This window comes from Sphingomonas zeae (assembly GCF_014197135.1).
GTDB classification, from domain to species: Bacteria; Pseudomonadota; Alphaproteobacteria; order Sphingomonadales; family Sphingomonadaceae; genus Sphingomonas; species Sphingomonas zeae.
Map to the genome: position 1 here is coordinate 1 of NZ_JACIFA010000008.1, position 56,316 is coordinate 56,316.

General features: G+C 66.3%; 53 protein-coding genes and 1 pseudogene (1 of these 54 only partly in view). 30 read left to right on the plus strand and 24 right to left on the minus strand.

All coding sequences use genetic code 11. The annotated features are described in order from the left end of the window. Positions 1-159 (plus strand): annotated as a pseudogene (locus tag GGR45_RS12495) (electron transfer flavoprotein subunit alpha/FixB family protein); the annotation flags it as partial. Positions 160-338: 179 nt separating this feature from the next. On the opposite strand, the gene GGR45_RS12500 reads toward GGR45_RS12495, so the two are convergent. Continuing rightward, positions 339-1,544, minus strand: a complete 1,206-nt coding sequence (locus GGR45_RS12500; RefSeq protein ID WP_175311105.1) for an MFS transporter — start codon at positions 1,542-1,544, stop codon at positions 339-341. A gap of 198 nt (positions 1,545-1,742) precedes the next feature. Between GGR45_RS12500 and GGR45_RS12505 the strand changes: the two genes are divergently transcribed. The 5 genes from GGR45_RS12505 to GGR45_RS12525 all read left to right on the plus strand — a co-directional run bounded on the left by GGR45_RS12505 (position 1,743) and on the right by GGR45_RS12525 (position 7,509). Then, entirely contained in the window at positions 1,743-3,119 is a 1,377-nt protein-coding gene (locus GGR45_RS12505) for a glycosyl transferase family protein (RefSeq protein ID WP_175311106.1), read from the plus strand. Then, the gene (locus GGR45_RS12510; protein WP_246358206.1) at positions 3,116-4,078 is read left to right on the plus strand and encodes a hypothetical protein; all 963 of its coding nucleotides are present in this window, start codon (positions 3,116-3,118) and stop codon (positions 4,076-4,078) included. The genes GGR45_RS12505 and GGR45_RS12510 overlap by 4 nt, the downstream gene beginning before the upstream one ends. Before the next feature lie 45 nt (positions 4,079-4,123). Further along, positions 4,124-5,038 carry a sulfite exporter TauE/SafE family protein gene (locus GGR45_RS12515; protein ID WP_175311107.1) on the plus strand — a complete coding sequence of 305 codons (915 nt, stop codon included), beginning with the start codon at positions 4,124-4,126 and terminating at the stop codon, positions 5,036-5,038. A gap of 53 nt (positions 5,039-5,091) precedes the next feature. Next, positions 5,092-5,811, plus strand: a complete 720-nt coding sequence (locus GGR45_RS12520; protein WP_217497925.1) for a TIGR02186 family protein — start codon at positions 5,092-5,094, stop codon at positions 5,809-5,811. A 69-nt stretch (positions 5,812-5,880) separates the two neighbouring features. Further along, positions 5,881-7,509 carry an ATP-binding protein gene (locus tag GGR45_RS12525; protein WP_246358207.1) on the plus strand — a complete coding sequence of 543 codons (1,629 nt, stop codon included), beginning with the start codon at positions 5,881-5,883 and terminating at the stop codon, positions 7,507-7,509. Positions 7,510-7,575: 66 nt separating this feature from the next. Here the strand turns inward: GGR45_RS12525 and GGR45_RS12530 are convergent, their stop codons facing one another. Continuing rightward, complete coding sequence (locus tag GGR45_RS12530; RefSeq protein WP_175311110.1) at positions 7,576-9,045, minus strand: M23 family metallopeptidase; 1,470 nt, start codon at positions 9,043-9,045, stop codon at positions 7,576-7,578. A gap of 221 nt (positions 9,046-9,266) precedes the next feature. Between GGR45_RS12530 and GGR45_RS12535 the strand changes: the two genes are divergently transcribed. The 6 genes from GGR45_RS12535 (at position 9,267) to GGR45_RS12560 (ending at position 14,907) form a co-directional block, all read left to right on the plus strand. Continuing rightward, entirely contained in the window at positions 9,267-11,762 is a 2,496-nt protein-coding gene (locus GGR45_RS12535; protein WP_175311111.1) for a helicase-related protein, read from the plus strand. An 84-nt stretch (positions 11,763-11,846) separates the two neighbouring features. Continuing rightward, positions 11,847-12,167, plus strand: a complete 321-nt coding sequence (locus tag GGR45_RS12540) for a S4 domain-containing protein (RefSeq protein ID WP_175311112.1) — start codon at positions 11,847-11,849, stop codon at positions 12,165-12,167. Between the two features lie 29 nt (positions 12,168-12,196). Then, the gene (fdxA, locus tag GGR45_RS12545) at positions 12,197-12,538 is read left to right on the plus strand and encodes a ferredoxin FdxA (protein ID WP_037568754.1); all 342 of its coding nucleotides are present in this window, start codon (positions 12,197-12,199) and stop codon (positions 12,536-12,538) included. Positions 12,539-12,785: 247 nt separating this feature from the next. Next, a complete protein-coding gene (locus tag GGR45_RS12550; protein WP_042486954.1) occupies positions 12,786-13,319 on the plus strand; it encodes a CarD family transcriptional regulator in 534 nt (177 codons plus the stop codon). Positions 13,320-13,436: 117 nt separating this feature from the next. After that, entirely contained in the window at positions 13,437-14,183 is a 747-nt protein-coding gene (locus GGR45_RS12555; RefSeq protein ID WP_246358208.1) for a head GIN domain-containing protein, read from the plus strand. Between the two features lie 46 nt (positions 14,184-14,229). Next, on the plus strand, positions 14,230-14,907 hold the full coding sequence (locus GGR45_RS12560; protein ID WP_175311113.1) for a GIN domain-containing protein: 678 nt from the start codon (positions 14,230-14,232) through the stop codon (positions 14,905-14,907). On the opposite strand, the gene GGR45_RS12565 is transcribed toward GGR45_RS12560, so the two are convergent. Beyond that, the gene (locus GGR45_RS12565) at positions 14,870-15,847 is read right to left on the minus strand and encodes an alpha/beta fold hydrolase (RefSeq protein ID WP_175311114.1); all 978 of its coding nucleotides are present in this window, start codon (positions 15,845-15,847) and stop codon (positions 14,870-14,872) included. The two genes, GGR45_RS12560 and GGR45_RS12565, sit on opposite strands and share 38 nt — an antisense overlap. A 119-nt stretch (positions 15,848-15,966) precedes the next feature. Here GGR45_RS12565 and GGR45_RS12570 point away from each other — a divergent pair, with 119 nt between their 5' ends. After that, on the plus strand, positions 15,967-18,354 hold the full coding sequence (locus tag GGR45_RS12570) for a membrane-bound PQQ-dependent dehydrogenase, glucose/quinate/shikimate family (protein ID WP_175311115.1): 2,388 nt from the start codon (positions 15,967-15,969) through the stop codon (positions 18,352-18,354). Positions 18,355-18,536: 182 nt separating this feature from the next. Here GGR45_RS12570 and GGR45_RS12575 read toward each other — a convergent pair whose 3' ends face one another. The 3 genes from GGR45_RS12575 to GGR45_RS12585 are packed head-to-tail and all read right to left on the minus strand — an operon-like array spanning position 18,537 to position 24,714. Then, entirely contained in the window at positions 18,537-19,901 is a 1,365-nt protein-coding gene (locus tag GGR45_RS12575) for a family 43 glycosylhydrolase (RefSeq protein ID WP_175311116.1), read from the minus strand. Beyond that, positions 19,901-21,463 carry an alpha-N-arabinofuranosidase gene (locus GGR45_RS12580; RefSeq protein WP_175311117.1) on the minus strand — a complete coding sequence of 521 codons (1,563 nt, stop codon included), beginning with the start codon at positions 21,461-21,463 and terminating at the stop codon, positions 19,901-19,903. Before GGR45_RS12580 ends, GGR45_RS12575 begins: the two co-directional genes overlap by 1 nt. A 56-nt stretch (positions 21,464-21,519) precedes the next feature. Next, a complete protein-coding gene (locus GGR45_RS12585) occupies positions 21,520-24,714 on the minus strand; it encodes a glycoside hydrolase family 2 TIM barrel-domain containing protein (RefSeq protein ID WP_175311118.1) in 3,195 nt (1,064 codons plus the stop codon). A gap of 203 nt (positions 24,715-24,917) precedes the next feature. Between GGR45_RS12585 and GGR45_RS12590 the strand changes: the two genes are divergently transcribed. Beyond that, complete coding sequence (locus tag GGR45_RS12590; protein WP_175311119.1) at positions 24,918-26,408, plus strand: glycoside hydrolase; 1,491 nt, start codon at positions 24,918-24,920, stop codon at positions 26,406-26,408. A 28-nt stretch (positions 26,409-26,436) separates the two neighbouring features. On the opposite strand, the gene GGR45_RS12595 is transcribed toward GGR45_RS12590, so the two are convergent. The 11 genes from GGR45_RS12595 to GGR45_RS12645 form a co-directional block, all read right to left on the minus strand. After that, entirely contained in the window at positions 26,437-26,925 is a 489-nt protein-coding gene (locus GGR45_RS12595) for an MmcB family DNA repair protein (protein ID WP_175311120.1), read from the minus strand. A gap of 59 nt (positions 26,926-26,984) precedes the next feature. Next, a complete protein-coding gene (locus tag GGR45_RS12600; RefSeq protein WP_246358209.1) occupies positions 26,985-27,602 on the minus strand; it encodes a cell wall hydrolase in 618 nt (205 codons plus the stop codon). 191 nt (positions 27,603-27,793) lie between these two features. After that, a complete protein-coding gene (locus GGR45_RS12605; protein ID WP_175311122.1) occupies positions 27,794-28,120 on the minus strand; it encodes a DUF1491 family protein in 327 nt (108 codons plus the stop codon). Positions 28,121-28,125: 5 nt separating this feature from the next. After that, positions 28,126-28,584 carry a PaaI family thioesterase gene (locus GGR45_RS12610; RefSeq protein WP_285139183.1) on the minus strand — a complete coding sequence of 153 codons (459 nt, stop codon included), beginning with the start codon at positions 28,582-28,584 and terminating at the stop codon, positions 28,126-28,128. After that, positions 28,568-29,038, minus strand: coding sequence for a PTS IIA-like nitrogen regulatory protein PtsN (ptsN, locus tag GGR45_RS12615; RefSeq protein ID WP_175311124.1), 471 nt, complete (start codon positions 29,036-29,038; stop codon positions 28,568-28,570). The genes GGR45_RS12610 and ptsN overlap by 17 nt, the downstream gene beginning before the upstream one ends. A 67-nt stretch (positions 29,039-29,105) precedes the next feature. Then, positions 29,106-29,696, minus strand: a complete 591-nt coding sequence (gene hpf / locus GGR45_RS12620; protein WP_175311125.1) for a ribosome hibernation-promoting factor, HPF/YfiA family — start codon at positions 29,694-29,696, stop codon at positions 29,106-29,108. Between the two features lie 56 nt (positions 29,697-29,752). Further along, the gene (gene dnaQ, locus GGR45_RS12625) at positions 29,753-30,448 is read right to left on the minus strand and encodes a DNA polymerase III subunit epsilon (RefSeq protein ID WP_175311126.1); all 696 of its coding nucleotides are present in this window, start codon (positions 30,446-30,448) and stop codon (positions 29,753-29,755) included. Positions 30,449-30,455: 7 nt separating this feature from the next. Then, on the minus strand, positions 30,456-31,049 hold the full coding sequence (coaE, locus tag GGR45_RS12630; protein WP_175311127.1) for a dephospho-CoA kinase: 594 nt from the start codon (positions 31,047-31,049) through the stop codon (positions 30,456-30,458). Beyond that, on the minus strand, positions 31,046-31,858 hold the full coding sequence (gene aroE / locus GGR45_RS12635; RefSeq protein ID WP_175311128.1) for a shikimate dehydrogenase: 813 nt from the start codon (positions 31,856-31,858) through the stop codon (positions 31,046-31,048). The genes coaE and aroE overlap by 4 nt, the downstream gene beginning before the upstream one ends. Beyond that, positions 31,858-32,445 (minus strand): Maf family protein, encoded by a 588-nt coding sequence (locus GGR45_RS12640; RefSeq protein ID WP_175311129.1) that lies wholly within the window; start codon positions 32,443-32,445, stop codon positions 31,858-31,860. The genes aroE and GGR45_RS12640 overlap by 1 nt, the downstream gene beginning before the upstream one ends. Then, positions 32,442-33,260, minus strand: a complete 819-nt coding sequence (locus GGR45_RS12645; RefSeq protein WP_175311244.1) for a pyruvate, water dikinase regulatory protein — start codon at positions 33,258-33,260, stop codon at positions 32,442-32,444. The genes GGR45_RS12640 and GGR45_RS12645 overlap by 4 nt, the downstream gene beginning before the upstream one ends. 318 nt (positions 33,261-33,578) lie before the next feature. Here GGR45_RS12645 and hemE point away from each other — a divergent pair, with 318 nt between their 5' ends. The 3 genes from hemE to rho all read left to right on the plus strand — a co-directional run bounded on the left by hemE (position 33,579) and on the right by rho (position 36,626). Continuing rightward, positions 33,579-34,601 (plus strand): uroporphyrinogen decarboxylase, encoded by a 1,023-nt coding sequence (gene hemE / locus GGR45_RS12650; RefSeq protein WP_175311245.1) that lies wholly within the window; start codon positions 33,579-33,581, stop codon positions 34,599-34,601. Further along, the gene (locus GGR45_RS12655) at positions 34,598-35,059 is read left to right on the plus strand and encodes a CopD family protein (RefSeq protein ID WP_175311130.1); all 462 of its coding nucleotides are present in this window, start codon (positions 34,598-34,600) and stop codon (positions 35,057-35,059) included. The genes hemE and GGR45_RS12655 overlap by 4 nt, the downstream gene beginning before the upstream one ends. Before the next feature lie 310 nt (positions 35,060-35,369). Then, positions 35,370-36,626 (plus strand): transcription termination factor Rho, encoded by a 1,257-nt coding sequence (gene rho / locus GGR45_RS12660; protein WP_007405231.1) that lies wholly within the window; start codon positions 35,370-35,372, stop codon positions 36,624-36,626. Positions 36,627-36,958: 332 nt separating this feature from the next. Here rho and GGR45_RS12665 read toward each other — a convergent pair whose 3' ends face one another. Beyond that, entirely contained in the window at positions 36,959-37,447 is a 489-nt protein-coding gene (locus GGR45_RS12665; protein ID WP_246358211.1) for an outer membrane protein assembly factor BamE, read from the minus strand. Between the two features lie 128 nt (positions 37,448-37,575). Here GGR45_RS12665 and GGR45_RS12670 point away from each other — a divergent pair, with 128 nt between their 5' ends. Further along, a complete protein-coding gene (locus tag GGR45_RS12670; RefSeq protein ID WP_246358212.1) occupies positions 37,576-38,142 on the plus strand; it encodes a ubiquinol-cytochrome C chaperone family protein in 567 nt (188 codons plus the stop codon). Beyond that, complete coding sequence (locus tag GGR45_RS12675) at positions 38,139-38,666, plus strand: YceD family protein (RefSeq protein WP_175311131.1); 528 nt, start codon at positions 38,139-38,141, stop codon at positions 38,664-38,666. The genes GGR45_RS12670 and GGR45_RS12675 overlap by 4 nt, the downstream gene beginning before the upstream one ends. Before the next feature lie 59 nt (positions 38,667-38,725). Here GGR45_RS12675 and GGR45_RS12680 read toward each other — a convergent pair whose 3' ends face one another. Beyond that, positions 38,726-39,259, minus strand: coding sequence for a SixA phosphatase family protein (locus GGR45_RS12680; RefSeq protein ID WP_175311132.1), 534 nt, complete (start codon positions 39,257-39,259; stop codon positions 38,726-38,728). Further along, positions 39,256-41,991, minus strand: a complete 2,736-nt coding sequence (locus GGR45_RS12685) for an ATP-dependent DNA helicase (protein ID WP_175311133.1) — start codon at positions 41,989-41,991, stop codon at positions 39,256-39,258. The genes GGR45_RS12680 and GGR45_RS12685 overlap by 4 nt, the downstream gene beginning before the upstream one ends. Positions 41,992-42,310: 319 nt before the next feature. Here GGR45_RS12685 and GGR45_RS12690 point away from each other — a divergent pair, with 319 nt between their 5' ends. Continuing rightward, positions 42,311-43,885, plus strand: a complete 1,575-nt coding sequence (locus GGR45_RS12690; protein WP_175311134.1) for a lysine--tRNA ligase — start codon at positions 42,311-42,313, stop codon at positions 43,883-43,885. A gap of 40 nt (positions 43,886-43,925) precedes the next feature. On the opposite strand, the gene GGR45_RS12695 is transcribed toward GGR45_RS12690, so the two are convergent. Continuing rightward, positions 43,926-44,627, minus strand: coding sequence for a dienelactone hydrolase family protein (locus GGR45_RS12695; RefSeq protein ID WP_175311135.1), 702 nt, complete (start codon positions 44,625-44,627; stop codon positions 43,926-43,928). Positions 44,628-44,696: 69 nt separating this feature from the next. Between GGR45_RS12695 and GGR45_RS12700 the strand changes: the two genes are divergently transcribed. The 6 genes from GGR45_RS12700 to GGR45_RS12725 all read left to right on the plus strand — a co-directional run bounded on the left by GGR45_RS12700 (position 44,697) and on the right by GGR45_RS12725 (position 50,442). Then, positions 44,697-44,921 carry a DUF6489 family protein gene (locus GGR45_RS12700; protein WP_175311136.1) on the plus strand — a complete coding sequence of 75 codons (225 nt, stop codon included), beginning with the start codon at positions 44,697-44,699 and terminating at the stop codon, positions 44,919-44,921. 8 nt (positions 44,922-44,929) lie between these two features. Further along, positions 44,930-46,216 carry a tRNA uridine-5-carboxymethylaminomethyl(34) synthesis GTPase MnmE gene (gene mnmE / locus GGR45_RS12705; RefSeq protein WP_175311137.1) on the plus strand — a complete coding sequence of 429 codons (1,287 nt, stop codon included), beginning with the start codon at positions 44,930-44,932 and terminating at the stop codon, positions 46,214-46,216. Positions 46,217-46,284: 68 nt separating this feature from the next. Then, positions 46,285-48,120, plus strand: coding sequence for a tRNA uridine-5-carboxymethylaminomethyl(34) synthesis enzyme MnmG (gene mnmG, locus GGR45_RS12710; protein ID WP_175311138.1), 1,836 nt, complete (start codon positions 46,285-46,287; stop codon positions 48,118-48,120). Beyond that, positions 48,117-48,731 carry a 16S rRNA (guanine(527)-N(7))-methyltransferase RsmG gene (rsmG, locus tag GGR45_RS12715; RefSeq protein ID WP_175311139.1) on the plus strand — a complete coding sequence of 205 codons (615 nt, stop codon included), beginning with the start codon at positions 48,117-48,119 and terminating at the stop codon, positions 48,729-48,731. Before mnmG ends, rsmG begins: the two co-directional genes overlap by 4 nt. Beyond that, the gene (locus tag GGR45_RS12720) at positions 48,728-49,519 is read left to right on the plus strand and encodes a ParA family protein (protein ID WP_175311140.1); all 792 of its coding nucleotides are present in this window, start codon (positions 48,728-48,730) and stop codon (positions 49,517-49,519) included. Before rsmG ends, GGR45_RS12720 begins: the two co-directional genes overlap by 4 nt. Continuing rightward, entirely contained in the window at positions 49,516-50,442 is a 927-nt protein-coding gene (locus GGR45_RS12725) for a ParB/RepB/Spo0J family partition protein (protein WP_175311141.1), read from the plus strand. Before GGR45_RS12720 ends, GGR45_RS12725 begins: the two co-directional genes overlap by 4 nt. Before the next feature lie 180 nt (positions 50,443-50,622). Here the strand turns inward: GGR45_RS12725 and GGR45_RS12730 are convergent, their stop codons facing one another. Together GGR45_RS12730 and GGR45_RS12735 are read right to left on the minus strand one after the other, a co-directional pair. Next, entirely contained in the window at positions 50,623-51,291 is a 669-nt protein-coding gene (locus tag GGR45_RS12730) for an HAD family hydrolase (RefSeq protein WP_175311142.1), read from the minus strand. Beyond that, complete coding sequence (locus tag GGR45_RS12735; protein ID WP_175311143.1) at positions 51,288-51,947, minus strand: YggS family pyridoxal phosphate-dependent enzyme; 660 nt, start codon at positions 51,945-51,947, stop codon at positions 51,288-51,290. Before GGR45_RS12735 ends, GGR45_RS12730 begins: the two co-directional genes overlap by 4 nt. A gap of 22 nt (positions 51,948-51,969) precedes the next feature. Between GGR45_RS12735 and GGR45_RS12740 the strand changes: the two genes are divergently transcribed. Next, a complete protein-coding gene (locus GGR45_RS12740; protein WP_246358213.1) occupies positions 51,970-52,473 on the plus strand; it encodes a thiamine phosphate synthase in 504 nt (167 codons plus the stop codon). A gap of 31 nt (positions 52,474-52,504) precedes the next feature. Next, a complete protein-coding gene (locus GGR45_RS12745; RefSeq protein WP_175311144.1) occupies positions 52,505-52,981 on the plus strand; it encodes a hypothetical protein in 477 nt (158 codons plus the stop codon). Positions 52,982-53,026: 45 nt separating this feature from the next. Here the strand turns inward: GGR45_RS12745 and GGR45_RS12750 are convergent, their stop codons facing one another. Further along, positions 53,027-53,737: a hypothetical protein gene (locus GGR45_RS12750; RefSeq protein ID WP_175311145.1), complete on the minus strand. Its 711-nt coding sequence runs from the start codon at positions 53,735-53,737 to the stop codon at positions 53,027-53,029. Positions 53,738-53,956: 219 nt separating this feature from the next. Between GGR45_RS12750 and GGR45_RS12755 the strand changes: the two genes are divergently transcribed. Both GGR45_RS12755 and leuS read left to right on the plus strand, forming a co-directional pair. After that, complete coding sequence (locus GGR45_RS12755; protein WP_175311146.1) at positions 53,957-54,391, plus strand: DUF3576 domain-containing protein; 435 nt, start codon at positions 53,957-53,959, stop codon at positions 54,389-54,391. A 12-nt stretch (positions 54,392-54,403) separates the two neighbouring features. Continuing rightward, on the plus strand, positions 54,404-56,316 hold the 5' portion of the coding sequence (leuS, locus tag GGR45_RS12760; protein ID WP_175311147.1) for a leucine--tRNA ligase. 589 nt of this gene lie beyond the right edge of the window; only the first 1,913 of its 2,502 coding nucleotides appear in the window; it begins with the start codon at positions 54,404-54,406; its stop codon lies off the right edge, out of view.

The window sequence follows — 56,316 nt, forward strand, 5'->3', positions numbered from 1 at the left end:
GGTATCTCGGGTGCGATCCAGCATCTGGCGGGGATGAAGGATTCCAAGATCATCGTCGCGATCAACAAGGACGAGGACGCGCCGATCTTCCAGGTCGCCGATATCGGCCTGGTCGGCGACCTGTTCACCGTCGTGCCCGAGCTGACCGAAAAGGTCTGACCCCGCATCCCTCAGTTCGGCGAAGACCGGGACCTCTGGCTGCTGTGCTGCGGCACTCGCCAGAGACCCCGGCTTTTCGCTGAGGCGACGGGCGGCGGCGAGCGCCGAGGCTTCCGCGTGAACCATCACGCGATGTCCGCAGCGTGTACGAAGCGGACCGAATCATCCGCCCGGTCATCTCAGTGCAAAGCCACCGGACGGCGGGACCGATCGGCCGACATATCGATCTCGCCACGCGAGACCCGTGCCGCGACCAGCCAGATCGCGAACCCGCCCAGCGCCAGGCCGCAGCCGACATAGCCGGTCGAGGTCCAGCCCAGGCCATTGGCGATGGCCAGGCCGCCCGCCCAGGGGCCGATGGCATTGGCGGTGTTGAAGGCCGAATGGTTGAGCGCGGCGGCCAGCCCCTGCCCCTCACCCGCCACGTCCATCAGCCGCGTCTGGAGCACGGTGCCCAGCGCCCCGCCCAGTCCGATCGCAAAGACGATGGGCAGGATCGTCCACAGGCTGCCCGCCGCCCAGGGGTAAAGCGCCAGCATCGCCGCCGACCAGAGTAACAGCCCCCCCGCGGTCGGCATCAGGGCACGGTCGGCAAAGCGCGGCACCACGATATTGCCGATCGTCATGCCCAGCCCGAAGACCGCAAGAACCAGGGGGATCGTCGCCTGGGAAGCGCCCGTCACCTCGGTCAGGGTGGCCGCCAGATAGGTATAGACCGCGAACATGCCGCCAAAGCCGATCGCTCCGATGGCGAGCGTCAGCCACACCTGCCCCCGGCCCAGCGCCGCCAGTTCGCGCCGGACGCTCGCGCCTTCGTCGGGCCGATCATGCGGCGCAGCGATCGCCACCAGCGTCGCGGTCAGCAGCGCGAGCGCGGCGACGACCCCGAACACCCAGCGCCAGCTGAGCCACTGCCCCAGCACCTGCGCCAGCGGCACGCCGATCACCGTGGCGACCGTCAGTCCCAGCATGATCCGTCCGACGGCCACCGTTCGCCGGTCGTCGGGGACGAGCGAGGCCGCGACCAGCGCCGCGATCCCGAAATAGGCGCCGTGTGGCAAGCCGCTGAGGAAACGAAAGGCGAGCATCCAGTGATAATCGGGCGCCATCGCCGACAAGCCGTTGCCCAGCGCGAACATCAGCATCAGGACGATCAGCAGCGTGCGGCGGGCCAGCTTGGCGGACAGCACCGCCAGCAAGGGTGCCCCCACGACGACGCCCAGCGCATAGGCGCTGATGACGTGCCCCGCCGTCGGGGCATCGATGGCCAACCCGCGCGCCAGATCGGGCTCCAGGCTCATCGCGGCGAATTCGGTGGTGCCGATCGCAAAGCCGCCCACCGCAAGCGCGGTATGGACGATGCCGGGGGGAAATGTCCGCGCCATGGGATATCCTTTCACATCCCCATATGTTGCACCGCAGCAGAGCGCGCAACCATAGCTCTGCATTTGCTGGCGAAATCAAAGATTTGGTCGGCCGAGCCGACCCGGCACGCGGCGGATGTGCCAAAATGGGCGGCGGTGCCGATTGAAACCGCCATGTCTGGCAGGCAGGCTGCCCTTCGGCAAAGGGGAGATTGCCGGATGGGTGGGATCATCGGGGGGATCGACATCGCCGCGCGCGAACTGTTGCTGTTCGCGGGTGCAGGCCTGTTGATCGGCGGTGTCGACGACCTGTTGGTGGACTTTCTCTATCTGGCGCGACGGGCGCGGACAGGCCGCCGGGGCCAAACGCACCTAGACCATCTGCCTCCGGCGATCACGCCGGGACGGATGATCGTCTTCATCCCCGCCTGGGACGAGGCGGAGGTGATCGGCGCGATGCTGTCGACCGCGCTGGGGCGTTTCGTGCATGACGATTATCGCCTGTATGTCGGGCTTTACCCCAATGATCCGGCGACCATCGCGGCGGCGGCCGACGTTGCGGCGAAGGACGAGCGGGTGCGGCTGGTCATCGGCGATCGGGCGGGGCCGACGACCAAGGCGGATTGCCTCAACAAGCTGTGGCACGCCCTGGCCCGCGACCGAGCGGTCGAGGGATTTTCGGTCAAGGCGATCGTCCTGCATGACTCGGAAGATGTCGTGCATCCGGCCGAGCTGACCGTGTTCGACTCGCTGATCGAGGGACGGGCGGTCGTGCAACTGCCCGTATTGCCGCTGGTCGTGCCGGGATCGCGGCTGGTATCGGGCCACTATGCGGATGAGTTCGCGGAGAGCCATCGCAAGCAGCTGATCGTGCGGACCTGGATCGGCGCGGGAATGCCGCTGGCGGGCACCGGCTGCGCGATCGCGCCCGATATGCTGGCCGAAATCGCCGAGCGCCGCGGCAGCGATCCGTTCGACGCGACCAGCCTGACCGAGGATTATGAGCTGGGCCTGCGCATCGCCGAACTGGGCGGCGACGGGCTGTTCGCGCGGGTGACGGATCAGGCGGGCGGAGTCGTTGCGGTGCGCGCCTTCTTCCCCGCCGACCTGGTATCGGCGGTGCGGCAGAAAGCGCGGTGGATGACGGGAATCGCGCTGATCGGCTGGGACCGCACCGGCTGGGCCAAGCCGCTGGCGCTGGGCGATCATTGGTGGCGGCTGCGCGACCGGCGCGGGCCGCTCGCCATGCTGGTGCTGGCGGCGGCGTATCTGGGATTGTTCGCCGACGCAGCCGCGATCGTGCTGCACGGGATCAAGAGCGCGCCACTGCCCCCGCTCGATCCCGGTTTGCGTCGCCTGTTCGCCGTCAATGCGCTGCTGTTGTGGTGGCGGTTGAGCGTGCGGATGGTCTTTACCGGCCGCACCTATGGCATGCGCGAGGCGCTGTGGTCGGTGCCACGCTTCGTCGTCGGCAATTTCGTGGCGCTCGCCGCCGCACCGCGCGCGATGATGCGCTATCTGCTCGTCCTGCGCGGGCGCCCGGTGGTGTGGGACAAGACCCGCCATGTCTTTCCGGATGTCTCGGTCCAGCCGTGAGCGGGCGGCCGCTCCGCTTTCTGGGGGCGACCCTCGCGCTATGGACCATGGGGCGGCTGGCGTTTCTGCTGCCATCGGAGCCGGGCGTGGACGGAGTGAGCGTCACCCCCGTTGCGATGGCGGCGACACCGACTGCGACCGTCACGCCCGTTGAACCCGCCCCGGCGCGTCCGTTGCCAAGACAGGCGCGTCCCATCTCCAGGGCTGCCACGATCCTGCTTGCAGCACGGCAGGTCCCCGATCCTGTGATGCCGTCAAGCGAGGCCGCAATTTCCGACGGGATCATACCGTCCCTGCCGCCGCTTCCCATCATCCCCGCCATGCCGTCCCTGCCCACACCCCCCGATACATGGAGTGCAAGCTTCTGGGCGGTCGCGCGCCAGGGCGGAGGCGCGCTGCTGCCCGGCGGTCAGCTGGGCGGGACGCAGGTGGGGGGGCGTATCCTGCGCCGACTCGACCGGCGCGGCGACCTGTCGGCCAGTCTTCGCTTGTCCGCGCCATCGGAAGGATTGGGCCGCGAAATGGCAGTGGGGCTGGACTGGAAACCCGCCCGCCGCCTCCCCCTCCGGTTGATCGTCGAACAGCGGATAGCGCTGGATGCCGGACGGGGAGGAACGGCCCTGCTCGCCGTGGCGGGCTATGGCCCGCGCAGCCTCGCGCCGGGTGTGACTGTCACCGCCTATGCCCAAAGCGGCGTGGTGGCGCGGGGGACGGTCGAACCCTTCGCCGACGGGGCAGCGCGGGTCAGCACGCCGCTGACGCCCGCGATCGACCTAGGTCTGGGAATTTGGGGCGGGGCGCAGCGGGATGCGCAGCGACTGGATATCGGGCCGACTTTGGGAATCGCCCTGCCCGTTGCCGAACGCCGTATTCGCCTGTCGCTCGACTGGCGGCAGCGGGTGGCGGGGCGCGCGGCCCCCGATTCCGGTCCCGCCCTCACCATTGCGGGCGATTTCTGACTCGTTGACACTGTTCGGAAAGGTGCGCGCGTCTATAACGCGGCCGTGGACCTGTATCTTCCGATCGCCAACCTGTCGGTCAATGCGCTCGTCATCATCGCGCTGGGGGCGGGCGTGGGCCTGTTGTCGGGGATGTTCGGGGTCGGCGGCGGGTTCCTGACCACGCCCTTGCTCATCGTTTACGGTATTCCGCCGACCGTCGCCGCCGCCTCCGCCGCCAGTCAGGTGACGGGGGCCAGCGTTTCGGGCGTGTCCGCGCATTGGCGGCGCGGGGGCGTGGACGTGAAGATGGGCGGCGTGCTCGTCGCGGGCGGCGTGGTCGGGTCGTTCGCGGGTGCGTGGATCTTCCGCCTGCTCCAGGCGAGCGGACAGATCGATACGGTCATCGCCATCGTCTATGTGCTGATGCTGGGGTGGATCGGGTCGGTCATGGCGCGCGAGGCGGCCAGCGCGATCCTGGCGCAGCGGCGTGGGCGTCCCCAGAAAGCGGCGCGGCGGCGGCATCATCCGCTGGTCGCGGCCCTGCCCTTCCGCACGCGCTTCTATGCCTCGGGTCTGTATATCTCGCCGCTGGCGCCGCTGATGCTGGGCTTCTTCACCGGCATCCTGACCATATTGCTGGGCGTGGGCGGCGGTTTCATCCTGGTGCCCGCGATGATCTATATATTGGGCATGGCGACCAATGTCGTGCTCGGCACTTCGCTGTTCCAGACATTGTTCGTCACCGCCGTCGCGACCATGGTCCATGCGACGACGACAAAGGCGGTCGACATCGTGCTGGCCGGGCTGCTTTTGGTGGGATCGGTGACGGGGGCGCAGGTCGGCGCGAAGCTCGCCACCAATGCCAAGCCCGAATATCTACGCCTGGCGCTGGCGGTCATCGTGCTGCTGGTCGGCCTGCGCATCCTTCTGGGCCTTGTCTGGCGGCCCGAGGAAATCTTCACGGTCCAGCCCCTGTGACGCTCCAAGTGAAGCCCGCCGCCATCATCCTGGCGCTGTTCTCGCCGCTGTTGATGGCGCAGGCCAAGCCGGTGCTGGTCCCCGACGTGTCACAGCGCGATATCCAGATCGCCTACAGCTTCACCGGCGCCGAGCTGCTGCTGTTCGGCGCGATCCTCTATCCCGGCGGCCGGCCGCCCCGCGACGACAAGGCGACCGACATCGTCGTCGTGGTCAAGGGGCCGACTCAGTCGATCCTGATCCGCGAGAAGGAGAAGATCGCCGGACTGTGGGTCAATGCCGGACGCTTACGCTATCAGTCGGCGCCGTCCTTCTACGCCATCGCCTCGTCGCGGCCGATCGACCGGATCGTCGATGATCGTACCCGCGCCATCTACGAGCTCGGGCTGGACAGCCTGCAACTCTCCCCCGCCTCCGCCGCGCCCGCCAATGTCCAGGCGCGGTTCCAGCAGGGGCTGGTCGACCAGCGCCGCCGCAGCGGCCTGTATGTCGAGGCACCGCGCGCCGTCGAGATCACCGACGATGTGCTCTACCGTGCCCGCGTCACCATCCCGGCGCGCGTGCCGGTGGGGCGCTTCACGGCCGAGACCTTCCTGATCCGCGACGGCCGCGTGCTGGCCGCCGCTGTGCGCGACATCGACATCCGCAAATCAGGGTTCGAGCGCTTCGTCGCGCGCGCCGCCGACAAGGCCGCCATCCCTTACGGCCTGACCGCGGTGGCGCTGTCGATCCTGCTCGGCTGGACCGCCGGATGGATCGCGCGACGCGTGTAAGAATCGGAAAATCTTAAGCTTATCGTCCTAGCGTCCGGCTCTCTCTCCCATGGAATGACGGCACGCCCCATGTCCTCGATACCGGACCTTCACCCCAACGACACGCCGGTCATCGGCTGGCTGCTCGCCATTGCCGGATCGTCGGGGGGAATCGTGCTGGACCGTCAGGCGCTGGCCGCGCTGGCGGAGGCGGACGACCCGGTGCTGGCGGCGGCGGGACAGGTCGCGATGCCCGTCAAGATCAAGCGCGGCGACCGCTGGATCATCGGCACGATCCGCTCGCTCTCGCTCGATCCCGCGGGCGACGCCGCCGCGCTGACCACCGAGATCGACCTGATGGGCGAGGGCATGCGCCAGCCCGAGACGGGCGAACTGTACGGCTTTCGTCGCGGCGTCACTTCCTATCCCATGCCCGGCGCGACGATCCACGCGATCACCGATGCCGAACTGGCCGGCATCCATCTCCATCGCGCCCAGACGACGGTGACGATCGGCACCGTCCACCCCGCGCGCACGGTCCCCGCGACTCTGGCCGTCGACGCGCTGCTCGGGCGGCATTTCGCGATCCTGGGGTCCACCGGCACCGGCAAGTCGACCGCGACCGCGATGATCCTGCACCGCATCTGCGAACGGGCGCCGCTCGGCCATATCGTGATGATCGACCCGCATGGCGAATATGCCCATGCCTTTCGCGACGCCGGCACCATCCATGACGTCGGCAATCTGCGGATGCCCTATTGGCTGATGAATTTCGACGAGCATTGCGAGATTCTGCTCTCGGCGAGCGGCGCGCAGCGCCAGGCCGATGCCGATGTGCTCGCCAAATGCCTGCTCGCCGCCCGGATGCGCAGCCGGGCCGCCGCCGAGGTGCCGCGCGTCACCGTCGACACGCCGATCCCCTATCTTCTGTCTGATCTGACCGCCCAGCTGTCGCAGGAGATGAGCAAGCTGGAGCGGGTCGGCGATATCGCGCCCTATCAGCGGATCAAGTCCAAGATCGAGGAGATCAAGGGCGATCCCCGCTATGCCTTCATGTTCTCCGGCATGTTGGTCGCCGATACGATGACCGATTTCCTGGCCCGTATCCTGCGGATGCCCGGCGACGGGCGGCCGATTTCGATCATCGACGTATCGGGCGTGCCGTCGGACGTGACCGGCGTCGTCGTAGCACTCTTGGCGCGGATGATCTTCGACCACGCGATCTGGACCCACCCCGCCGAGCGACGGCCGGTGCTGATGGTCTGCGAGGAGGCGCATCGCTATATTTCCGCGCAGGCCGAACGGGATTCGGCGGTCGGCCGTATCCTGTCGCGCATCGCCAAGGAGGGACGCAAATATGGCGTCTCGCTCGGGCTCGTGACCCAGCGGCCCTCCGATCTGGCCGAAGGCGTGCTGTCGCAATGCGGCACGATCATCGCCATGCGGCTGAACAACGAGCGCGATCAGGCGATGGTGCGATCGGCCATGCCCGAGGGCGGGCGTGGGCTGCTCGACACCATTTCGGCGCTGCGCAACCGCGAGGCGATTTTGTGCGGCGAGGGCGTGAGCTTCCCGATGCGGGCGAGCCTGGACAATCTGGCCGAGGACAAGCGCCCGGCGTCGAACGACATGACGATCACCGCGCTTTGGGCCAAGCCATCGGGAGGCAATCGGGTGCTGGCTGAGACGATCACCCGCTGGCGCGCGGCGGGGAAATAGGCGCCTTCAACTCTAACCCCTATCCACCACGTCCGTTCAGCCCAAGCGAACGGGTGTCGGGGATCCTTACCGCCCCGGCCTGACCGCCAGCAGCGCCTGTACCTCGCGACGGAAGGCGCGCAGTTTCGCGCCGGACAGGACCGCGACGCTCGCCAGCTTCAGGGTGCGCGGGTTCACGACCGCGCCGTTCTTCCACACTTCCCAGTGGAGGTGCGGGCCGGTCGACATGCCGGTCGAGCCGACATAGCCGATCACCTGCCCCTGTTTCACATGCGCGCCCGAGCGGACGGCGAAGCGGCTCATATGGCCATATCCGCTGGCGATCCCGCCCGAATGCGCCAGCTTGATAAAATTGCCATAGCCGCCCGATCGCCCGGCGAACTTGACCACGCCGTCCATCATCGCATGGATGGGCGTGCCATAGGGCGCCCCGATATCGGTTCCCTTGTGCATCCGCAGGAAGCCCATGATCGGATGCACCCGCTTGCCATAGGAAGAGGTCACGCGTCCCGCGACGGGCATTCCCATCGCGCCGCGCCGCTCGCTCTGACCGTTGACGTCATACCATTGGCCGTCATCCTCGCCGGCCAGCCGCGCCAGCTGGACCTTGCGTCCATTATGGTCGAGCCCGGCGAACAGCAGCTTGCCGAGCCGCGTCTCACCGGTCGCGGCGCGTTCCCGCTCGATGATGAGGTCGAAACTGTCGGAGCGCTTTACATCGCGACCCACAGACATGCGTGCCGCCAGTGCCTTGATATAGGACTCGACCACCTTGGCGGGGGCGCCCGCGGCGCGGACCGATCGGTACAGGCTCGATCCCGCCAGGCCCTGGAGGCGAAGCGGGGTGCGATCGATCGCTATGGGGGCTTGCGTCATCTCCAGCCCTTGTGGCGTGCGGGTCAGCGTGACGGCCAGATCGAAGCGTGCGCGCAGCTTCATCGTCTCCAGCGGCCGCGCCACGGCACGGCCGGGCCGCCGCCCCAGGGTCAGCGCGATGCGGGTGCCGGAGGCGATCGCCTCGCCCCCTGTTGCCTGTTCGACCATGTCGGCGGCGGCGCGCGCCTGGTCCTTGGCGACCCCGGCGCGTTGCAGCACCCGGTCGAGCCGGTCGCCCGAACCGATGGTGGCGGACAGCTCGACCGTCGGCCGCTCGGGCGCTTCGGCCAATTGCGCGACCAGTTCGTTGGACGCCAGACGTCGCCCGCTATCCGCCCCCAGCGCCAGCGGCGCGATGGCTTGTGCTCGGGCATGGCTCCACGCCTCGCCGGTTAGCGGAGCTGGGGCCTGACCAAGGATCGGGCGGTGAAAGCCCGGCGCCATTGCGATGGTCGCGGCGCACAGCGTCAGGCAAGTCGCCAGGCCGCGCCACCAGTCGCGGCTGCCGATCTGCATTCCCAGATCCGGCACCCAGTCGACCTCGCGGGCCGCCAGCCGCCACCGCTCCCATCGCCCCGTGGGCGAGGCGGCCACACCGCCGATCGGCCGCGTGGCGGTCCCGCCGGACAGGATCAAAGCTTGGTCGGTAGCAAGAAACATGAAGAGCGTTGCGTCCGTGAAATCGCCGAGCAGCGTCGCCGATCTCCCCCCGGCGCACAGGATTTTGCGGTGTCGGGCGCGCGAGCGAAAGTCAAAGCCGCTGCGCCCCGCCGCCCCGATGCTGCGGCAAGACGTGGCCGGACCGGGCCGAATAGGAAAGATCAGCGCCGGTCTTGCTTCATGCCGTTGCAACCGGGCAGCGGAAGCCCGATGTAGGGATCATGACCAGCCGCGTATCGGGCGCCGTGACGGCCGTTCTCGGGCCGACCAACACCGGCAAGACGCACCTCGCGATCGAGCGGATGTGTGCGCATAGCAGCGGCATCATCGGCTTTCCCCTGCGGCTGCTGGCGCGCGAGGTCTATGACCGGGTCGTGGCGCTGAAAGGGCCGGAGAAGGTCGCGCTGGTCACGGGCGAGGAAAAGATCGTTCCCCCCGATGCGCGCTGGTTCCTGTGCACCGCCGAATCGATGCCCGATCGCGACGTCGCCTTTGTGGCGCTGGACGAAGCGCAGCTGGGCGCCGATCTGGAACGCGGTCATGTCTTTACCGATCGGTTGTTGCACCAGCGCGGTCGCGACGAGACGATGATCCTGGGCTCCGAAGCGCTGAAGCCCATGATCCGCGCGCTGGTTCCCGATGCCGAGATCATCGCGCGACCGCGCTTCTCCACCCTGACCTATGCCGGGGCCAAGAAGATCAGCCGTTTGCCCAAGCGGTCGGCGATCGTCGCCTTCTCGGCGGAAGAGGTTTACGCCGTCGCCGAAATGCTGCGCCGCCTGCGCGGAGGTGCGGCGGTGGTGATGGGCGCGCTGTCGCCGCGTACGCGCAACGCCCAGGTTCAGATGTTCCAGGCGGGCGAAGTCGATTATCTCGTCGCCACCGATGCGATCGGCATGGGGCTGAACATGGATGTCGCGCATGTCGCCTTTGCCGGGCTACACAAGTTCGACGGCCGCCGCCGCCGTCGCCTGACCGTCGCCGAGATGGCGCAGATCGCCGGGAGAGCCGGACGCCACCACCGCGACGGCACGTTCGGCGCGCTGGCCGAGGAAGGCCCCGACGCCTTTCTGCCCGAAGAAATATTGGCGATCGAGGAGCATCGTTTTCCCCGTCTCGACCATCTTTACTGGCGTGACGGCGATCCCGAACTGTCGAGCATCGACGCGCTGATCAAAAGCCTGGAACGCAAGCCCGAACCCGGCGTGCTGCGCGCCGCGCCGATCGCCACCGATCTGCAGGTGCTCAAGCGCCTGGCCGACGAGCCCTGGGTCCGCGACCGGGTGCGGCGGCCCGCGATGGTCGCGCGGCTCTGGGCGGCGTGCGGCATTCCCGATTTCCGCAAAGTCGGCATCGATCCCCATGCCCGCTTCGTCTCGCGCGTGTTTGGCCACCTGTCCGAAGGCCTGGGCCATGTGCCGCACCAGTGGTTCGCCGACGAGATCGCGCGGCTCAACAATATGGCGGGCGATGTCGAGACGCTGGCGGGCCGCCTCTCCGCGATCCGTAGCTGGGCCTATATCGCGCAGCGCGCCGACTGGCTAGCCGACCCCCGACATTGGGCGGAACGCACCCGCGAGATCGAGGAGCGATTGTCCGACGGGCTTCATGCCAGCCTGACCCAGCGTTTCGTCGACAAGCGTACCACCGCGCTGATCCGCCGCATCGGCGCCGATGCGGGCGTGCTGCCCGTCACCATCGGGCCGGAGGGCGAGGTGCTGGTCGAGGATCATCCCATCGGTCGGCTGGAGGGGTTCCGCTTTACCGTCGAGGCCGGCGCGCGGGCCAATGACAAGCGCCTGCTGCTCGCGGCGGCGGAAAAGCGACTGGGCACCGAGCGGTCGCGCCGCGCCGAAGCGCTGATCGCCGCCGGGCATGATGCGTTCACGCTTCAAGAGGATCGGCTGGTCTGGGACGGGCATGGCGTGGCGCGGCTGACGGCCGGACCGTCGCTGGGGCGACCGGTCCTGCGGCTGGAACGCGATCTGGACTGCCTGGCGCCGGTCCAGCGCGAGCAAGTGAAGACCCGGTTGGAGGCATGGCTGGCGCGGTCGCTCGACCGACAGCTTCCCGCGCTGGTCCGGCTGGCGGGGCTGGCGCGCGAGACCAAGGCGTCCCCCGCGATCCGCGCCGTCGCCGCCGCGCTGGAGGATGCCGGCGGCATCGCGCCGCGCCAGCCGCTGCGCCTGATGATCGATGCGCTGTCGCCCGAGGAGCGGCGGCGGTTGCGAGGGCTGGGGATCACCATCGGCACGCTCGACATATTCGACCCGCGTCTGCTCAAACCCGGTGCGGCGGCTTGGCGGCGTACGCTGATGACCTTATGGGGGCAAACGCCCGATCTCGCCCGGCCCGGCGCCACGATCCTGCGCCGCGACGAGCCGGGACGCGGCGTCGCCTCGGGCTATCGCCCCCTGGGCGAGCAGGCGGTGCGGATCGACCTGGTCGAGCGTATCGCACGCGCCGCGCATGATGCGCGCGCGGGTCGCGGGCCGTTCGCCCCCGACGCCTCGCTGGCGACCTCGATCGGGTTGGAGGCGGCGACGCTCGACCGGCTGATGGGCGATCTGGGGTTCCGCAAGGTGCGCCCGGCAGCGGAGGGCGACGCCCCTCGCTGGATCTGGCGGGGCCGCCCCCCGGCGCGCCCGGCGCCGCGCGTCGAAGCGCGCCCCGGCAATGCCTTCGCGGCGCTTGCCGATTGGGGGCGGCCTTCGTGAACCCGACATACAGAACCACCCCGGCGGAGGCCGGGGTGGCGGCATATTGTTGAATTTCTCCCACCGAAAGGACCATCCCGCCCCATGACCGCCCGCGCGCCCGCCCTTGAGTCGATGCGGCTCGACCGTTTCCTCTGGTGGGCGCGGATCGCCAAGTCGCGCGAGACGGCGCAGGCGATGGCGTGCGACGGGCATTTCCGTATGGACGGCCGCGCGATCGACCGCGCCCATGCGCCGGTGCGGATCGGCAGCATCCTGACCTTTGCGCAACATGGGCAGGTCCGGGTGCTCAGGGTGGAATCGCTGCCCGTACGGCGCGGGCCGCCCGCCGAAGGGCGTGCCTGTTACTGCGATCTGGCTACTTCCCCGGTTTCGGGCGTTGACGGATCGCCACACGCGGCATAGCAGCACGCGTTCGTACCTTGGGAGTTGTCATGACCTACGTCGTCACCGATGCCTGCATTCGCTGCAAGTATATGGACTGTGTCGAGGTGTGTCCCGTCGACTGCTTCTATGAGGGCGAGAACATGCTCGTCATCAACCCGTCCGAATGCATCGACTGCGGCGTATGCGAGCCGGAATGCCCGGCCGAGGCGATCCTGCCCGATACCGAAAGCGGGCTGGAACAATGGCTGGAGCTGAACACCACCTTCTCCGCCCAATGGCCCAACGTGACGCGCAAGCTCGACCAGACGCCGCCCGACGCCGATGCGATGAAGGGCGTCGAGAACAAGTACGAGCAGTTCTTCAGCCCCGAACCGGGCAAGGGCGACTGATCCCGCGATCCGCGACGCGCCTGACGCTACGGCGCAGGGCGTTGCGCCGGATGGTTCCCGCGGGATCGCGGAGATGCTGGTAATTTTGTTGCGACCATGCTATATGGTTCCGCGACGGGCATAGCTGTTTTTGCGACCGCCCGCCTTGATGTGTTCGACCCTTCCTTCCCGAGGCCGATGAGAACAGTGGACCCATTTCCGCTCGTCCGGCGCTCGTGCGAAGGCCTTTGACCCGGAAAGGCCCCCAATGGCTGCCAAGGCGCTCCACTTCGACGTCGGTGACTATGTCGTGTATCCCAAACATGGCGTGGGCCGCGTTATCGAGCTGCAAAAGCAGGAAATCGCAGGGATGCAGCTCGAACTCTATGTGCTGCGGTTCGAAAAGGAGCGCATGACGCTCCGCGTTCCCACCAACAAGGCCGAATCGGTCGGCATGCGCAAGCTGTCTTCGGACAAGACCATGCGCGAGGCGATGGAAACGCTGAAGGGCAAGCCCAAGGTCAAGCGTACCATGTGGTCGCGCCGCGCCCAGGAATATGAAGCCAAGATCAACTCGGGCGACCTGGTGTCGATCGCCGAAGTGGTCCGCGACCTGTTCCGCGCCGACGACCAGCCCGAGCAGAGCTATTCCGAACGGCAGATCTTCGAGGCCGCCACCAGCCGCCTCGCTCGCGAACTCGCCGCGATGGAAGAGGTGGATGAGCCGCGCGCCCAGGAAAAGATCCTGGAAATCCTGCGCGCCGCCGCCGCCATCTACAACAAGGAAAAGCCCGCCGCCTGATCGCGGTCGGTCTTCTCCGATAGGAACAAGGGGCGGTCCCATCCGGGGCCGCCCCTTTTCATTTGCCCGACATGCCCAGCCATGTGTATTACAACGTCAATACACAGGAGGCCGCTCATGAGGAAATCCCCGCTTCTTCCCACGCTTCTCGGGCTGTTCGTACTCGTCATGCCCACCGCCTGCTCGTTCGAGAGCGATGCCAAGGGACAGGATATCCCTGCGCAAGGTTCGGGCACCACGCGCAGCTATGCCGTGCGCGATTTCACCTCCGTTTCCAGCAACGGCAGCGATCCGATCGACATCCGGGTCGGCGGCGATTTTTCGGTGCGCGCCGAGGGGGCGGCGTCCGACCTCGACCAACTGCGCATCGCCCGGGATGGCGACACGCTGCGGATCGGCTTGAAGAAGGGCGTGCATTGGGGCCATCGCGGCAAGGTCCGCATCCTGGTGACGCTGCCGCGCCTCATCGAAGCAGGTTTGGCCGGTTCGGGGCGGATGCGCATCGACCGGGTGGAGGGCGCGCGCTTCAAGGGCGGGATCGCGGGCTCGGGCGACCTGGTGATCGGCGCGATGCGGGTCAAGCAGGCCCAGCTCGGCGTGGCGGGTTCGGGCTCGGTCAACGCCAGCGGTACGGTCGGCGCGCTGAAGATCGACATCGCCGGGTCGGGTGACGTGCGCGCCAATGGCCTCCATGCCAGACAGGCCGATGTCGGGATCGCCGGATCGGGCCAGGTGGCGGTTCAGGTCGACGGCCCGGCCAAGGTGTCGCTGAGCGGCTCGGGCGATGCCGATCTGGGGCCGAACTCGATTTGCACCGTGCGCAAGGCGGGATCGGGTACGGCACGTTGCGGGCGGACGCAGTAAGGGGGCCTGCTTGCGACACGGCCGGGGCGGTGCAAGGATGAAGGCGATGTCGATCCGTACCGTTTTCGCTGCCCTTGCCCTGGCCTTGTTGGCGGCCGCACCAGCTCAAGCCGCCGAACGGCGGGTCGATCTGAGCAGCTTCGATAAGTTGCGCGTCGAGGGGCCGTTCCACGTCACGCTGACCACCGCGCTTTCGCCGCGCGGCCTGTTGGCCGGCGATGCCAAGGCGCTGCGCCAGGTCGAAGCGCTCGTGATGGGCAGTACGCTGGTCGTCCGGCGCTCGGGCAGCGGCGATGCGCCGGTTACGCTGACCCTCGCCGCGCCACCCCTCTCGGGCGTCACCGTCATCGGCGGCGCGCAGGTGACGGTGCAGGCGCTGAAAGGTGACGCGCTCGTCCTGTCGGTGACGGGCACCGGCGAATTGCGGATCGGCCGCGCCGATGGCGATCAGCTGGCCGCGACGCTGCTCGGCCCCGCCAGATTGTCGATCGATGGCGGGCGGGTGGGCAAGGCACGGTTGTCGGCCATCGGCCCCGCCACGATCGCCGCCGACGCGCTGGAGGCGGGCGACCTGGTCGCCACGCTGGACGGACCGGGCGAGATCGCTGCACGGGCGCGCTATACCGCGGCAGTCGCCAATGGAGGACTGGGCCGCGTCACCGTGGCGGGGACGCCCAAATGCCGGGTCACGGGTGGTGGTCCGGTCCGCTGCGGCGGAAAGTGACGGGCGCGCGCCGATCGAGAAAGTCGGCGATCGCGGCAAAGGCATTGGCGCGGATCGGATCGGCCTCGCGCAGGATTTCATGCGCACAGCCGCGGCCAAAGGCGACCAGCTCGCCATAGGGCAAGCGCTGCGCCATCCGCGCCGCCGCGCGGGCGTCGACCAGCCGATCGGCGAGCGCGACCAGCATCAGCACCGGCGTCTCGATCCGCGACACAGCGGGATCGTCGCGCAAAGCCGCCGTCGCCCGGAACGCCTCGGCCACCCAATGCCAGCTTGGCGATCCGAGGCACAGATCGGGCCGCGCCTGACGAAAGGCCTGCTGATCGGCGAAGCGGGCCAGGTCGTGAGTCAGCCTTTTCTGGCGCGCGGTCGCGGCGGCGGGCGTCTCCAGCCGTCGCCAGGCAGGACGCAGCGGATCGCCCCGTTCGACTTGCCACCGGGCGAACCGCGCGCCCGCCCATTGCCCCACCGGCGAGCGCAGCGCGAGCATCGGCGCGACCAGCACCACCGAATCGGGCGCGATGCTGCCCGATGCCAACGCGGCCAGCGTGACGAACCCGCCCATCGAATGCCCCAGCACGACATGCGGCCCCTCCCCCGGCCGTACCCAATCGGCATAAAAGGCCGCCAGATCCTCAACGAGATTGTCGAGCCGGTCGATATGCCCGGTCCCATCGGTCGTCAGCCGCCCCGACCCGCCCTGCCCGCGCCAGTCGAACGCGGTCACATCCCACCCTTGCGCGCGGAAATGGTCGATCGCCTCGCCATATTTCTCGATCATGTCGGCGCGTCCCGTCTGAAACAGCAACCGTCCCCGCCGCGCCGTTTCCGGCGCACGCGCCCGATCATAGCGGCGATGCACCCAGCCATCGGGCGCGACCCAGCGCGACAAAAAGCGGGCTAGCGCGCCTCCGACCGGGTCCGATGAGGGTGTCGCCATAACCGTCCTTCGCGTCCGTCCACCAATAATAACGTCGATCAACGGGATACGCGAACAAAGCCCCCGTTCATGCGTTCATCGGAGAGCAACCTTTTGTTACAGTCATAAGGGGATCGTCCTTGCTGGGTCGTGCCTTGGCGAAGATATTGGGCTGGGCGCTGGCCCTGCTGGGGGGATTTTTCGCCGTGGCGGGCGGGTATCTCGCGCTGCTGGGCGGGTCGCCTTATTATGTCCTGACCGGGCTGGCGATGATCCTGTCGGGCGCTTTGATCGGACGCGGCGATGAGCGCGGGCGCTGGCTCTATGTCGCCATCTGGGTCGCGACGCTCATCTGGGCGGTGTGGGAAGTCGGGTTCGATCCGCTTCAACTCGTCCCGCGCGTCGTCGCGCCGACCGTGTTGCTGATCCTGGTCGTCCTGCCCTGGATCGGCCGCGCACTGCGATCGTCCAAATCGCGGACGCGCGTGGTACCCGCGGCTTTGGGCATCGCGGCGCTGGTGGTCGCCATGCCGATGCTCCGCACCCGCCCGGCCGAGGCGCAGGATCCCGATACGCTCTCCCGCCAGACGCCCGCGAGCCTGCCGATCGCGGCGCAGGCCCCGGTCGGCGACTGGATCGATTATGGCGGCACGCTATCGGGCCAGCGTTATTCGGCGCTGTCACAGATCACGCCCGCCAATGTCGGCAAGCTGGAACTGGCCTGGACGCAGCGGACCGGCGATCCGCCCGACCGCGCCGAGTCGGTCGAGCACAAGCGCGAATATCATTCCGAAGCGACGCCGATCCAGATCGGCGACACGCTCTATACCTGTACCCCGCACTCGATCGTCCAGGCGATCGACGCGACGACGGGGCGCACCAAATGGAGTTGGAAGGATCAGGTCAGCCGTCAGGGCAACAGCTATCTGGTCTGTCGCGGCGTCGCCTATTACCAAGCGCCGGAGGGCACGCCATGTCCGCGCCGCATCTTCGCACCCACCTTCGACGCGCGGATGATGGCGCTGGACGCCGATACGGGCAAGCCCTGCCCCGGCTTCGGCACCAATGGCGCGATCGACCTTCGGCAGAGCATGGGCGTATCCGGTCCCGCAGACCAGATCAGCACCTCGCCCCCCGTCGTCGCCAACGGCCGGTTGATCGTCGGCGAACGCATCGTCGACAACGTCAACCGCAACATCCCCAGCGGCGTGGTGCGCGCCTATGATCCGGTCACGGGCGCAGGAATCTGGGCATGGGATGTCGGCCGCTCACCCGACGCCATCCCGCCGCTGCCTGCGGGCGAGACCTATACGCGCGGCACGCCCAATGTCTGGGGCGCGATGACCGCCGATCCGGCCAATGGACTGGTCTATCTGGGTACCGGCAATGCCTCGCCCGATTATTGGATAGGCTGGCGGCGGCCGTTCGACGACCGGTTCGGCTCGGCGATCGTCGCGCTGGAGATCGCGACCGGCAAGCTGCGCTGGGTGCGCCAGCTCGTCCACCGTGACATGTGGGACATGGATATCCCGATCGGTCCGTCGCTGTTCGACTATCGCGCGCCGGATGGACGGACGATCCCCGCGTTGATCCAGACGACCAAGATGGGACAGGTCTATTTCCTCAACCGCCTGACGGGAGCGCCGATCACGCCGATCGTCGAGCGACCTGCGCGGCAGGACGGCGCCACGCCGGGGGTGAAGGTCTCGCCGACCCAGCCCTGGTCGGTCGGCCTGCCCTCGTTCACGCCGCCCGCGCCGACCGAAAAGTCGACTTGGGGCGCGACGCCGATCGATCAGCTTTTCTGCCGGATCGACATCCGCCGCGCGCAGGGGACGGGCATCTATCAGCCGACCGGCCTGAAGCCGATCATCGGCCATCCGGCGTTCGACGGCGTCACCGACTGGGGTGGCGCGGCGCTCGATCCGGTGCGGCAGGTGTTCACCGTCAATACGATGGAGATGCCGTTCAAGATCTGGCTGATGCGCCGCGACGACCCCCGCGTGAAAAGCTATATGGAAAAGAAGAAGGGCGGCGAGAATGCGCGCGAGCCCAATCTCCAGACCCAGTATAACACGCCCTATGTCGCGGTCGTCGCGGCGTGGATCGGTGTCTTCGGCGCACCATGCAACGCGCCGCCCTGGGGCCATCTGACCGCCGTCGACCTCAACACCAGGAAGGTGGTGTGGAAGAAGATACTGGGCACCGCGCAGGATACCGGGCTGTTCGGCAGCCATCTGGGCGTGCCGATCAAGACCGGCGTGCCCAATCTGGGTGGTTCGATCATCACCGCCTCGGGACTGGTGTTCATCGGGGCGACCACCGACCAGTATCTGCGCGCCTATGATTTGAAGTCGGGCAAGGTGCTGTGGCGCGCCCGACTGCCCGCGGGGGCGCAGGCGACACCGATGACCTATCGCGGGCGCGACGGGCGGCAATATGTCGTCATCACCGCCGGGGGGCATGGCGCGCTGGGGACGCGGTACGGGGATTACACGATGGCGTTCGCGTTGCCGAAGGGGGTGTGATCCCGTTGACCTTCGACTTCGCTCAGGCTGAACGGCGGTTGAGGACCCGACCTTTCCTCTAGCCGCTCCCCTCCCGTAAACGGGAGGGGATGGGGGAGGGCCGGAGTCTCACCGAGACCATCGCTCATGGCAGGCCCCCTCCCCAAACCCCTCCCCCCTACCGGGAGGAGGGGCTTAAAAAGTCAGAAGATCGACCACTCCAGAATTGCGGGCTCCTTCGCCTGCACCGTCATACGCAGGAACCGCGCCTTGCCCGGATGGCGCAAGATGATCGGCGAACCGCTCACCCCTTTCTCCGCCGCGACCTGGCGCCAGTTCTTGCCGTCCCCCGACGCCTCGATCCGCAAATCCTGCGGCTGGATCACGAACGCCGGGCGAACCTGGCTCTCGCGCACATCGCGCAACCCGCCCAGATCGGCGGTCAATACCGGCGGCTGCCCCGGCTCGGGTCGCCACGCGGTCGCATAATTATCGTCCGCAGCCAGCGATACCGCGCCCTTGCCGGTCCAGCGCAGCCCGCGCGTGCGATGCGCGGCAAAGGCCGGGATCACCGGATCATGGCTGGGCACCACCTTTTCCAGCGTCCCGTCGGGCTTCACGGTCAGCGGATCGATCGACACCTGCCGCAGCACCCGCTCGCTACCCATCACGAAGGGAAGGGCCTGGCGGTGATAGAGGATGTACGACTTCCCCTTGTCGGCGAAGACCGCATGATGACCGGGACTGATGATCTGCCGGGCCGCGTCGGTTTCCAGGACGGGGCTGTTCGCCGCCTCGGTAAACGGCCCCATCGGCGAGGTGCCTACCGCATAGCGGACCTTGTACGTGTCCTTGGTGGTGTTGCCATCGCTGTACATCAGCAGATAGCGCCCCTTTTGCTTCACCATGAAGGGGCCTTCGAAATAATGAGCCGGGGTCACGTCGCGCGGCTCACCATCGAAATGGACCATGTCGGGCTTCAGCTTCACGACGAAGCAATGCCCGTTGACCCAGTTCAGCCCCGATCCCCAATAAAGATAGGCCTGGCCGTCATCATCGACGAACGCCTCGGCGTCGATCATGTGATACTCAGGTGCGAAGTCACGCGCGATCAGCGGCTTGCCGCCATTGGCATCGGCCCACGGTCCCGCCGGCGACGGTGCCGAGCCGACCCACACCTCGCTGCCGACCGAGACATACATATACCAGCGGCCGTTCGGAGCCTTCACCACCGATGGCGCCCAGACCTTGGCATCGCCCGAGGTCGGGCTGGTGGCGGCCTGCTTGGTCGGCCAGTCGGGCTGTGAGAAGCTCCAATCGCGGCCATTGTCCGAGGTCCACAGGCTCAGACGATCATCGCCCCACGGATCGACCGTGGCGAAGATATACCAACGCCCCCCATCGCGAACGATGGAGGGGTCGGCAAAATAGCCGGGGAGGAGTGGATTGCCCGCCCCCGGTGTGTTCCAGGGACCGTCGCGCCGGGGTGCGGCGGACCCCGCTGCCCCCATGACCACCACGGGGGCGAGCAGGACGGCGGCGAGCAGCGCCCCGGCGCGGGCCTTCATCAGCGCAGGTCCAGCATCACGACAGACTTGGCCGGGATCTGCACCGTCAGCGTGCCACCCGACAGCGTCGCGCCGTTGAACGGCTGCGGCGCGACCTGGTTGGGCGCGTCGAAAGTGTTATGCGCGTCCATCGTCGTGCCGGTCAGGATACGACCCGACACCTGGCCCGCCGTCACGCCGTCCAGCTTGACCGAGACGGTCGCGGGCTGGTTGGGATCGACATTGGTCAGGCCGACATGGACGACACCCGCCTTGTCACGCACCGCCGAGGCGCTGACCGCCTTCATGGTCCACTGGTTCTTGTTGTACCAGCGCGACTGGACATCGACCGGCAGGACGGTGGCGTCCTGATAGTCCTTGTACATGTCGAACACCCAATAGGTCGGCGTCTTCACCATGCGCGCGCCATCGGTCAGCAGCATCGCCTGCAGCACATTGACCATCTGCGCGATGTTCGCACCGCGCACGCGATCGGCATGACGGGCGAAGATGTCGAGGTTCAGGCTGGCGACCATCGCGTCGCGAAGCGAGTTCTGCTGGAACAGGAAGCCCGGATTGGTGCCGGGTTCGACATCATACCAGGTGCCCCATTCGTCGACCAGCAGCGCGACGCGCTTGCGGGGGTCGTACTTGTCCATGATCGCGGCGTGACGGGTGATGAGTTCATCCATCTTCAGCGTCTTGGACAGGGTGCGTGCCCAGGCTTCCTCGTCGAAGCCGGTCGCCGCGCCCTTGTGCGACCAGTCGCCGGGGATGGTGTAATAATGGACGCCGATGCCGTCGAAGTGGTTGCCCGCATCGCGCATCATCACTTCGGTCCAGTTATAGTCGTCGCTGTTCGCGCCGCTGGCGATCTTCATCAGCGTTTGGCCGGCGGGGACCTTCAGGAAGGTCGAATAGCGGCGGGTGATGTCGGCCGCATATTCGGGGCGCATATTGCCGCCGCAACCCCACAGCTCGTTGCCGATGCCGAACATCGCCAGCTTCCATGGGCGGTCGCGGCCGTTCTTGCGACGCTCCTCGGCATAGGTCGATTTGGACGGGAAGGTCATATACTCGACCCACTCGGCCATTTCGGACGGCGCGGCCGAGCCGACATTGCCCGAGACATAGGCCTCGGCGCCGACCATCTCGGAATAGTTCATGAATTCGTTGGTGCCGAAGCTGTTGTCCTCGGTCACGCCACCCCAGTTGGTGTTGACCTTGGTCAGGCGCTTGGCCTGCGGACCGACGCCCTCGCGCCAGTGATATTCATCGGCATAGCAGCCGCCCGGCCAGCGGATCACCGGCACCCGGATCGCCTTCAGCGCGTCGATGACGTCGCGGCGATAGCCGTTGATGTTGGGGATCTTGCTGCCCTTGCCCACCCAGATGCCCGGATAGATACCCGTACCCAGATGCTCGGCGAACTGGCCGAAGATGCGCTTGTCATAGACCGCGCCGGGGCGATCGCCATGTACCGCGACCATATCCCCCGTGGTCGCCGGCGCCGTCTGTGCGGATACCGTCCCGGCGATCAGCGTCGCTGCCGCCGCGATCAGAAACTTCGTTGCCCTTTTCATGGTTTCTCCTCTGCCTGATGCGGCATGATGGCTTATTGTCCGAGTAAAGAATAGCCCTATTGCGGTTCCGTCGCGCGCGCGGGCCTGGCTTTTTCGGGATTCGTGCCCTCGCCGGTGAAGGGCTCCAGCCGGAATGCGACGGTGGTCGGCTTCAGCGTGGTGCGATATTTCATATGCGGCTGGCCGACATGGCTCCAGGTCGTGTCGCCGCCGACACCCCACTGAGCGGCATCGACGATCAGCGTCGTCTCGCCATGGGCCACGATGTCGGTGGACTTCCACGTCCCCGGCGCCCGGCGGTAGAGATCGGTATAGGGGAAAGCGAGCGCCTGCATCATCAGCGGCTTGGGCGCGCGGACGCGCAAGCCGGCCCCCTCGCCCGACAGCTCCATCCAGCGGACATCGGTCTTGTTGCCGGTATCCTGCGGCCGCATGTAATCGTGATTCTGCTCGGCGATCGCCCCGCGCCATAGTCCGATCGCGGCCGAGCTCTGACGGTCGACATAGCTTTCATGCGGGCCGCGACCATACCACTCCACCGTCTTGATCGCGGTCGGCATGGTGTACCACAGGCCGATGCGAACCGGCGGCGGCAGATCGGCTTTCAGCGGCACGAACTGTCCGTCGACATCGACCGCGCCGCTGCCCACCATTTTGTAGCGGGTGACAAAGCGGGCCGCGCCCGCGCCCATCTCATGGTCGACCGTGACGCTCTGGTCCCGCCCGACCGTGACCTTGCGCACCTGATAGCGGCCGTTCATCGCCAGCCACGGCCCCTGCTCGGCGACGGTCCCGTTGGCGGTGTCGTTGTCGGTTTCGGCGCGGACGAAATTGGGCTGCCCGCCCTTCGCCAGCAGCGTGCCGCCCATTGTGTAGCGGGCAATAAGCCCGGTCTTGCGGTCGATGACGAGTTGCGCGCCGTTCGCCGACAGGGTGACGCTGTCGGTACTGTCCGCCACCGTGACGCTGCCCGTCATCAGTTCAGGCTCTTCCAATCTGCCACCGAGCGGAAACTGCTCCCACCCGACGACATAATTGGCCGGGACCGCGCGGATCGTGCCGTCCTTGGCATGGGCGCGGACGGTCAGGAAATATTCCGCCCCCGGCTCACGGGCGAATTTGGGAGCGAGCGCGACCGTCTGCACCTGCCCGGCCGCCATCGTCAGCGCCGGGAGCTGCCCGGTCGCCACCGCAACGCCGTTCTTCTCGACCACCCAGTCGAAGGTGAAGCCAGACAGATCGATAAAGTCATGACGGTTGTGTACAATCAGCCTACCCGTCTTGGCATCATAGCCATCGAAGCGGATCGGCGACTGGACCTTCTGCACCTCGTACAGTTGCGGGTTCGGGGTCCGATCGGGCTGGTTCAGCCCGTCGCCAAACTCGATATCGCCCCCCGGATTGGGGCCATATTCGCCGCCGTCACCCCAATAGCGCCGCCCGTCCTTGGTATAGCGGTACATGGACTGGTCGACCCAGTCCCAGATGAAGCCGCCCTGCAGCTTGCGGTGGGCGTAGATCGTGTCCCAATAATCCTTGAAATTGCCGCCCGAATTGCCCTGCATATGGGCATATTCGCACTGGATCATCGGCTGGGTCCGGGTCGGGTCCTCGGCCCAGTCGACCATCTTTTCGATATCGTCATACATGGGCGCATAGATATCGACGAAGCTGTTGGGCTGGTGGCTCCAGTCGAGCGTCCCCCAGCCGAGATAGGAGATCAGCCGCGAGCGGTCGCGCTGCCGGATCGCGGCGGCGGCCTTCTCGAAATTCGGGCCGATCCCAGCCTCGTTGCCCAGCGACCAGAAGATGATCGAAGGGTGGTTCTTGTCCCGCTCGACCATGTTCATCACGCGGCTGACATGCGCACTTTCCCAGGCGGGATCGAAGCCGATCTGGTATTTGGCGCGCTCGTCGCCGTGGCGGTTGCCCTGCTCCATATAGGCGTGGCTCTCGATATTGGCCTCGTCCATCAGGTAGAAGCCGTACTCGTCCGCCAGCGCCAGGAAGCGCGGGTCGTTGGGATAGTGCGAGGTGCGGATCGCGTTGAAGTTGTTGCGCTTCATCAGCTCCAGATCGCGGCGCATGGACGCTTCGGAGATGACGTGGAAGGTCTCCGGGTCATGCTCGTGCCGGTTGACGCCGCGGATCATGATGCGGCGGCCATTGACCATGACCTGGCCGTCCTTGATCTCGACGGTGCGGAAGCCGATCCGCTGCGGGGTGGCCTGTACCACCTGTCCGTTCGCATCGATCAGTTCGACCAGCAGCGTGTAGAGATGGGGCGTCTCCGCCGACCAGGCGCGCACGCCCGGCACCGCCGTGTCGAGCTTGGCCGAGGTCGCGCCCTTCGCCAGCGCCATCTGCTGCGTCACCACCGAGCGCTCCTCATCGAGCAGCGTCATCCGCGCGGTCATCGCCTGCGGAAGCGCGGGCAGCGTCAGCTCGGTCGACAGCGTGCCGTCGCGATAGCTTTTGTCGAGCTCGGCATGGACGAACAGATCGTCGATCCGGGTCTTGGGCACCGCTCGCAGGAAGACCGAACGCTCGATGCCCGAGACGCGCCAGAAATCCTGATCCTCCAGATAGCTGCCGTCCGACCAGCGATGGACGCGGATCGCCACGACATTGCGGCCGGGCTTGACGAAGCGGGTGACGTCGAATTCCGACGGCAGCTTGGAGTCCTCGGAATAACCGACCTCCTGGCCGTTGATCCACACGCGATAGGCCGATCCCGCCGCACCGATCTGAAGAATCACATCCTGCCCGCGCCACTCGTCAGGCAGGGTGAAGTCGCGGCGATAGGAGCCGGTCTCGTTATCATCATGCGGCACCAGCGGCCGGTTCGCCGGGAAGGGATAGGTGATGTTGTTGTATTTGGGCTGGCCATAGCCCTCGGCCTGCCACATCGCGGGGACCTTTATCGTCTTCCACTTCGACACGTCGTAATCGGGACGCTCGAAACCCTTGGGGGCACCGTCGACCGAGGGGGAAAAGGCGAAGGACCAGGCACCGTCGAGGCTGAGGAAACGGCTCGACCGGGCGCGGTCGCTCGCCAGCGCCAGCGCGCGGCTTTCATAGGGGAAGGCGGTGGCGCTGGCGGGGCGGGTGCCGCGCGCATTGACGGCGGGGTTCTCCCAGTCGGGGCGATCGGGATCGACCTGGACAGCTGCGACCTGCGGGCCGTTCTGCGCCAAAGCCGGGCTCGTCAGAGCCGCCATGGCCGCACCGGTCGCCAAACGCCAATTCATCGCACTCCCCTTTGCTTATATGCGATTCCCTGACCGGGTCGCCTTTATATTTGTCTGATTTTTATGGCGAGTTGCGCAGCACGACAAGGGGAAAGGAAGAAGCGGCGCTCGATTTATGACAATAGCATCATGGATTGACGGACCTGTTAGCCGTGCGACTATAGTCTGACGTTTGATAGCGTCCGCGCAGGGGAGAAGCCGGGATGAAGAACGGAACGATCCGTCGCAAGGGCCGTCTGGCGGCCGCTGCGCTGGCGCTGATCCTGGGATCCGGCACAGCCGAAGCGCAGGTCGCCACGCCAGCCACCGATCGCCCGGTCCCTATGACGTTACGCCCCGCGATCGACCGGCCCGCCACGGTGTTCGAGGGCTGGGGCACCGCGCTCGCCTGGTTCGCGCATGTCACCGGCGGTTGGCCCGAGGCGGAGCGGACGCGGTTGGCCGATCTGTTCTATGGGCCGCAAGGGCTGGGCTGGACGATCGCGCGCTACAATATCGGCGGCGGCAATGCGGCCGACACGCCCCCCTATATGAAGGTAGGACGCGCGGTGCCGGGCTTCTGGCGGCAACCGGCGGGCGTGACCGGCAAGGACTGGTGGCGCGCCGATGATCCGAGCATGTGGGACTGGGGACAGGATGCCAACCAACGCTGGTGGCTGGACGCGATCACCGCCCGGGTGAAGCAGCCGATCTTCGAGGCCTTCTCCAATTCGCCGCCCTGGTTCATGACGGTCAGCGGCCGGGTGTCGGGCGCCGAGAAGGGCAGTGACGACAATCTGCGCCCCGGCCAGGAAGCCGCCTTCGCCACCTATCTGGTACGCGTCACCCAGGAATTGCAGCGGCGACATCACCTGACTTTCCGTACCCTGTCGCCGGTCAACGAGCCCAACACCAGCTATTGGTTCGCCGCCAACACCCAGGAGGGCGCGCACTGGAGCCCCGCCCGCCAGGCGCAGATGATCGATGCGACCGCCGCCGCGCTGAAGGCGAAGGGACTGGCTGCTGTCGTCGCCGCGCCCGATGAAACCGCCTCCAACCTGTTCGTCCAGGATTGGGCCGCCTATCCGCCCGCCACCCGCGCGGCGATCGGGCAGCTGAACGTCCACAGCTATGGCACGGTCCATCAGACCGCCGTGCGCGACATCGCCCGTTCCTCCGGCATCAAATTGTGGATGAGCGAGAACGACACGCCGCTGTCGGGCGATCCCGAAGACCTGACCGGCATGGCGACGCCTTTGGCCTTTGCCGAGCATGTCGTCGGCGATCTGAAGCGGCTGGAGCCCGCCGCCTGGGTGTTCTGGCAGGCGGTCGAGGATCTCAGCACCCGCAAGGGCGAGAAGGGATCGAACTGGGGCATCGTAAAGGCCGATCTGATGGGTTCGGCCGACCAGCCTCATGCGATCCATGTGACGGGTAAATATTGGGCGATGGCGCAGTTCAGCCGTTACATCCGGCCCGGCGACCGGCTGGTGCCGGTGGACGATATGGATACGGTCGGCGCATTGTCGGCGGATGGACGGCGGCTGGTGCTGGTCCATGTCAATCCGGGCCTGTCCCCTCGCCCGCTGACGGTGGCGGTGCCGGGGCGGTGGCAGCGGCGGATGATCGTCACCGATGCGGGGCACAAGGCCGCGGAGGTGGCGGGGGACGTCGCGCCGCCGCAGTCGATCGTGACGCTGGTTTTGACGCGGTGAGGGTTGGGCAATTTCGGGGCGTGGGGAATCACATCCCCGCATCAGGATCGGTCAACCCGATCATCCGCCGCCCAGCCCTTCGCGCGAAATTCAGCGTCGCCTTCTTCCGCACATGCGCAGGCAGCGGCACGCTATGCGCCTCACGCACGATCGCGGCGTCGTAGCGGTCGGCGACGATGATCCCGGTCCGCTCGGGCAGAAACGCGGCATTCTCCAGCGGCGACCAGTCGAACCCCGCCGGGACCGCCCAGTAGAAACGGTCGCAATGCGCCAGATAATCGGGCCATTTGCCATCGCCCAGCAAATCGGCGCGCGACACCTTGATCTCGACCACCACGACTTGTCCCCGCGCGTCGAGCGCCATCAGATCGGCACGGCGGCCGCCCTCCAGCGGGACTTCGGCTATGGCGATAAGGTCGTGGCGGAGCAGCATCCGGGTGACGCCGCGCGCGACATCGGCGGCGCAGAGCGGCGATAGCGGATCGTCGACGCACGAAGCGGGCGGCATGTCCAACATGCCACCCGCTTAGAACATTTGACGAACAAAGCAAAGCCCCGGTACCGGGGCCGCAAAGGTCAACGATAGAAGATGTGGTTGCCGATTGCCGCGACCTTCTGGACGCGGGCGCCGGGACGGTTGCCCGGGGTGTTGAAGTACAGCGCCTTGCCTGCGGTGCTGTCCCAGGCCTGGGCCAGCGCGACCTTGGCGACCGCGACGGCAGTGCGATAGGCGCTGCGCGACGGGCTGACCGCCGGGATTTCACCGCGACGCACGAAGCTGAACTGCCCGCGCTGCTTGATGACGTCGCATACGCCGGTGGGGAAGCGGCCCGACTTGGTACGGTTCAGGATGACCTGCGCCACGGCGAGCTGGCCCGCCAGCGGTTCGCCGCGACCCTCGAAATAGATGGCGCCAGCCAGACAGCGGAGCTCTTCGCTCGACGCGATCTCGTCCTGATCGGCCACGGCGTCGGCCAGCGAATCATAGTCGCCGTCCTCATCGCCTTCAGAAACCTGGGAAAAATCGGGGAGCGCCGACATGGTGGCCCGGGCGCTCTGGGGAACCATCGCCAGATCGGCGGCGTTGATCCCGGAAACAGTCATCGCACTGACTGGAGTGGCAGCAACACCAGCGACATTGGTCGCGAGGCTGGGGGTGCTGGTGGCGAGAAGGCCCGCCAGAGATAGAGCCATGGCAGCGGACGCCGCGACTCGCTTGAAAACGGTCATTCATTCAAACAGACATGCGGTTGGATCACGGACCCGAGCATTGCCCAAAGGCGCTCGTCCGGGCTTCCCCCCGACTGCGTAACCCACCGGATCGCACCCGATAAGCACAACGCGAAACTACGATGCGGCGCTCGTGGCCGATCCGGCCGGGTTCGTCAATGTTGCAGGATCGTTTCAGCGGTGAACCGTTCCGCCGCAGCGCCATCCAGTTCGATGACCCACAAGTCGGGATCGCGCGCCCTCCGCCTCTGCCAATAGCTTAAAATATCGTTTGCAGGGGTCGATTCGATCAGCGCGGTTCGGCCATCCGGACCGATGCCCCGCTCCAGCACGCGTTCGCGGCGATCGGCATCGATCACGATCACCAGGATGCCGCCGCCCTGCGGATCGCCCTTGGCCAGGACCATGCCCATGCCGCCGCTGTCGTTCATCCGGCGCAGCAGCGCGGTGACCAGCATATGGCTCGGCAGGCGACCGTCCATCGCGCTCAGGCTGTCCGATAGCCGGGCAGACCCGCCAAGGCGATTTGCGAGCGCATGAAGGTGCCGGTACCGCGCGCCACTTCCTCGCCGCTGGCATCGATCAACCGTGCATCGGCGACGAATACCCGCCGCCGTCCGCTGACCCAGCGCCCCTCGGCCACCACCTCCCCCGCCTTCATCGGGCGGGTCAGCAGCAGGTTGAACTGCGTCGTCAGCAGGAAACGGTCGGTGACCAGGCTGTTGCACGCATAAAAGGCCGCATCGTCGAGCATCTTGAAATAGCTCGTGCCATGCGCCGCACCCGCCGCGTGATAATGTCGCTCGTCCACCCGGAAACGGATGCGCGCTATCCCTGGCTCGGTGATGTCGAGCGTGGAGTCGAACAGGCGGTTGATCGGTGCCTGGGCATAAAGCGTTTCCAGCGCCCGAAAATGCGCCGCCTCGCCTTCAGGCCGCGGCGTCACGCGCCTCGTCCTGGGTGAGCAGCGCCCAGATCGCATCGGGCGAACCCGCCCCGCGCAACTTGGCCACGAAGCCCTTGTCGCGCAGCCGCCGCGAAATGCGGGCCAGCGCCTTAAGATGGGCCGAACCCGCATCAGCGGGGGAGAACATCGCGAAGACCAGATCGACCGGCATATCGTCGACGGCCTGGAAATCCACCGGCTGTGCCAGGCGCGCGAAGACGCCGACGATCTGCGTCAGCCCTGCCACCTTGCCATGCGGAATGGCCACGCCGCCGCCAAATCCGGTAGACCCGAGCTTCTCACGTTCGAGCAGAACGTCGGTCAGGAGCTTGGCATCCTGACCGGCGGGCCGGGCGGCAGCCGCCGCCAGCGCCTGAAACAGGGTTTTCTTGTTGGCGGCGGCAATGCCCGCCAGCACCGTATCGTGGCGCAACAGATCGCTGAAGTCGTTCATGGTTCCGTCCGGTGCGCCCCCACGCGCGGACCGCCTATTAACGGCCCGCGCGGAATAACGATAGAGTTTATCCGGCTGTGCCGCCGCGTTGCGGTTCGACCCAGCCTATGGTTCCGTCACCCCGGCGATAGACCATGTTATACGATCCCGTTCCCGAATTCTTGAACAAGAGTGCGGCAGTATTGCGCAGATCGAGCATCATCACCGCGTCGGACACGCTGGCATCGGGAATGTCGACGCGCGTCTCGGCAATGATCAGGGGCGCATCGCCCGCTTCATCCTCATCCATCTGCTCGGCGAACAGGGTATAGCCCGCATCATAGGCGCCGGCTTCGGCCAGTTCGATCGCTTGGCCCTGGTTGCGGTCCTTCAGGCGGCGCGAATAGCGGCGAAGCTGTTTTTCGATCTTGGTCGCCGCGCCGTCGAAGGACAGATGCGCGTCCTGCGCATCATGACGGCCCTTCAGCACCAGGCCGCGAGTGACATGCATGACGATATCGCATTTGAAGCCGACATCGTGCGGCCCCTTGCCGAACGTCACCTCGGACGAGATGGCGCGGGCGAAGTATTTCTCGGCGATACCCTGAAGCCGGTCCGTCACATGGGTCCGCAGCGCGTCGCCCGTTTCGACCTGATGACCAGAAATCCGGATATCCATCGTCTTCTCCTTGACTTACACGACTGGGACGGTCCTTTTTGGCCTGTCCCGTGGCGTCAACCGGACGCCTCGGCCCCCCAAATCGGATCGGTGATACCCTTTAGAAACGCCGCATGGGCGGCAAGTTCCGTATCACTGGGACGGAAGCTGCGCGGCGGGCGAACGCGGGCCGGCGCGCGGGCGACGATGATCGGTCCGGCCTCCACGCTCGTCTCGGCGAGCAGGCCCAGACCGATCTGCCGCCCGCCCATCAGCTCGACATAGACCTGCGCCAGCAGCTGCGCATCGAGCAGCGCGCCGTGCAGGACACGGTGCGACCGGTCGATGCCATAGCGCGAGCAGAGCGCGTCGAGCGTATGCTTGGCCCCCGGATGCCTGCTGCGCGCGATCGACAGCGTATCGACCATCCGGGTCTTTTCACAGACCGGCGGGAAGCCGAGCGCACCCAGCTCGCCATTGATGAAGCCGAAGTCGAAGGTCGCGTTGTGCGCGATCAGCGGCGCGTCGCCGATAAAGTCCAGAAACGCGGCCACGCCCTCGGCAAAGACCGGCTTGTCCTTCAGGAACGCATCGGACAGCCCGTGGACGGCCTGCGCTTCGGCGGGCATCGACCGTTCGGGATTGAAATAGGCGTGATAGGTCCGCCCCGTCTCGACCCTGTTGACCAGCTCGACACAGCCGATCTCGACCAGCCGATCGCCTTCCGAAAATTTGAACCCTGTCGTTTCGGTGTCGAAAACGATCTCTCTCATGAACCGACTATCGGCCTTCGGAGGCGGTCATGCAAGCGATCAAAGTCCGCACTTTTTCGCGGGTTTCGGCCAAAGGAATGTCGGTCGCGACGACATGATCGGCGCGCGCGCGCTTGTCGGCATCGGGCATTTGGCGGGCCAGGATGGCGGCAAATTTGGCTTTGGTCATGCCAAGCCTTTTCAACACCCGCGCCTCTTGGACATCGGGTTTTGCCGAAACCACCAACACCTTATCCACAGCCTTGTCACCACCGGTTTCGAACAGCAGCGGCACGTCGACCACCACCAGCGAAGCCCCGGCATGTGCCGCCAGAAAGGCCGCACGTTCGGCCTGCACCGCCGGATGGACGATCGCCTCCAGTCGGCGCATCGCGGCATCGTCGCCCAGCACCGCCTGTCCCAGCGCCGCGCGATTCACCCCCTCCGGCCCCGTCGTGCCCGGAAAGGCCGATTCGATCGCGGGGACCAGCCGCCCGCCGGGGCCTTGCAAGTGATGAACGCAGGCATCGGCGTCGAACACCGGCACGCCTTCGTCGCGAAACATCTGCGCGACGGTCGACTTGCCCATGCCGATCGAGCCGGTCAGCCCGAGGACGATCATCGCAGCAGGATGTCGCGCAGTTCGGCGTCGCGCTCGCGCGGTGGGGCGGCGCCAAAGAACCGCTCGAACGCGACGGCCGCCTGGCCGATCAGCATCTCCAGCCCGTCGATCGTCGCCAGCCCCCTCGCCCGCGCCGCCGCCAGCAAGCCGGTTTCGAGCGGCGCATAGACGATGTCATAGACGACGGCGTCCTGCGGCAAAGCCGACAGGTCGAGGTCGAGCGGCGGCTGGCCGGTCATGCCCAGGCTGGTCGCGTTGACCACCAACGCGCCGGGCGGCACCGCATCCCCAATAGGACGGGCCTGACCTTCGAGCCCGAAGGACGACAGCAGCGCCGCCCCCTTTTCCACATCGCGATTGAACAGCGTCACCGGCCCGACACCGATACCCGCCAGCGCGTACAGCACCGCACGCCCGGCGCCCCCTGCCCCGATCACCGTCACCGGCTGGCCCGCCAGATCGAAGCGGCTGAGCGGCGCGGCGAAACCCGCCGCATCGGTGTTGGTGCCGATCAATGCGCCATCCGCGTCGCGAAACGCGGTGTTGATCGCCCCGATCGCACGCCGCACGTCACCGCGATCCTCGACATGCTCCAGCGCGGCGATCTTGTGCGGCACGGTGATGTTGCAGCCGCGCCAGTCCGGGTCTGCCTTTCGTTCGGCGAAATAGCCGGACAGCGCGTGCGGAGCGACATGGGTGGCGCGATACTCGGCCTCGATCCCCAGCGCCTTCAGCCAGAAACCGTGGATCAGCGGTGATTTGCTATGGGCGATCGGATCGCCGATCACTTCGGCATACGGAAGGGCCATCAGGCGGGCATCCAGCCACGTTCGCGCAAATATCCCAGTACGGGGAGCAACGGCATACCGAGGATCGTGAAATGGCTCCCCTCGATCCGCGAGAAGAGCTGGACCCCGGGTCCCTCAATCCGGAAACAACCGACACAGCCCGCGATGGCGGGCCATTCTTGGGTAAGATAGCGATCGATAAAGGCAGGCGAGAGCGGACGAACATGGAGCTTGGCGCGCTCGACATGCCGCCAGACGGGACGGCCATGCTCGGCGATGACGGCGGCACTCCACAATTCGTGGCTCCCGCCGCTCATCCGCGTCAAATGCTCGGCCGCCTCTTCGCGGGTTTCCGGTTTGTCGAGCAGCGTGCCATCGCTGAGCGCCACGATCGAGTCGGACCCCAGCACCGGCACCGGCCCGGCATTGGCGGAGACCTTCACCGCCTTCAGCTCGGCCAGCGCATCCGACAGGTCGCGGGGGGAGGCACCCGCCATCGCCGCCTTGACGCCCGCCTCGTCGACCCGCGCGGGCAGCGCCTCATAGGCCACGCCCGCCGCATCGAGCATCGCCCGGCGCGAGGCGCTTTGCGACGCCAGGATAATCATGCCTCGGCCTTTCTCTGATTCACCAGCGAGATGATCGCCGCCGCCGTCTCTTCGATCGAGCGGCGGGTGACGTCGATCACTGGCCAATCATTGTCGGCGAACATCCGCCGGGCAAAGGTCAGCTCGCGGTTCACCGCCTCCTGCTCGACATAATCGGTGTCGGGTGCCTGGTTCAGCGACAAAAGCCGGTTGCGCCGGATCGCGATCAGCCGGTCGGCGCTGGTGGTCAGTCCCACGACCAAAGGCCGTTTGAGCGTGAACAGAAACGGGGGCGGGGGGCTTTCGACCACGATGGGGATGTTGGCGGTCTTGTACCCACGATTGGCAAGATAGATGGAGGTCGGCGTCTTGGACGAGCGGCTGACGCCCGCCAGCACGATATCGGCCTCTTCCCATTCCTCCCACGCGATGCCGTCGTCATGGGCGATGGTGAACTGGATCGCATCGACGCGCGCGAAATAGGCGGCGTCGAGAACATGCTGGCGGCCGGGCCGCATCTTGGCCTGCTGGCCGAGCAGTCCCGACAGCGCCGCATTGACCGGGTCGAGCGGCGCGACGATGGGCAGGCCCAGTGCATGGCACCGGCTTTCCAGGATACGCCGGGTCGCCAGGTTGACCAGGGTGTAGATCACCAGCCCCGGATTCTGCGCAATCTCCTGCAGGATGCGCTCCAGATGGCTTTCGGTGCGGACCATCGGCCAGAAATGCCGGACGGTTTCCACATCGTCATATTGCGCCAGTGCCGCCTTCGCGATGTTCTCCAGCGTTTCGCCGGTGGAATCGGACAGCAGGTGCAGGTGGAGCCGTGTCGTCATCGGCACGGGAATGACTCTGTGGATAACATGGCGAGAATCGGTAGCGTAACTTCGCCGACCGGCCAAGCGGCTCGACGGCGGTGGATAAGCGATGATTCGTTCACAACGAATCCCACAGGCCCGATTCTTTTCCACAGGCTGTGAGTTATGGGGGCGATGAATCCGAATCCCGTTGAATCGGCGATTCCCCTTGAGTCAACGTGTTGGCATATCGGGGAGAGCCGCATAATCCCGACAACCAACGTGCCAACCACTTCAACAATCCATTCTTAGAATCTTCTTGAATAGAAGAAGGGGGGTCTCCTGACCGACGTTCCGATTCGAAAGCCCCTGCTCGCCGTTCTGTCGGGTGAGCGGCTGGCGACACCACCCATGTGGCTCATGCGCCAGGCCGGTCGCTATCTGCCCGAGTATCGTGAGCTGAGGGCACAGAAGGGCGGTTTCCTCGCGCTCGCCACCGATCCCGAGGCTGCTGCCGAAGTGACGGTGCAGCCGATCCGTCGATTTGGTTTCGACGGCGCGATCCTGTTCTCCGATATCCTGATGGTGCCTTGGGCGCTGGGCCAGGACCTCAGCTTCGGAGCGGGGGAGGGGCCGCGTCTCGCGCCCGCCCTGGTCGATCAGACGCTGAATGCCTTGCAGAGCGTCCCTGAGCGGCTCGATCCGGTCTATGCCACCGTGGCACGGGTCGCGGGCCAGTTGCCGTCCGAGACCAGCTTTCTGGGCTTTGCGGGCTCTCCCTGGACGGTCGCGACCTATATGGTGGCGGGGCAGGGGTCCAAGGACCAGGGCGAGACGCGGCGCTTCGCCTATGCCGACCCAGCCGGCTTCGGCGCGATCATCGATGCGATCGTGACCATGACCATCGACTATCTGGCGGGGCAGGTGGCGAACGGAGTCGAGGCGGTGCAGCTGTTCGACAGTTGGGCGGGCTCGCTAAGCCCAGCGCAGTTCGAGCGCTGGGTGATCGCCCCCAATGCCGCCATCGTGGAGGGTTTCCGCGCGCGCTGTCCGGGGGTGCCGGTGATCGGTTTCCCCAAGGGGGCTGGGGGCAAGCTGCCCCCTTATGCGCGCGAAACCGGCGTGGACGCGGTCGGGCTGGACGAGACGGTCGATCCGGTCTGGGCCGACACCTATCTGCCCAAGGGGCTGCCGGTGCAGGGCAATCTCGATCCGCTGGCGCTGATCGCCGGGGGCGGGGCGCTGGACAAGGCGGTCGACCATATCCTGGCGGCCTTCCGCGAGCGACCGCATATCTTCAACCTGGGACACGGCATCCTGCCCGACACGCCGATCGCGCATGTCGAGCGGCTGATCGCCCGCGTACGGAGTGCTGCATGATCGGACTGTTGGGGGCCGCCTATGAATGGGTGAAGGCCGCGCACATCATTTTCGTGATCTTCTGGATGGCAGGGCTGTTCATGATGCCGCGCTATCTGGTCTATCATCAGGAGGCGCTGGTCGCCGGCGACACCACCGACGCAGCGCGCTGGGTCGAGCGCGAGGGTAAGCTGCGCGGTATCATCCTGACGCCCGCGATGATCGCGGTGTGGGTGCTGGGCCTGCTGCTGGCGGCGTCGCTGGGGCTGTTCTCGGGCGTTCCGGGGCTGGGCTGGCTGCATGCCAAGCTGGCCTTCGTGCTGCTGCTCAGCGGCTATCATGGCTGGATGGTCGGCTATGCCAAGAAGCTGGCGCGCGGGCAGATGAAGCTCAGCGGCAAGCAGCTGCGAATGATCAACGAAGTGCCCGCGCTGGCGGCAACGATCATCGTGGTGCTGGTCGTCATCAAGCCGTTCTGACGCCTTCTTCTTCCCTCCCGCAGGCGGGAGGGCACTTCTTACTCCCCTCCCGCAAGCGGGAGGGGTTGGGGGAGGGCAGGGAGTCTCACCGAGGACATCGCCCGCGGCTATCCCTCCCCATCCCCTCCCGCCTGCGGGAGGGGCGTGAGTCTCAGGCAGCGATGGGTATTCCCCATTGACTTGGCTCCCTCCGAATCCTAACTCCGGCTGTGTACGGCGCGGTCCTCGCGTCGGGTACGCTTCCTTATCGATACGCCTCGTTTCGCTGCGATCCTCGCCGACCGACGCCCTCCGACCATCCGGACCGATCATGCATCTGAAAGACCTCAAGAAGAAAACCCCCGCCGACCTCGTGCAGCTGGCCGAGGAATTGGGGGTCGAGAGCGCGTCGACGCTGCGCAAGCAGGACCTGCTGTTCGCCATCCTGAAGGAACAGGCGGAGCAGGGCGACCAGATCATGGGCCTGGGCACCATCGAGGTGCTGCCCGACGGCTTCGGCTTCCTGCGCAGCCCGGAGGCGAATTATCTGGCCGGCCCCGACGACATCTATGTCTCGCCCAATCAGGTCCGCAAGCATGGCCTGCGCACCGGCGATACGGTCGAAGGCGAGATTCGCGCCCCCAAGGATGGCGAGCGCTATTTCGCGCTGACCAAGCTGACCTCGGTCAATTTCGATGACCCGGAAGCGGTTCGCCACCGGGTCAATTTCGACAATCTCACGCCGCTCTACCCCGAGCAGAAGCTGATCCTCGACCCCGCCGACCCGACCCAGAAGGACAAGTCGGCGCGTGTCATCGACATCGTCAGCCCCCAGGGCAAGGGCCAGCGCACGCTGATCGTCGCGCCCCCGCGCGTGGGTAAGACGGTGATGTTGCAGAACATCGCCAAGGCGATCACCGACAACCACCCCGAAGTCTTCCTGATCGTCCTCTTGATCGACGAGCGCCCGGAAGAAGTCACCGACATGCAGCGCTCGGTGCGCGGCGAGGTCGTGTCCTCGACCTTCGACGAACCGGCGCAGCGCCACGTCCAGGTCGCCGAGATGGTGATCGAAAAGGCCAAGCGGCTGGTCGAGCACAAGAAGGATGTCGTCATCCTGCTCGACTCGATCACCCGTCTCGGCCGCGCCTATAACACCGTCGTGCCCTCGTCGGGCAAGGTGCTGACCGGCGGTGTCGATGCGAACGCGCTCCAGCGGCCTAAGCGCTTCTTCGGCGCGGCGCGCAACATCGAGGAGGGTGGCTCGCTCTCGATCATCGCCACTGCGCTGATCGACACGGGCAGCCGCATGGACGAAGTGATCTTTGAAGAGTTCAAGGGCACCGGCAACTCCGAAATCGTCCTCGACCGCAAGGTGGCGGACAAGCGTATCTTCCCGGCGATGGACGTCGGCAAGTCGGGCACCCGCAAGGAAGAGCTGCTGGTCGAGAAGGACAAGCTGTCCAAGATGTGGGTGCTACGCCGCATCCTCATGCAGATGGGCACGATCGACTCGATGGAGTTCCTGCTCGACAAGATGAAGAACTCGAAGACCAACGAGGATTTCTTCGACTCGATGAATCAGTAAGGGCGCGTACCGGGGCGCTGCCCCGGTGCCGCTACGGTATGATGGGTTCGCTGGCGGGAAATAGGCCCGCTTGCGAACCCATTTTGGTTTTGGGGCGTTAGCAGGCCCGATCCCATCCCCTTCGGGATCGTGCCGGTCCAAGCACGGCACGGCCGCGTCGTTGCTTATCAGGCGACGCGGCCAAACGGGGGAGGGAGCATCCCTTTAAGGCATCCGCCCCAACCTCCGTTCGGCCTGAGCGAAGTCGAAGGCCAAGGGAGTCCCTGGCCAGCGTTGAAACGTGCACTTCGACTTCGCTCAGTGCGAACGGAGCGAGGAAAAATGGGTTGGGATTACGGCCGGGTGCGCCCGCCGCCCATGCCGCCCTGGCCGGGGCCGGCACCCGGCGCGCCGACCGCGCCGATATTGCCGAACAGATCCTGGAAGAAGCCGCGCGAACGGCCCAGGGTTGGCGTGGTCTTGCCATAGGGCGAGATGTCCGCGACCTGATCGACGCCCGCACGGCGGATCGTCGTGACGTTGCCCGCCTGGTCGAAACTGATCTGCAAGGTGATCTGCGACACCGGATGGGGCAGGGTATAGCCCAGATTGCGGCTGTCGCGTGCGACATAATACCAGTCGCCACCGTTGAACTGGCTGCTGATCGTCGGCGTGCCCAGCGTCTGGAGAACCGACTGGCGGTTGTCGACGCCCGGCTGGATCGAGTTGACGAGATCGGTGTCGACCACATAGCCCTGATGCGACCGCAGTGGCGTACAGGCGCCCACGGCCATGGCCAAGCCGAGCCCAAGGGCGGCGAGCCGGGTGGAAGAAACGCTCATCATCATCTCCGGGCCGGAAATCGGCCGCACTACGCGGGTGTCAGCACTGGCGATCGATCCGCTCGACCGTCGCCCCCTCGATATGCGAAGGGAAGGGCGCGCACAAGCATGGCGCGGTGTGATCGTGCATGATGATCGTGCAGGGAAAAGGGGAGGGGCGGGTGGCCTCAGGCTGGCTCAAGCGGACAATCGCACGCTATTTCGGACGCGATGGGGATGCGGCGTTGCCACTTTACAATGCCGTGGTGCTGCGCGCCCGCCAGCCGCATTGGTATCTGGACGGCGCGGTGCCCGATACGGTCGATGGCCGGTTCGACATGATCGCCGCCATTTTGTCGCTGGTCCTGATCCGACTGGAGGCGCTGCCCGAGGGCACGGAGATGGCGGCGCGGCTGACCGAGCGTTTCGTCACCGACATGGACGGGCAACTTCGCGAACTCGGCATCGGCGATATCGTGGTCGGCAAGCATATCGGCCGGATGATGGCGATGCTCGGTGGCCGCCTGACCGCCTATCGAGAAGGACTGGCCGGGGACGCGGCGACAATGGACGCCGCGCTCGTGCGCAACCTGTACCGGGGCCAGGCGCCCGCCGACAGCGGCGCGGTTGCCCATGTTCGTGAGGCGCTTTGCATCCTACATGAGCGATTGGCGGCCGTTTCGCTCGCTCGCCTCACCCTTGGAGAATTGCCGTGATCCCCGAATGGAGCCGCCTCGAAAAAATCGACGTCATCGGTGAGCGCGAAAAGCCCGTGTCGATCGATACCACCCCCGACGAACGCCGCGCTTTGGCCGGGCGGTTCGGGCTGCTGGCGATCGACGCGCTGTCGGCCGATTTGGTCGTACGGCGCGACGCGGCGGGTATCCTGGTGACCGGCACGGTGCGGGGCGCGGTGGTGCAGCCCTGCTCGGTGACGGGCGATCCGGTCCCGGCCAAGGTCGACGAGCCGGTGGCGCTGCGCTTCGTCGAGCCCTCGGGCCACGGCACCGAGGAGGAAATCGAGCTGTCGGAGGATTCGCTCGACACGATCGAGATCGAGGGCGGCACGATCGACCTAGGTGAGGCGGCGGCCGAAACCATGGCACTGTCGCTCGATCCTTTTCCCCGCAGCCCGAATGCGGCGGCGACGCTGAAGGAAGCGGGCGTCATCAGCGAGGACGAAGCAGGGCCGCTCGGCGCGCTGTCCGGGCTGAAGGCCATGCTCGAAGGCAAGAAATGAAGCGTTCCTCCCCAAGCTGGGCTTGGGAGGGCGCGCCCGGTGGTGAAGGGGAGGGTGGCCTAAGGCGTATCCGGCCCCAGCGTCGGATCCAGATCACGCGGGCGGATGAATGCGACGAGCGTCGCGCTATGCGCCCGCGCGTCGGGCCACCGATCGACCGGCAGTGTCATCTGCGCTACGGTTGCGGTCGGATATTTGTCTTCCACCCGTTCGCGCAACTCGCCGTCCAGCGTCAGATCGAGGACCAAATCCTCCAGCCCCGGATTATGCCCGACCATCAGGACATGATCCGCCGCTTCGGGCAGCGCATGGACCAGATCGAGCAGGCTGGCCGCGGAGGCGAGATACATCGCCTTGTCCCATACGGGTTCCAGCTTGCGGCCATAGCCGCTCCACACCTCATCCAGCGTCTCGATCACCCGGACCGCGGGCGAGGCGACGATATGATCGAAGCGCAGGTCCAGCGATTTCAACTGCCGCCCGATCATCACCGCTGCGCGCCGTCCCTTGGCGTTGAGCGGACGATCGAAATCGCGGGAGATCGGATCGTCCCAGCTGGACTTGGCATGGCGAAGCAGCGTCAGCGTCTTCATCGATCTGGAATCTCCGTCGCGGCGGCTGGCAGGATTTCACCTTTTCCATGCCCTATCATCGTGTCGGAGGATAGTCGGCCCGAAACGCGCGCGACCGCTTCGTCCAGCGTGACGCGGGAAATCGCCACGCCCTGCGGAAAGGCATCGAGCAGCCGCGATGGCATGGCAGCGGACAACAGGACAAAGGCGCCGCGATCGTCCGCCCGTCGGATCAGTCGTCCGAACGCCTGGGCCAGCCGGGCGCGGACGATGCGATCGTCATAGGCGCTGCCGCCCCCTGCCAACTTGCGTGCGGCGTGGAGGACGGTCGGCTTGGGCCAGGGCACGCCCTCCATCACGACGAGGCGCAACGAGGAGCCGGGCACGTCCACCCCATCGCGCAACGCATCAGTACCCAGCAAAGAGGCGGACGGGTCGTCGCGAAAGATATCCACCAATGTCCCGGTATCGATCGGGTCGACATGCTGCGCGTGCAGCGCCAGCCCGTCGCGTGCCAGTCGGTCGGCGATCCGGCCATGCACCCCGCGCAAACGCCGGATCGCGGTGAACAAGCCCAGCGTTCCGCCCTTGGCCGCCGCGATCAGTCGGGCATAGGCATTGGCGAGCTGCGGAATGTCGCCGCGCTTCACATCGGTGACGATGAGCACTTCGGCCCGCTCGGGATAATCGAAGGGGCTGGCGGCGACGAAATGAGCAGGGCCACGCGCCAGATGCGGCGCCCCCGTCCGCGCCTCCGCCACGTCCCAGTCTCCGCCAGCTCGCAAGGTTGCCGAGGTGACGAGGGCGCCGTGCGCGGGTTTCAGGACGATTTCGGCAAAGGGACGGGTAGGATCGAGCCAGTGGCGGTGCAGCCCGATATCATATTCACGACCCTCGACCCGGTCGACCGCCAGCCAATCGACGAAGTCGGGATCGACCGGCCCGCCGATCCGGGCGAGCAGAGACAGCCAGGCCGCGACCGTCTCTGCCCGCCAGCCGAGCGAAGCGATCGCTCCCTCCACCCGCGCGCGCGCCGGACCATCCAGCCAGTCGGGGGCTTCGTGCAGCACCGCCTCGAGCCGCTGACCAAGCGTGACCAGGGGGCGGAGCAGCGCGTCGAGCGCATGGGCAGCGGGTCCGGCGGCGTCGATCAGTTCGGGCGATGGGTCGGCGAGTTCGGTCTCCAGTCCATAGCCCGCATCACCGGGCTGCTCGGCGCGTGCAAAGGCCAGGCCGCGCACGGCCGCCAGCAGGGTTTCGATCGGGCCAAAGGGCTGGCCCTCCGCCAGCCGCCCCAACCAGCCTTCGCTCGCCAGCGCATGCGCCGCCTGCACCGCATCGCCGATCGCGCGATTGCCGCCCTCGTCATAGCTGGCGACATCGGACAGCCGCGCGGCCAGACCCCGGCGGCGGCCACGCGACCCGGCTTCGGGACCGAGAATCCAGCGGCGCAGTTCGATCGTCTCCGATCCGGTCAGCGCGGTGGCGAACATCGAGTCCGCTGCGTCGAACAGATGATGCCCCTCGTCAAAGACATAGCGGGTCGGCCGCGTCTGGGTCTCGCGCCCGCGCGCCGCGTTGACCATGACCAGCGCATGGTTGGCGATGACGATGTCCGCCTGCACCGACGCTCGCGCCGCCCGCTCGATGAAGCACTTTCGATAATGCGGGCAGCCCGCATAGACGCACTCGCCTCGCCGGTCGGTCAGCGCGGCCGAGCCGTTGCGGCGGAACAGCGTGGTCAGCCAGCCGGGCAGGTCGCCCCCCACCATATCGCCGTCGCTACTATAGGCCGCCCAGCGCGCGACCAGTTGCGCGAGTACCGCCGCACGCCCGGCGAACCCGCCTTGCAGCGCATCCTCCAGATTGAGCAGGCACAGATAATTCTCGCGGCCCTTGCGGGTGACGACGCGTTCCTTGCGCAGCACGGGATCGGGGAAAAGGCGCGTCGTCTCGCTGCTTAACTGGCGTTGTAGCGCCTTGGTATAGGTCGAGATCCACACCGCGCCGCCTGCCCGCTCCGCCCAGAGGCTGGCGGGAGCGAGATAACCCAGGGTTTTGCCGATCCCGGTCCCCGCTTCGGCCAGCACCATGTTCGGCGTGTCGCGCACCGCGCGCGGCGCGAAGGCGGCGGTGACGGCGGCGGCATAGGCGCGCTGGCCGGGGCGTTCCTCCGCGCCTTCGCCGGTCAGGTGGCGCAGGCGATCCTCGGCATCGGCGGGCGGCAGGTCGATGGTGCGCGGGGCGGGGCGGGGGGCGTCCTCCTCCCATTCGGGCAGCGCGCTGAACAGCCATCGCTCGTTGCGCTCGGGCCGGGTCAGGCGCGGGCCGATCAGCGGCGCCCAGGGCCAGCGAAGCCGGGCGAGGCTCTGCGCGGCAGTCCATGCGCCTTCGCGTTCGGGCCACGCGCCGTCGGGCAGGGCGAGTAGCGCCTCGGTTGCGCCGAGCAAAAAGGCCGCGACCTGCGCGTCGTTCTCCGGCGGTTCCATGCCGCACGCCTGGGCCAGACCATGTGGTGTCGGCACCGCGAATTGCGCGGGGCGGAGGAAGGCGAAGAGCTCAAGGATGTCGAGGCCGGACAGCTCGGCATAGCCCAGCCGCTGTCCGATCAATGGCGCATTGAGCAGGATGACCGGGGTTTCGGACGCCAGCCCGATCGCCTCTCCGCGTGAGACGGCACGGGTCTGCCCCTGGGTCGAAATCCACACACCGCTATGGCTGGCATGAAGGGCGGGGTGGGGGAGGGAAGTCACGCTTTTGATGTGGGGGAGTGGGAACAGGTTGGCAACGGGGTGGGGGGATTTGGGGTGACTCATTGAGCAAATAGCTTGGGGCGACGCCCTCCCCAAACCCCTCCCGCTTGCGGGAGGGGCTAACAGCGTGGGGCGGGCGTGACGCCTCGACGAAGCACGCCCCTCCCGCAGGCGGGAGGGGATGGGGGAGGGAAAGCTAAGGAGGACCGCCATTGTTTGTTCCACGTGGAACACGACGCCTGTGGATAACTCCGTGCACAACCGGTGCATAATGCAAAACCCATTGTGCATCACGCCCCGCCTTGCCAGAGGCAAAGCCATGACAGACGAACTCCGCTCCACCGCTCTCGAGTCCAAGGCCTGGCCCTATGAGGAGGCTCGCAAGCTCCTCAAACGCTATCCCGACGGCAAGCCGGGCGGTGCGCCGATCCTGTTCGAAACGGGCTATGGTCCCTCAGGGCTCCCGCATATCGGCACGTTCAACGAAGTGCTGCGCACCACCATGGTCCGCAACGCCTTTCATGCCCTGTCGGACCAGAAGACCCGGCTGATCGCCTTTTCGGACGACATGGACGGCCTGCGCAAGGTACCGGACAATGTGCCGAACCAGGAGATGCTGCGTGAGCATCTCGGCAAGCCGCTGACCCAGGTGCCCGATCCGTTCGAGAAATTCGACAGCTTCGCCGCGCACAACAATGCGCTGCTGCGCCAGTTTCTCGACCGCTATGGCTTCGATTACGAATTCGCCTCGTCGACCGACTATTATACCTCGGGCCGGTTTGATGATGCGCTGCGGCTGGTGCTCAAGCACTTCCAAGGTATCCAGGACGTGATGCTCCCGACGCTTCGTGCCGAGCGTCGCGCCACCTATTCGCCTGTCCTGCCGATCAGTCCCAAGTCGGGCATCGTTCTGCAGGTACCCGTCGAGGTGGTCGACGCCGAAGCGGGCCTGATCGCCTTCGAGGATGAGGGCGAGCGGATCGTCCAGTCGGCACTGGGCGGCCTGTCCAAGCTGCAATGGAAGGTCGACTGGGCGATGCGCTGGGTCGCGCTGGGCGTCGACTATGAGATGGCGGGCAAGGACCTGATCGACTCGGTCACCCAGTCGTCGAAGATCGCGCGCGTGCTCGGCGGCCGTCCGCCCGAGGGCTTCAATTACGAGATGTTCCTCGACGAGCATGGCGAGAAGATTTCCAAGTCCAAGGGCAACGGCCTCAGCCTTGACCAGTGGCTGACCTATGGACCGGAGGAGAGCCTGGCCTTCTTCGCCTATCGCGAACCGAAAAAGGCCAAGCAGCTGCACATGGGCGTCATCCCGCGCGCGGTGGACGAATATTGGCAGTTTCGGGTCAATTATCCCAACCAGTCGCTTAAGGAGCAGTTGGGCAATCCGGTGCACCACATCCATGACGGCAAGCTGCCCGAAGGGGAATTGCCGGTGACCTTCGGCCTGCTGCTCAACCTGGTCGGGGTGATGGGCGAGGCGACCAAGGAGCAAGTCTGGGGCTATCTCGCCAATTACGTGCCCGAGGCGTCCGCGGAGAAATACCCGGAGCTCGACCGGTTGATCGACCATGCGCTGGCCTATGCCCGTGATTTCGTCGCGCCGACGCTCCAGCGCCGCGCGCCCGAGCCGCATGAGGCTGAAGCGCTGTGCCAACTGGATGCGCAACTCGCGGCTCTCCCGGCGGGGGCAAGTGCCGAGGACATCCAGAATATCGTCTATGAGATCGGCAAGACCGATGCCTTCCCGTCGCTGCGCGACTGGTTCAAGGCGCTGTACGAAACGCTGTTGGGGTCCGCCCAAGGGCCGCGCATGGGCAGCTTCATCGCGCTCTACGGTGTGGATAACAGCCGCAAGCTGATCGCCGAAGCGCTGGCCAAGGCGGCGTAACAGGAAAGGGGGGAGCGGCTGGCTCCCCCCTTTTATTGTGTCAGCGGAGATGCTCCGCAAAGAACGCCATGGTGCGTTCGTCCGCCAGCCTGGCCGAATCCTCCGACCGGCGCTGGCCGAATTCGGTCGCGAAGCCGTGATCCTCACCGGGGTAATCGTACAGCGTGACCCTAGGGTGATCGTCCAACCCTTCGTGCATCCGCCGCTGCGCGTCCTTGTCGACGAAGTGATCCTCCTCCGGAATGTGGAGCAGGACCGGCTTGGCGATGGCGTTCTTTTCGCCCAGCAGGCCGTCGATGCCGACCCCGTAATAGCCAACACTGGCATCCACATCGGTCCGCGCCGCGGTCATAAAGGCGAGTCGCCCGCCCAAGCAGTAGCCGACCACGCCGACCTTGAGGTCCGCACCAAGCTCTGCGCGGATCGCCTTGATCGTGGCCTCGATATCGCGAATGCCGCCGTCCTGGTCGAACTGGCCCATCAGATCGAGCGCCTGTTGCATCTCGTTGGGCACGTCCGGGTCAAGCTCGATGCCAGGGGAGATCTTGTGGAAAAGGTCGGGGGCAACCGCCAGATACCCCGCTTCGGCCAAGGTGTCGCATTTGCGGCGGATGCCTGCATTCACGCCGAAGATTTCCTGGATGACGATGATTGCGGCGGTCGGCTTCCCCTCCGGCGCGGCGAAATAGGCGTTGAACGCGCCGTCGCCCTCTGCGGCAGCGATGGTCTTGGTTCCGGTCATGCGGGTCTCCTGTGGTCGTCGCGACGATAACGTCTTATGCCTCAGTTGGTCGCGTGAGGAGAATGGCGCATGAAAGTGAATGTGGAAATCGACTGCACGCCCGAGGAGGCGCGCCGCGCGATGGGATTGCCCGACCTGACGCCGATCCATGAACGCTATGTCCAGATGATGCTCGACACGATGCAGTCGGGAGTGAAGCCTGAAATGATCGAGGCCATGATGCGCAACTGGGCGCCGATGGGCGAGGCGGGCATGACCATGTGGCGGCGGATGTTCGAGGGACAGAAGGGCTGATCCCCACCATGGCCGATACGATCTTCGCCGTTTCCAGCGGACAGCCCCCTGCCGCGATCGCGGTGATCCGGGTCAGCGGTCCGGCCGCCTTCGGCACGGCCGAGCGGCTGGGCGGGCGCTTGCCCGAGCCGCGTCGCGCCAGCCTGCGAACGCTGAAGGACGGAGCGGGGGCCGTGTTGGACTCGGCGTTGATACTGTGCTTCCCCGGTCCGGCAACCGCGACGGGCGAGGATCTGGTTGAGTTGCACTGCCATGGCGGTCGGGCTGTCGTGGCGGCGGTGGAGAATGCCTTGGCCGAGCAGCCGGGCGTCCGCCGTGCCGAGCCGGGCGAGTTTACCCGCCGCGCGCTGCTCAACGGTCGTATCGACCTGGCCGAGGCGGAGGGGCTGGCCGATCTGCTTGAAGCCCAGACCGAGCGCCAGCGCCGTGCCGCGATCCATGCTGTCGAGGGGCGGGTGAGCCAAGCGGTGCGCGGCTGGATGGACCAGCTGGCGGCGCTGTCCGCGATGATCGAGGCAATGCTCGACTTCGCAGAAGAGGATGATGTGCCGCTCGACGGCGCGGCGGTGACGCGGATCAAAAGCGAGATGCACGCACTTGCCATCGCCATGCTGGAGGTGGTGGAGCGGCCGCCGGTCGACCGGCTTCATGACGGCATTCGGGTGGTGCTGGCCGGGCCGCCCAATAGCGGCAAGTCGACCCTGCTCAACCTGCTGGTCGAGCGTGAGGCCGCCATCGTCTCGCCAATCGCGGGCACGACCCGCGACCGGATCGAGGCGAGCGTGTTGCGCGGCGGCGTGGCTTATATTCTGACCGATACTGCCGGGTTGGCGGAGGATACCGCCGACGTGATCGAAGCGATCGGCGTGACCCGCGCGCAGGAGGCGATCCTGCAAGCGGATATCCTGGTGTGGATGGCGGACACGCCCCCGCCGCGCGCCGATGCGATCTGGCTCCATTCGCGCGCCGATCTGCCTGGGCGCGAAGAGTTGCCGGAGGGCCGGCGACTGGCGGTTCGTCGCGACGATGATGCCAGCGTCGCGGGTGTGTGGGGCGTGATTGCGGAGACCGCCGCGGCGCTGCTGCCGCGCGAGGATGCGATCGGGTTCAAGCGGCATCAGCAGGAACAATGCCGCCGCGCCGCCCATGCGCTGCTCGCGGCGCCCGGCGCTGACATCCTGTTGATGGCCGAGGAATTGCGGGTGGCCCGACAGGCGTTGGCGGAAGTGCTGGGCGTCAGCGCGACCGAGACAATGCTCGATGCGCTTTTTGGCCGCTTTTGTCTTGGGAAGTGAGTGTTCCACGTGGAACGTTAACCACAGATCGCTTTGACGCTGCCCTGCCGTTCCGGTAGGGCGGGAACATGTTTGATGTCGTAGTGATCGGTGGTGGTCACGCGGGAACCGAGGCTGCTGCGGCGGCTGCGCGCCGGGGGGCGCGGACGGCCCTTTTGTCCTTCGATCGTCATGGCCTGGGTGCCATGTCCTGCAATCCGGCGATCGGCGGATTGGGGAAGGGCCATATCGTGCGCGAGGTCGATGCCTTTGACGGGCTGATGGGTCGCGCGGCGGATCAGGGCGCGATCCATTACCGGATGCTCAATCGGAGCAAGGGCACGGCGGTCCAAGGACCGCGGGTCCAGGCGGACCGACAGCGCTATGCCGCGGCGATCCAGGCGATGCTGGCAGCGCAACCCAATCTGGCCATCGTCGAAGGCGAGGCCGAGGCGCTAGTCCTCGACGGCGACCATGTGGCGGGCGTCCAACTGGGTGATGGCACGATCCTGCCGACGCGGGCGGTCGTGCTGGCGACCGGCACGTTTCTGGGCGGACGACTGTTCCGGGGTGAGGAACGGCATCTGGGCGGTCGTATCGGTGAGCGCTCGGCCACCCGGATGGCCGAGCAGTTGCGATCGCTGGGCCTGCCGATGGCGCGGATGAAGACCGGCACGCCGCCGCGTCTCAACGGCCGCACCATCGACTGGGCCAAGCTGGATGAGCAGCCTAGCGACACCGATCCCTGGACCATGTCGCCAATGACGGCGGCACGACCCTTGCCGCAGATCGCTTGCGCGATCACCCGAACGACCGAAGAGACCCATGCGATCATCGCGGCGGCCTTTCACCGTTCGCCGCTGTTCACCGGCGCGATCGAGGCGAATGGGCCGCGCTATTGCCCGTCGATCGAGGACAAGATCAAGCGGTTCGCCGACCGCAACAGCCATCAGATTTTCTTGGAACCGGAAGGGCTGGACGATCCGCTGGTCTATCCCAACGGCCTGTCGACCTCGCTGCCGACCGATGTGCAGGAGGCGATGATCGCCTCGATGCCGGGGCTTGAGCGCGCGGTCATCACGCTGCCCGGCTATGCGGTCGAATATGACCATATCGATCCGCGTGCGCTCGATGGGCGATTGGCCTTGGGGGCGCTGACGGGCGTGTTCTGTGCGGGGCAGATCAACGGCACGACCGGCTATGAGGAAGCAGCAGGGCAGGGGCTGATCGCGGGGCTCAATGCAGCGGCCTATGCCTGTGACCTGTCGCCAGTGATCCTCGATCGAGCGTCGAGCTATCTGGGCGTGATGATCGACGATCTGGTGTTGCAGGGTGTGACCGAGCCCTATCGGATGCTGACCGCGCGCGCCGAATACCGCTTGTCCTTGCGTGCGGATAATGCCGAAACGCGGCTGGGCGGGATCGCCGAGGCGGCGGGATGTCTGTCGCCCGAGCGGCTGGCGCATCGGCGGCGGCGACAGGAACAGCAAGCGACGTTACGCGAACGGCTGGGCGTGGTGCGGACCGCGTCCGATCTGGCGCGAGCCGGTGCCACCATCGCGCAGGATGGCGCGCGGCGCACCGCCTATGAATGGTTGCGCTTTGATGGCGTGACGCTGGCGCATGTCGCACCAGACGCGGGCCAGGACTGCGATGCCGCCATGCTGGCCGAGACGTTGGAGGATGCCCGCTACGCCCCTTATGTCGAACGTCAGGCGGAGGAGGTCGCGCGGCTGCGCGCCGATGAACAGATCGTCCTGTCCTCGAAGCTGGATTATGCCGCGATTCCGGGGCTGTCGCAGGAGATGATCGATCGGCTCAGCATGGCACGCCCCGCCACACTGGCGGCGGCCTCGCGCATTCGCGGCATCACGCCCGCTGCCCTGTCGGCGGTACTCCTCTACGCTCGAAAGGTCGCCGCATGAACGAGGATCAGGCACGCGACTGGGCCGTGCAGCGATTTGGCGAGGATGTAGCGGCGCGGATCGACTGGTTTCTCGACCGTGTGGTCGTCGAAAATGACCAGCAGAATCTGATCGCGCCGTCGACCATCGGCACCATCTGGGGCCGCCATGCGGTTGACTCGGCGCAGCTGATTCCATTGGCGGAGCGGACAGATGGGCAGTGGATCGATATCGGCACGGGGGGTGGCTTTCCCGGGATGATCGTGGCGATCGCCTGGCCGGGCCGCGTCGCGCTGGTCGAACCCCGCAAGAGACGGGCGGAGTTCCTGCAGGAATGTGTCGACGGCTTGGGCATGGCCGACCGGGTCACGGTTCATGCGTCCAAGATAGAGGCAGTGCCGCTCAAGGCCGATATTATTTCCGCTCGCGCCGTGGCAACGGTCGAAAATCTTTTGCGCGCGGGCCTTCACTGCGGCAAACAGAATACACGGTGGCTGCTCCCGCGCGGCCGTCTGGACGAGCGCGAAATCAAGACCCTTAAGCGGCAATGGCGCTTCGTGTTTCACGTGGAACATAGCATCACTTCGGCGGAATCGTCGATCGTGATCTTCGACCGAGTAGAGGCCCGATGATCTGCGTTGCTATCGCGAACCAGAAGGGCGGGGTGGGCAAGACCACCAGCGCCATCAATCTTGCGACCGCTTTGGCGGCGACGGGGCTGAACGTCCTGCTGATCGATCTTGATCCGCAGGGTAATGCCTCGACAGGTCTTGGCATTCCCAACAGCCAGCGGTTGTTCTCCAGCTATCATGTGCTGCTGGGCGAGGCGCGGATCGACGATGCGGTGGTTCATAGCCAGGTGCCACGGCTCGACGTCGTACCGGCAACGGTCGACCTGTCTGGGGCGGAGCTGGAGCTGGTCGATTATGAGAATCGCACACACCGGCTCGACCATGCGCTGCGGCGGACCCAAGGCAATTGGGACATCGTGCTGGTCGACTGTCCGCCCTCGCTGGGGCTGCTGACCATCAATGCGATGGTCGCGTCCGATTCGCTGTTTGTGCCGCTGCAATGCGAATTCTTCGCGCTCGAGGGGCTGTCGCAGCTGCTGACCACGGTCGAGCGGATTCGCGCACGGTTCAATCCGGGCCTGGCGATTCTGGGCGTGGCGTTGACGATGTATGACCGGCGCAACCGGCTGACCGACCAGGTGTCGGCCGATGTGCGCGCGGTTTTGGGAGGTGTGGTGTTCGATACGGTGATTCCGCGCAACGTCCGGCTGTCGGAGGCGCCTAGCCATGGCCTGCCGGCGTTGATCTATGACCATCGGTGTGTGGGCAGCCAGGCCTATATCGCGCTCGCCCGCGAACTGATTGCCCGCCTGCCGCTCGGGACCCAGCCGGGGGCGGCCGCGGCATGAGCGGCGAGACGACCGCCAAACGTCCGCGGCCTGGCCTCGGCCGGGGTCTCGGGGCATTGCTCGGTGATATCGCGCGCGAGGCGCCGATCCGGCCAGGCGATCAGCCGACGCCGGGTGGCGTACGGATGCTGCCCGTCGGCTCGCTGCAACCGCACCCCGATCAGCCGCGTCGCCATTTCGAGGAAGCCGCGCTCGATGAACTCGCCGCCTCGATCGCGGCGCGTGGGCTGATCCAGCCGATCGTCGTGCGCCCGCATGGCAAGGACTATCAGATCGTCGCGGGTGAGCGTCGCTGGCGGGCCGCCCAGCGCGCGCGCCTGCACGAAGTACCGGTCGTCGTCCGGGATTTCGACGATGCGCAGACGCTCGAAGTCGCGCTGATCGAGAATATCCAGCGTCAGGACCTGAACGCGATCGAAGAGGCGCAGGCCTATCAGCGCCTCGCAGGCGAGTTCGGCCATACGCAGGAGGCGTTGGCGAAGATCGTCCACAAATCGCGCAGCCATGTCGCCAACTTGCTGCGTTTGCTCGAATTGCCCGACACGGTGCAGGGGCAGGTGGTCAGCGGCGCGCTGTCGATGGGCCATGCCCGTGCGCTGCTAGGCGCCGATGATGTCGAGTCACTGGCCGATCAGGTCATTGCACGGGGCCTGAGCGTTCGCGAGACCGAGAAGCTGACCCGCGAAGCCAAGGGCGGTGGGCGCAAAGGTTCGGACGGGAACGAGAAGGAGGCAGCCAAAGCTTCGACGGGGGCCGAGGCGGTGGATGCCGATATCGCGGCGCTGGAGAGCCAGCTGGCCGACCTGCTCGGCCTGTCGGTACGAATTGCCCATGGCGAGAAGGGCGGAACGCTGACCCTCAGCTACTCGACGCTCGATCAGCTCGACATGGTGTGCCAGCGGCTGACCGGTGAGGGGATTTGAAAGGGATACGTCAGTGTCCTGTTAGGACCGGCGCAATTCTCTTTTGATTTCTGAGGGGGCTTATCCCGCCCCCGCTCAGCCTGAGCGACGTCGAAGGCCATGGGAATCGCTCATGGCTAGCACGGAACGTGCACTTCGACTTCGCTCAGTATGAACGGCGGGGCGGGAAGCGACCGGAAATCAGACGTCCAATTCCCGCCGGACATCGTCATAATCCTGCGCGATCGCAGCGACGCCGATGTCCCGCAGTCTTTGGTCATGACCGATCGCGCAGTGCGTCCCCATGCACATGCCGATAACATGTCCGCCGCTCGCCACCGCGCCGGTCGCGCCGACGGGTGAGTCCTCGAGAATCGCGCAATCCTGGATCCGCACGCCCAGCTGCTCGGCGGCATAGAGGTAAAGGTCCGGGGCGGGCTTGCCGCGCGTGACATGCTCGCGTCCACTATAGACGTGCTCGCCGAACAGCTCGCGCAGCCCGATATGGCGCAGATGCTGGTCGATCCAGGCGGTCGGGCTGGATGAGACGATCGCCTTGGGAAAATCGGCGGGCAGCGACCGGACGAACGCCACCGCGCCGCCGATCGCGGCGACGCCCTCGGCCATGGCGCGAACGTCCTCGGCGCGGCGGGCATGGTAGAAGCTCTCAGGCAGGTTGTGGCCGATCCGCGCTTCGATCGCCGCGACGAAATCCTTGCCCGCCAGTCCCATATAATGGTGCATCGCCTCTTCGGGCGTATGCGGGTGACCATTGGTGGTCAGCCATTCGGCGAGGTGGCGATTGCCCTCATATTCGCTGTCGATCAGGACGCCGTCAAAGTCGAACAGCAGGGCGTCAAAGCGGCTCATGCGCGTGCCCCGAACAGGGCGCTGCCCACACGGACATGGCTGGCACCCAGCATCGCAGCGACTTCGTAGTCCTCGGACATGCCCATGCTGAGCTTGGGCAGCCCCAGCTCGCGCGCCATCTTTGCGAGCAGTGCGAAATAGGGGGCGGCATCCAACCCGTGCGGCGGGATCGCCATCAGGCCGATGATCGGCAATCCGACCTTGCGCGCCTGTTCAAGCATCGCGGCGGCTTCGGCGATGGCGCAGCCGCCCTTCTGATCCTCGTCGCCGATATTGACCTGAAGGAAGCAGTCGGGACGCCGCCCGCTCTTGTTCATCGCCTCGGACAGCGCGGCGATCAGGGAGGGGCGGTCGACGGTGTGGATCACATCGAACAGCGCGACCGCGTCGGCGGCCTTGTTCGACTGAAGCTGGCCGATCAGATGCAGCTCGACGCCGGGATAGGCCTCGCGCAGCGCAGGCCATTTGGCGGCGGCCTCCTGCACGCGGTTCTCGCCGAAGACGCGGTGCCCGGCGTCCAGCAGCGGGCGGATCGTGTCGGCATCATGCGTCTTCGACACCGCGATCAGGGTCGGAGTGGCGTGCTTCCCCAGTTTCGCGGCGTGCTGAAGCTGGGCGGAGACGGTGGCAAGGCGGGAAACGCTGTCGTCGGTCATGCCCCGCGCTATAATGCCCCCGATGGCCGACCGATACCCCGTGACATGGCTGATGACCGATGAGCGGCTGGGGGAGGGGCTTTGGGCCGCGCTCCGGAAATTGCCGCCGGGATCGGGGGTGGTGTTCCGGCATCATGCGACCCCGCCAACCGAGCGCCGGACAATCCATCGCCGGGTGCGGCGGATCGCCAAGGCGCGGGGGCTGGTCCTGCTGATCGCAGGCGGTGTCTTGGCCGGTGACGGCGTGCACAAGCGCGGCCATACACGGGGGCTGCGGAGTTGGCCTGCTCATGACCAAGCCGAGGCGGTTGCGGGATGGAAGGCCGGGGCCGACCTGTTATTCGTATCGCCGCTTTATCCCACCCATTCGCATCCTGGTGCGTCGTCACTGGGGCCGGCGCGCGCGTTGCGGATCGGACGGGGGCTGGGCTTGTCCCGAATCGCGTTGGGCGGCATGAACGTGAAACGCTTTCGCCGCTTGCGGGGGCGATTCGATGGCTGGGCAGCGATCGACGCCTGGCGATAGGTTGGGGCAATCGTTCTGGGAGATCGTCGTCATGCTTTCGGTCACGTTGGCGGCCGCCATTGCCGCGCAAACGCCCCTTCCAGCGGGACTTGCGGCGTTCATCCGCGACGAAAAGCTGATCCGCTATCGCCACGCCCTGGCGGATCTCAACGGCGACGGCCGCCCGGAGGCCTTGGTCTATGCGATGGCGTCGCACGAGGGGAACGGCCGGGGGGATCTTTGCGGCTCGGGCGGATGCGATCTTTATGTCCTGTCGCTGACGCCCACGGGGTACCACCTCGTGTCTCATATCAGCATCACCCGACCGCCGATCCGCGTCCTGCCCAGCGTTTCGCATGGCTGGCATGACCTGGCCGTCCTGGTTTCAGGGGGCGGTATCACGAACCGCTATCAAGCCCGATTGCGCTTCGACGGAAAAGGCTATCCCACAAATCCCACGGTGTCGCCTGCCCTCCCGGCGAAGGGCGCGGCACGGGGTAGGATCGTCATCGCGGCCCCACCGCGATAAGGCGTTGAGGCCCATTCGACACCGCTCTTGGCGAACGGTTCGACGTCAGAAGCGGAACGCCGTCCCCAGATAGACCGCCTGGCTGTTGCGGCGATCATCGTCGATCCGGGCCAGCCGCTCGCGATCGGAGCGATAGCGGACGCCCGCCGTCACATCGAGATTGCGGGTCAGCGCATAGGACCCGCCCATATCCAACGAATAGCTGGACGGCATGTCGATCATCTTGGGCGCGCCGTCGATCGGGCGATCGGCCGATGCCTTCACCCGGCCGGTAAAGCGATTCGCGGTATAGCTGACCGCGACATCGGTGCTTTCGCGGCTGCCCGGCATACCGGCCAGGTCGACGCGGGCGATATCACCCGACAGGGCGACCCGCTTCCAGCCGACCGAAACGCCCAGATTATAGGAAATCGGGGCCAGCCCGACGGTCGGGGCGGTGTTGGCGGCGACCCGTTCTTCATTGGTCCGGCTGCTGCGCGCGCGCAACGCAACCGTGACGGCACGATTGGCGCCGCGCTGGCTTTCCGCAGGGGTGAAGCGCAGGTCGCCCGCATCGAGTCCCGCCTTGGCGAAAATCGCCGCCAGACGGGGATCGGCGGCGGACGGCGTGAAGCCACCACGGCCGAGCAGGCTGAGGCCGCTTTGCTTGACGGGACGCTTGCCATGTTCGACCGCGCCGATAGCGGGCGCGACCAACGCCGTCGTGGCGGCAAGCGCCCCGATTGCGATTCCGATCACGACACGCCCGAACGACACGGTCCACCCCTTTTTATGAGATCCCTTTGCAAGTTTGCTCCTAACATGGAATCGGGCATGAGCGATCCCATTGTTACGGGGGCAATGGCGAATCTTGTCGGAGTGTTGCGCAACTTCCACAGAATCGGTTGCATCGCCCATGATGTCCGGGCGCTTGCCGGGGTGGCGGGGCGCCTGTAGAGGCATAGGCAACCCTTATTCCCAGTCAGGATAATGCCGATGCTTCGCCGTTCCGCCACCGCGTTCGCGGTTATCGCCGCCCTGTCGCTCGGGGCCTGTGCCGGCAAGAAGGAACGCCCGCAAGGCGACCTTGCCGCGTCGAAGATCACCACGATCGGCGTCAATTCCTATCTGTGGCGCGCCAGCCTCGATACGCTCAGCTTCATGCCGCTGGCCGAAACCGACTCCAATGGCGGCGTGATCGTCACCGACTGGTACGTCAATCCGCAGGTCCCGACCGAGCGGATGAAAGTCACCGTCACCATTCTTGACCAGGATCTGCGCGCCGATGCCCTACGCGTGACGGCGCTTCGCGAAGTCAATCGCGGCGGCCAGTGGGTGGAGGCGCCGGTGCAGGCCGCAACCACCCAGAAGCTGGAAGACATCATCCTCACCAAGGCGCGCGACCTGCGCCGCGCCTCGATCACGAAGTAAAAGACGAGAAGAATGGCCTCGCGTTTCAACGCCCTGAAATCGGATTCGACCTGGCAGCGGATCTGGGAGGAGCGGCGCACCTTTGCCGCCGACGATCACAGCTCCAAGCCGCGTAGCTACGTGCTTGAGATGTTCCCCTATCCCTCGGGGCGCATCCATATGGGGCATGTCCGCAACTATACGATGGGCGACGTGCTGGCGCGTTATCGGCGGATGATCGGCTATGAGGTGCTCCACCCGATGGGTTGGGACGCGTTCGGCATGCCCGCCGAGAATGCCGCGATGGAAAAGGGCGTCCATCCCGGCGGGTGGACCCGCGACAATATCGCGACGATGAAGGCGCAGCTGAAGCGGCTGGGCTTCGCGCTCGACTGGACGCGCGAGATCGCGACCTGCGAGCCTGATTATTACGGGCATGAACAGGCGCTGTTCCTCGACCTGTACGCAGGCGGCCTGGTCTATCGCAAGGAGTCGGCGGTCAACTGGGACCCGGTCGACATGACCGTGCTGGCCAATGAGCAGGTGATCGACGGGCGCGGCTGGCGCTCGGGCGCGCTGGTCGAGAAGCGCAAGCTGAACCAGTGGTTCCTGAAGATCACCGACTTCGCCGATGAGCTGCTGGAGGGGCTGACCAGCCTCGAGCATTGGCCCGACAAGGTGAAGCTGATGCAGGAGAACTGGATCGGTCGCAGCAAGGGCCTCCAGTTCCGCTTTGCGCCGGTCGCCCCCTTCGCGACGCCGATCGAGGTCTATTCGACCCGCCCCGATACGATCTTCGGGGCGAGCTTCGTCGCGATCGCGGCGGATCACCCGATCGCGCGCGAACTGGCCGAGACCAACGCCGACGCGGCGGCCTTTATCGAGCGGTGCAAGGCGGGCGGCACGACCGCGGCCGAGCTGGAAACCCAGGAAAAGCTGGGCTTCGACACCGGCTATCGGGTGCAGCATCCGATGGACGCGGCCATCACCCTGCCGGTCTATATCGCGAACTTCGTGCTGATGGATTACGGCACGGGCGCCGTCATGGGCGTGCCCGCCCATGACCAGCGCGATCTGGATTTCGCGCGCAAATATGGTCTGAGCGTCACCCGCGTCGTCGCGGACGGCGATGTCACCGCGCCGGTGTTCGAGGGCGACACCGCCTATACCGGCACCGGCCGTCTGGTGAACTCCGGCCCGCTCGACGGCATGGATGTGGAGGCCGCCAAGGCCGCCGTCATCGCACGGGCCGAGGGCGAAGGCTGGGGACAGGGCCAGACCGTGTACCGGCTGCGCGACTGGGGCGTCAGCCGCCAGCGTTACTGGGGTACGCCGATCCCGATCATCCATTGCGAGGATTGCGGCGCGGTGCCGGTGCCCAAGGACCAGTTGCCGGTCACCTTGCCCGAGGACGTTACCTTCGACGTCCCCGGCAACCCGCTCGACCGCCATGCGACGTGGAAGCATGTCGATTGCCCGACCTGTGGCAAGCCCGCCCGGCGCGAGACCGACACGCTCGATACCTTTGTCGATTCGTCCTGGTATTTCATCCGCTTCGCCAGCCAGCCCAAGGATCGCCCGTTCGATCCCGAGGTCGTGAAGAAATGGCTGCCCGTCGGCCAATATATCGGCGGCGTCGAGCATGCGATCCTGCACCTGCTCTATGCGCGCTTCTGGACGCGCGCGTTGAAGCATATCGGCCTGATCGACGTGGCGGAGCCCTTTGCGGGCCTGTTCACGCAGGGCATGGTGACGCACGAGAGCTACAAGTCGTCGGACGGCCGCTGGCTCGCGCCGGGTGAAATCCGCGACGGCATCGAGATCGCGACCGGTCAGCCGATCACGGTCGGCCGCGTCGAGAAGATGTCCAAGTCCAAGAAGAACACCGTCGATCCCGAACCCATCGTGGACCAGTATGGTGCGGATGCGGTCCGCTGGTTCATGCT

Coding starts and splice junctions, on each gene's coding strand:
- GGR45_RS12500 (WP_175311105.1), bottom strand. CDS start 1,544: ATGGCGCGGACATTTCCCCCCGGCATCGTCCATACCGCGCTTGCGGTG.
- GGR45_RS12505 (WP_175311106.1), top strand. CDS start 1,743: ATGGGTGGGATCATCGGGGGGATCGACATCGCCGCGCGCGAACTGTTG.
- GGR45_RS12520 (WP_217497925.1), top strand. CDS start 5,092: ATGGCGCAGGCCAAGCCGGTGCTGGTCCCCGACGTGTCACAGCGCGAT.
- GGR45_RS12525 (WP_246358207.1), top strand. CDS start 5,881: ATGTCCTCGATACCGGACCTTCACCCCAACGACACGCCGGTCATCGGC.
- GGR45_RS12530 (WP_175311110.1), bottom strand. CDS start 9,045: ATGTTTCTTGCTACCGACCAAGCTTTGATCCTGTCCGGCGGGACCGCC.
- GGR45_RS12535 (WP_175311111.1), top strand. CDS start 9,267: ATGACCAGCCGCGTATCGGGCGCCGTGACGGCCGTTCTCGGGCCGACC.
- GGR45_RS12540 (WP_175311112.1), top strand. CDS start 11,847: ATGACCGCCCGCGCGCCCGCCCTTGAGTCGATGCGGCTCGACCGTTTC.
- fdxA (WP_037568754.1), top strand. CDS start 12,197: ATGACCTACGTCGTCACCGATGCCTGCATTCGCTGCAAGTATATGGAC.
- GGR45_RS12550 (WP_042486954.1), top strand. CDS start 12,786: ATGGCTGCCAAGGCGCTCCACTTCGACGTCGGTGACTATGTCGTGTAT.
- GGR45_RS12555 (WP_246358208.1), top strand. CDS start 13,437: ATGAGGAAATCCCCGCTTCTTCCCACGCTTCTCGGGCTGTTCGTACTC.
- GGR45_RS12560 (WP_175311113.1), top strand. CDS start 14,230: ATGTCGATCCGTACCGTTTTCGCTGCCCTTGCCCTGGCCTTGTTGGCG.
- GGR45_RS12565 (WP_175311114.1), bottom strand. CDS start 15,847: ATGGCGACACCCTCATCGGACCCGGTCGGAGGCGCGCTAGCCCGCTTT.
- GGR45_RS12575 (WP_175311116.1), bottom strand. CDS start 19,901: ATGAAGGCCCGCGCCGGGGCGCTGCTCGCCGCCGTCCTGCTCGCCCCC.
- GGR45_RS12580 (WP_175311117.1), bottom strand. CDS start 21,463: ATGAAAAGGGCAACGAAGTTTCTGATCGCGGCGGCAGCGACGCTGATC.
- GGR45_RS12585 (WP_175311118.1), bottom strand. CDS start 24,714: ATGAATTGGCGTTTGGCGACCGGTGCGGCCATGGCGGCTCTGACGAGC.
- GGR45_RS12590 (WP_175311119.1), top strand. CDS start 24,918: ATGAAGAACGGAACGATCCGTCGCAAGGGCCGTCTGGCGGCCGCTGCG.
- GGR45_RS12595 (WP_175311120.1), bottom strand. CDS start 26,925: ATGTTGGACATGCCGCCCGCTTCGTGCGTCGACGATCCGCTATCGCCG.
- GGR45_RS12600 (WP_246358209.1), bottom strand. CDS start 27,602: ATGGCTCTATCTCTGGCGGGCCTTCTCGCCACCAGCACCCCCAGCCTC.
- GGR45_RS12605 (WP_175311122.1), bottom strand. CDS start 28,120: ATGGACGGTCGCCTGCCGAGCCATATGCTGGTCACCGCGCTGCTGCGC.
- ptsN (WP_175311124.1), bottom strand. CDS start 29,038: ATGAACGACTTCAGCGATCTGTTGCGCCACGATACGGTGCTGGCGGGC.
- hpf (WP_175311125.1), bottom strand. CDS start 29,696: ATGGATATCCGGATTTCTGGTCATCAGGTCGAAACGGGCGACGCGCTG.
- dnaQ (WP_175311126.1), bottom strand. CDS start 30,448: ATGAGAGAGATCGTTTTCGACACCGAAACGACAGGGTTCAAATTTTCG.
- coaE (WP_175311127.1), bottom strand. CDS start 31,049: ATGATCGTCCTCGGGCTGACCGGCTCGATCGGCATGGGCAAGTCGACC.
- aroE (WP_175311128.1), bottom strand. CDS start 31,858: ATGGCCCTTCCGTATGCCGAAGTGATCGGCGATCCGATCGCCCATAGC.
- GGR45_RS12640 (WP_175311129.1), bottom strand. CDS start 32,445: ATGATTATCCTGGCGTCGCAAAGCGCCTCGCGCCGGGCGATGCTCGAT.
- GGR45_RS12645 (WP_175311244.1), bottom strand. CDS start 33,260: ATGACGACACGGCTCCACCTGCACCTGCTGTCCGATTCCACCGGCGAA.
- GGR45_RS12655 (WP_175311130.1), top strand. CDS start 34,598: ATGATCGGACTGTTGGGGGCCGCCTATGAATGGGTGAAGGCCGCGCAC.
- rho (WP_007405231.1), top strand. CDS start 35,370: ATGCATCTGAAAGACCTCAAGAAGAAAACCCCCGCCGACCTCGTGCAG.
- GGR45_RS12665 (WP_246358211.1), bottom strand. CDS start 37,447: ATGAGCGTTTCTTCCACCCGGCTCGCCGCCCTTGGGCTCGGCTTGGCC.
- GGR45_RS12670 (WP_246358212.1), top strand. CDS start 37,576: ATGATGATCGTGCAGGGAAAAGGGGAGGGGCGGGTGGCCTCAGGCTGG.
- GGR45_RS12680 (WP_175311132.1), bottom strand. CDS start 39,259: ATGAAGACGCTGACGCTGCTTCGCCATGCCAAGTCCAGCTGGGACGAT.
- GGR45_RS12690 (WP_175311134.1), top strand. CDS start 42,311: ATGACAGACGAACTCCGCTCCACCGCTCTCGAGTCCAAGGCCTGGCCC.
- GGR45_RS12695 (WP_175311135.1), bottom strand. CDS start 44,627: ATGACCGGAACCAAGACCATCGCTGCCGCAGAGGGCGACGGCGCGTTC.
- GGR45_RS12700 (WP_175311136.1), top strand. CDS start 44,697: ATGAAAGTGAATGTGGAAATCGACTGCACGCCCGAGGAGGCGCGCCGC.
- mnmE (WP_175311137.1), top strand. CDS start 44,930: ATGGCCGATACGATCTTCGCCGTTTCCAGCGGACAGCCCCCTGCCGCG.
- mnmG (WP_175311138.1), top strand. CDS start 46,285: ATGTTTGATGTCGTAGTGATCGGTGGTGGTCACGCGGGAACCGAGGCT.
- rsmG (WP_175311139.1), top strand. CDS start 48,117: ATGAACGAGGATCAGGCACGCGACTGGGCCGTGCAGCGATTTGGCGAG.
- GGR45_RS12720 (WP_175311140.1), top strand. CDS start 48,728: ATGATCTGCGTTGCTATCGCGAACCAGAAGGGCGGGGTGGGCAAGACC.
- GGR45_RS12725 (WP_175311141.1), top strand. CDS start 49,516: ATGAGCGGCGAGACGACCGCCAAACGTCCGCGGCCTGGCCTCGGCCGG.
- GGR45_RS12730 (WP_175311142.1), bottom strand. CDS start 51,291: ATGAGCCGCTTTGACGCCCTGCTGTTCGACTTTGACGGCGTCCTGATC.
- GGR45_RS12735 (WP_175311143.1), bottom strand. CDS start 51,947: ATGACCGACGACAGCGTTTCCCGCCTTGCCACCGTCTCCGCCCAGCTT.
- GGR45_RS12740 (WP_246358213.1), top strand. CDS start 51,970: ATGGCCGACCGATACCCCGTGACATGGCTGATGACCGATGAGCGGCTG.
- GGR45_RS12745 (WP_175311144.1), top strand. CDS start 52,505: ATGCTTTCGGTCACGTTGGCGGCCGCCATTGCCGCGCAAACGCCCCTT.
- GGR45_RS12755 (WP_175311146.1), top strand. CDS start 53,957: ATGCTTCGCCGTTCCGCCACCGCGTTCGCGGTTATCGCCGCCCTGTCG.